The organism is Rathayibacter sp. AY1F2, from assembly GCF_002930885.1.
Lineage (GTDB): Bacteria > Actinomycetota > Actinomycetes > Actinomycetales > Microbacteriaceae > Rathayibacter.
Window position 1 is genome coordinate 110993 of record NZ_PSVG01000005.1, and the last position, 55271, is coordinate 166263.

The window sequence follows — 55271 nt, forward strand, 5'->3', positions numbered from 1 at the left end:
GGGCGTGGTCGCCTACCTGCTGCGCACCTCCTTCGCCGCCGACTCGGCCTTCGACCGCACGATCCTCGCCGTGTCGCGCATCGCGCAGGGGCACGACGAGCGCGCCAGCGGCGGCCTCGCGCGGATCCACGACAGCTGGAACGAGGTGGTCGCCGACGCCGTGGGCGACCCGCTCGTCGCCCGGGCGATCGTCCTGATGAGCGACGGGCTCTACTACAACTCCGCCCTGCTCCCCACGGGCTCGCCGTCGCGCGGCGAGGCCGAGGACGTCCTCGCGGTCGTCCAGCGCCTCCTCGGGAGCTGAGTCGCGCCGCCCCGGCGGACCCGCTACAGCTCGACGACCCCGTCGATCAGGGTCACCGTCGCGCCGCCGATCCAGATCGCGCCGTCCGTGCTCTCGACGCGCACGCGCCCGGCTCGGCCCAGCTCCGCGCCCTGGGCCGCGGTGTAGCGCTCGGGCAGCACGCCGCTGCCGATCAGCCACTGGGCGATCCCCGCATTGAGGCTCCCCGTCACCGGGTCCTCGGACACACCGGCGTCGGGGATGAACGCCCGCACCTCGACCGCGCACTCGCCTCCCGCCGGATGCTCGCCCACGACGCCGACGGGGAGCCCGGCGAGGAGAGCCTGGTCCGGCCGCAGCGCGAGGACCTGCTCCGCCGACGCGAGCCGCACGGCCAGCCAGCCGGGACCGTTGTCGACCCACTCGTGGTCGAGGATCTCCGCGCGCGGGATCCGCAGAGCCGCAGCCACCCGCTCGAGCGTCGCCTCGTCGACCGGCCCGGTCCGCCGGCGGGGCGGGGCGGCGAAGGCGATGCCCTCCTCCGTCACCCTCAGCCGGACGAGACCCGCGGCGCACTCCTGCACGAGCTCCCCCGCCGCGCGGGCCGTCCCTCCGGCCGCGAGCCAGGCGTGCGCGCTCCCGAGGGTCGGGTGCCCGGCGAAGGGCAGCTCCCCGCCCGGCGTGAAGATCCGCAGCCGATAGTCGGCCGCGGGGTCGCTCGGGCGGAGGAGGAAGGTCGTCTCGGAGAGGTTCGTCCAGCGCGCGAACTCCGCCATCGCGGCGTCGCCCACGCCGTCGCCGTCGACGACGACCGCCACCGGGTTGCCCCGGAACGGCGCGGCGCCGAAGACGTCGACCTGAGCGAACCGCCGCGTGCTCACTGCTCGGTGATGTCGATCTCCTGCATGAGGTCGGCGTCGATCGCGACGCGGACCTTCTCGAGCAGGCCGTCGGGGGCGGGAGAGTCGATGGTGATCACCGAGAGCGCCTTGCCGCCCGCCTCGGTGCGCGCGATCTGCATGCCCGCGATGTTGACCGCGGCGTCGCCGAACTCGCGGCCGTAGACCGCGACGATCCCGGGGCGGTCGACGTAGCTCATGACGACGAGGTGCTTCGCGAGGGGGACCTCGACGTCGTAGCCGTTGATCGCCACGATCTTCTCGACCTGCTTGGTGCCGGTCAGCGTGCCCGAGACCGAGATCTGCGAGCCGTCCGAGAGCGCGCCGCGCAGCGTGATCACGTTGCGGTACTCGTCCGAGACCGGCTCCGTGATCAGGCGCACCTCGATGCCGCGCTGCTCCGCGAGCACCGGCGCGTTGACGTAGGACACCGTCTCCGAGACCACGTTGGTGAACACGCCCTTGAGAGCCGCCAGCTTGAGGACCTTCACGTCGTAGCCGGCGAGCTCGCCGCGCACCTCGACGTCGATGGAGGTGACCGGCGAGTCCGCGAGGCCCGAGAAGACCTGGCCGAGCTTCTCGACCAGCGGGATGCCGGGGCGCACGTACTCGTCGATCACGCCGCCGGCGACGTTCACGGCGTCCGGCACGAGCTCACCCGAGAGCGCGAGGCGCACCGAGCGGGCGACCGAGACGCCGGCTTTCTCCTGCGCCTCGTCGGTCGAGGCCCCGAGGTGCGGAGTGACGACCACGTTCTCGAGGGCGAGCAGCGGCGATCCGGTCGGCGGCTCCTTCACGAACACGTCGAGTCCGGCGCCGGCGATGGTCTTCGCGACGAGCGCGCGGTGCAGCGCGTCCTCGTCGATGAGGCCGCCGCGGGCCACGTTCACGATGAACGCCGACGGCTTCATCAGCGCCAGCTGATCGTCCGAGATCATGCCCGTCGTCTCGGGGGTCCTCGGCATGTGGATCGTGATGAAGTCGCTCTCGGCCAGCAGCTCCTCCAGGGAGAGGAGCGTGACGCCGAGCTGCTGCGCGCGGGCGCTGGTCACGTAGGGGTCGTAGGCGACGACGTTCACACCGAAGGCCTGCAGGCGCGCGGTGATCAGCGCGCCGATGCGGCCGAGGCCGATGATGCCGACGGTCTTCTCGTAGAGCTCGACGCCCGTGTACTTCGAGCGCTTCCAGAGGCCCTGCGCGAGCGCGCTGTGCGCGGCGGGGATGTGGCGGGCGAGGCTCAGGATGTGGCCGACGGTGAGCTCGGCGGCCGAGATGATGTTCGAGGTCGGCGCGTTCACGACCATGACGCCCGCGGCGGTCGCGGCGGTGATGTCGACGTTGTCCAGGCCCACACCGGCGCGGGCGATCACCTGGAGCGAGGGGGCCGCGGCGATCGCCTCCGCGTCGACCTGCGTCGCGGAGCGCACGAGGATCGCGTGCGCCGTGGCGAGGGCCTCGAGCAGCGCCGGGCGGTCGGTGCCGTCCACGGAGCGGATCTCGAAGTCGGGACCGAGCGCGTCCACGGTGGCGGGCGAGAGTTCTTCGGCGATCAGGACGACCGGCTTTGTCACGAGAGGCGCTTCCTTCGGAGAGGGGACGGAGCGGGCACCGAGGCGGGGGCGTCGGCAGCCCCCCGTCACTGTAGCGGAGGGGTGCGCGCGCCCCGCGCCGTGTGACGCCGCCGGTCAGCTCAGCGAGACCAGGCTCTCGACGCCGAGGACGAGCTGCACGTCGAGCGAGAGCGCCGCCGAGAGGCAGAGGGCCGCCGCGAGCAGTCCGACGCGCGCCGGGAGTCCCCGGCGGCGGCCGAGCAGGACGGCGGCGACGAAGCAGGCGACCGGCAGCACCAGGCCGAGCAGGAGCACCGCCCAGCCCGTCGGATCCAGGTCGGTGCCGAGGGAGGCCGCGTAGCTGCGCAGGCCGATCAGGTTGCCGACCGCCTCCCAGACGTCCCAGGCGAAGAAGAGCGCGAACACCACGGCGACGAGGACGGAAGCGGCCAGGCGACGGCCGGGCCGGTCGCGCCGGCCGGTCCCGCCGAGGGTGGCCCGGGTCGAGTCGGTCATCAGGCCCCCTTCAGGAACGGCAGCGGAGCGAGGAGGACGAGTCCGGCGACCAGCCAGAGCACGCGGGTGCGCACCCGGGAGTCGCGGGTGGCGAGGAGCACCACGGCGAACCACACCGGCGGCGCCAGGACCGCCAGCCAGAGCCCGAGCGAGTAGAGGGCGCCGCCGAGCGCATCGCCCGCGAAGCCGGCCGCGGCGACCGGCGACTGCCGCGTCGCCGTGATCGCCCAGGCGATGGCGTACAGGAGGTAGAGGCCGGCCGCGATGCCCGCCGCGATCAGTAGAGCGGACGAGGACGCGGCCTCGTCGTCGGGGTCCTCGACCTCGGAGTCGTCGTCGTCCGAGCCGTCGTCCGCCGGGCCCGCCCCCGCGACCGTGCGGGGCGTCCGGCGCACGCGCGCCGTCCCCGCGGCGAGCGTCGGGTCCGCGCCCTCGCCCGCCCACTCCAGGGCCTCGTCGTCCGCGTCGTCCTCCGGGACGGCGTCCGGCCCGCGGTCCGCCGGCGGGGTCGCCGCGTCGTCGTCCTCCGGGGAGCGGCCCGGTCCACCATCGATCACCGCAACACCCTAGCCGCGCGCACCTCGCAGGAGGCTCGGAGCCCGCCGCCGCCTCCCCGACACCCGGCGGACACCCCGCGTCCTCCCCCGGGGGCGAGGCTGAGCGGATGGACGACCGCCGCCGCCGCTTCGTCGCCCTCGGCGACTCCTTCACGGAGGGGGTCGGCGACCCGCACCCGCGCCTGCCGAACGGGGTGCGCGGCTGGGCCGACCGCGTCGCCGAGCGCCTGGCGAAGGCCGAGCCGGGCTGGGAGTACGCGAATCTCGCCGTCCGCTCGAAGCGCCTCGCCCAGATCACCGAGGACCAGCTCGCGCCCGCCCTCGCGCTCCGCCCCACCCTGATCACGCTGTACGCCGGCGGCAACGACATCCTCGACCTCGGCACCGACACCGTCGATCTGATCACCCGCTACGAGGCGCTCGTCGACGCGCTCGCGACCACCGGCGCCTCCCTCGTGCTCTTCACCGGCGTCGACATCCCGGGACTGCCCGCCCCGCGGATGTTCCTGCGCCGCAACCACCTCTACAACAGCGCCGTCCGCCGGATCGCCCGCGAGCGGGGCGCGATCCTCGTCGACTACTGGGCGATGCGGGAGTTCCACTCCCCCGTGCTCTGGTCGCCCGACCGGATGCACCTCTCCAAGCGCGGCCACCGCGTCCTGGCCGGCCGCGTGCTCGACACGCTCGGCGTGCATCACACGATCTCGACCGGGCCCTGGGACGCCCCCGAGCCGCTCCGCCTCCGCGCACGGCTGCGCGAGCAGCGCCGCTGGGCCGCCGACTGGGTCCTCCCCCTCGTCGGCCGCAAGCTGCGCCGGGTCACGCTCGGCGACCACCTCTCGCCCCGGTGGCCGGACCCCGTCCTCGTCCCGCCGAAGGGCGGTCTCCGCCGTCTCGTCCGCGAGCTCGAGCGGTAGTCGCGCCCCGGACGCGGAGGAGCCCCGGCCCGGCGAGGGGATCCCGGTGGACGGGTCCCTCGTCGGGCCGGGGCTCCCCCGGTCGACGCGGTGCGACTAGCGCGCGACGCTGCCGTCGGTGTAGTCCTCGTCGGTCTGCTTCCAGGCGAAGAGCTTGCGCAGCTCGCGGCCGGTCTCCTCGATCGGGTGCTTCTCGCCCTTGGCGCGCAGCTCCTGGAACTCGGGTCCGCCCGCGTCCTGGTCGCCGATGAAGCGCTTCGCGAAGGCGCCGCTCTGGATGTCGCCGAGGACGGCCTTCATGTTCTCCTTCACGCGCGGGTCGATGACGCGCGGGCCGGAGACGTAGTCGCCGTACTCGGCGGTGTCGGAGACGCTCCAGCGCTGCTTGGCGATGCCGCCCTCCCACATGAGGTCGACGATGAGCTTGAGCTCGTGCAGCACCTCGAAGTAGGCGATCTCGGGCTGGTAGCCGGCCTCGACGAGGGTCTCGAAGCCGTACTGGACGAGCTGCGAGGTGCCGCCGCAGAGCACGGCCTGCTCGCCGAACAGGTCGGTCTCGGTCTCCTCGGTGAAGGTGGTCTTGATGACGCCGGCGCGGGTGCCGCCGATGGCCTTCGCGTAGGACTTCGCGGTCTCCCAGGCGGTGCCGGTCGCGTCGTTCTCGACGGCGATGATGTCCGGGATGCCGCGGCCGGCGACGAACTCGCGGCGCACGGTGTGGCCGGGGGCCTTCGGCGCGATGAGGATGACGTCGACGCCCGCGGGCGCCTCGATGTAGCCGAAGCGGATGTTGAAGCCGTGCGCGAAGGCGAGGGTCTTGCCCTCGGTCAGCGCGGAGGCGATCTGCTCGCTGTAGATCGCGCGCTGGTGCTGGTCCGGCGCGAGGATCATGATCAGGTCGGCCCAGGCCGCGGCGTCGGCGACGCTCTTGACCTCGAAGCCGTCGTCCTCGGCCTTGGCGGTCGACTTCGACCCCTCCTTCAGCGCGATGACGACCTGGACGCCGGAGTCGCGGAGGTTCTGCGCATGCGCGTGGCCCTGCGAGCCGTAGCCGACGATCGCGACCTTCTTGGACTGGATGATGGAGAGGTCGGCGTCGGCGTCGTAGATGAGCTCGGTCACGTGGTGAGTCCTTTTCTGTAGTGGAGAGTTCGCGGTCAGTTCTTGAAGACGCGCTCGGTGATCGACTTGGAGCCGCGCCCGATGGCGAGCAGGCCCGACTGCGCGATCTCCTTGATGCCGTAGGGCTCGATCACCCGCAGGAACGCGTTGGTCTTGCCGGTGTCGCCGGTGACCTCGATCACCAGGGCGTCCGTCGCGACGTCGACCACGCGGGCGCGGAAGAGCGTGACGGCCTCGAGCACCTGCGATCGCGTGACGTTGTCGACGCGGACCTTGACGAGCAGGTGCTCGCGCTGGACCGACTGGTCGGTGTCGAGCTCGACGATCTTGATCACGTTGACGAGCTTGTTGAGCTGCTTCGTGACCTGCTCGAGCGGCAGGTCCTCGACGTCCACGGCGACCGTGATGCGCGAGAGCCCGGCCAGCTCGGTCGGACCGACCGCCAGCGACTCGATGTTGAAGCCGCGGCGGGCGAACAGCCCGGCGACACGGGTGAGCAGTCCCGGCTTGTCCTCGACGAGCAGGGAGAGAACGTGGTGCGTCATGCGGGTCTACTCCTCGTCGTCCCAGGTCGGGCTGTGGTCTCGGGCGTACTGGACGTAGCTGTTGGAGACGCCCTGCGGGACCATCGGCCAGACCATGGAGTCGCGGCTGACGACGAAGTCGATCACCACGGGCCGGTCGTTGGTGGCGATGGCGAGGCGGATGGCGTCGTCGATCTCCTCCGGCTTCGTGACGCGGATGCCGAGCGCGCCGTAGGCGTCGGCGAGCTTCACGAAGTCGGGCACCCGGACGGTGTCGTGACCCGTGTTGAGGTCGGTGTTGGAGTAGCGGCCCTCGTAGAACAGGGTCTGCCACTGGCGCACCATGCCGAGCGAGGAGTTGTTGATCACCGCGACCTTGATCGGGATGTCGTTGATCGTGCAGGTGGCGAGCTCCTGATTGGTCATCTGGAAGCAGCCGTCGCCGTCGATCGCCCACACGGTGCGCTCGGGCTCGCCGACCTTGGCGCCCATCGCCGCGGGCACGGAGTAGCCCATGGTGCCGGCGCCGCCGGAGTTCAGCCACGAGTTGGGGCGCTCGTACTTGATGAACTGCGCCGCCCACATCTGGTGCTGGCCGACGCCGGAGGCGAAGACGCCCTCGGGGCCGGTGATCTCGCCGATGCGCTTGATGACGTACTGCGGCGAGAGCAGGCCGTCGTTCGGCTCGGTGTAGCCGAGCGGGAACTCCGTCTGCAGGCCCTTGAGGTAGCTCCACCACTCGGAGGTGTCGGCGCGGCCGTCGGCGGAGGCCTTGGCGAACGCGTCGGTGAGGTCCGGGAGGACGTCCTTGAGGTCGCCCACGATCGGCACGTCGGCGGTGCGGATCTTGGAGATCTCGGCCGGGTCGATGTCGACGTGCACGACCTTGGCGTGGGGCGCGAAGAGCGCCGCCTTGCCGGTCACGCGGTCGTCGAAGCGCGAGCCCAGCGCGAGGATCAGGTCCGCCTCCTGCAGCGCGAGCACCGCGGGGACGGTGCCGTGCATGCCGGGCATGCCCAGGTGCTGCTCGTGCGAGTCCGGGAACGCTCCGCGCGCCATCAGCGTGGTCACCACGGGGGCGCCGCAGGCCTCGGCGAACGCCTTCAGCTCGGCGGCCGCGCGGGCGCGGATGATGCCGCCGCCCACGTAGAGCACCGGCTTCCGCGACTCGACCAGCAGCTGGGCCGCGGCCTGGATCTGCTTGCCGTGGGCCTTCGTGACCGGACGGTAGCCGGGCAGGTCGATCTTCGGCGGCCAGAGGAACGGCGCCTGGTCCTGCTGCGCGTCCTTCGTGATGTCGACCAGCACGGGGCCGGGGCGGCCGGTGGTGGCGATCAGCGCGGCGGAGGCGAGGGCCGAGGGGATGTCCTCGGGACGCGTCACGAGGATGGAGTGCTTCGTGATCGGCATCGTGATGCCGACGATGTCCGCCTCCTGGAACGCGTCGGTCCCCATGAGCGTCGAGAACACCTGGCCGGTGATCGCGAGCATCGGGACGGAGTCCATGTAGGCGTCCGCGATCGCGGTGACCAGGTTGGTCGCTCCGGGGCCCGAGGTCGCGATGCAGACGCCGAGCCTGCCGGTCGCCGAGGCGTAGCCCTCGGCGGCGTGGCCGGCGCCCTGCTCGTGGCGGACCAGGATGTGCCGGATCTTCGAGGAGTCCATCAGCGGGTCGTAGACCGGGAGGATCGCGCCGCCGGGCAGGCCGAAGACGTCCTCGATCCCGAGCATCTCGAGCGAGCGGACGACCGCCTGCGCTCCGGTGAGGACCTCGGCCGCGGGGGCGGCCCCGGGAGCGGAGGCGGGTCGGGGTGGCTGGGGCGTCGGTGCGGGCTGCACGGCGGACGGATCCGGAGTCATGCGGGTGTCGATTCCTTCAGGAGGTGGTGCGGCGGCGGGCAGAGCCGGAGGCGAGTGCCCGGGAACGCGAGTGCGCGGCCGGCCGGAGCGGGCCGGGTCACCCGGTGACGGCGCCCTCGGCTGCCGAGCGGACGAGCTTGGCGTACTTGGCGAGGACACCGCGGGTGTAGCGCGGAGGGAGAGGGGCCCAGCCTTCTCGGCGGGCGGCGAGCTCGGACTCGTCGACGAGTAGGTCGATCGAGCGAGCGGCGATGTCGACCCGAATCGGGTCTCCGTCGCGAACGAATGCGATGGGACCTGCGTCCACCGATTCGGGAGCTATGTGGCCGATGCACAGGCCGGTTGTGCCGCCTGAGAATCGTCCGTCCGTCAACAGTAGTACATCTTTTCCGAGCCCGGCCCCCTTGATGGCGGCGGTGATGGCGAGCATCTCGCGCATGCCGGGACCGCCCTTGGGGCCCTCGTAGCGGATGACCACCACGTCGCCCTTCTCGATCCGGCCCTCGGTCAGAGCGTCCATCGCGGCGCGCTCGCGCTCGAACACGCGGGCCGGACCCTCGAAGACGGAGGCGTCGAAGCCGGCGGTCTTGACGACCGCGCCCTCGGGGGCGAGCGAGCCCTTGAGGATGGTGAGCCCGCCGGTCGCGTGGATCGGGTTGTCGAGGGTGCGGATGACCTCGCCGTCCAGCGGTGCGATGTCCATCGCGGCGAGGTTCTCGGCGACCGTTCTCCCGGTGACCGTCAGGCAGTCGCCGTGGAGCAGCCCGGCGTCCAGGAGCGCCTTCATCACGGCCGGGACGCCGCCGTGGCGGTCGACGTCGTTCATGACGTACTTGCCGAAGGGCTTGAGGTCGCCGATGTGCGGGATCGTGTCGCCGATGCGGTTGAAGTCGTCGATCGTGAGGTCGACCTCGGCCTCGTTGGCGATCGCGAGCAGGTGCAGGATGACGTTGGTCGACCCGCCGAAGGCCATCGCCACCGCGATCGCGTTCTCGAACGCCTCCTTGGTGAGGATGTCGCGGGCCGTGGTGCCGTTGCGCAGCAGCTCGACGACGGCCTCGCCGGACTTGCGGGCGAAGTAGTCGCGGCGGCGGTCGGCGGCGGCGGGCGAGGCGGAGCCGGGCAGGCTCATGCCGAGCGCCTCGGCCACGCTGGCCATGGTGTTGGCGGTGTACATGCCGCCGCAGGAGCCCTCGCCCGGGGCGAAGGCGCACTCGATGCGCTTGGCGTCCTCCTCGGACATGATCCCGGCCTTGACGCCGCCGACGGCCTCGAAGGAGTCGATGATCGTGATGTCCTTCTCGGTGCCGTCCGAGAGCTTGACCCAGCCCGGAGCGATCGAGCCGGCGTAGACGAACACGGCGGCGAGGTCGAGGCGGGCCGCGGCCATCAGCATGCCGGGCAGCGACTTGTCGCAGCCGGCCAGCATGACGGTGCCGTCCAGGCGCTCGGCCATCATCACGGTCTCGACGGAGTCGGCGATGACCTCGCGGGAGACGAGCGAGAAGTGCATGCCCTCGTGGCCCATCGAGATGCCGTCCGAGACGGAGATGGTGCCGAACTGGAGCGGGTAGCCGCCGCCGGAGTGCACGCCCTCCTTCGCGGAGCGCGCGAGGCGCTCGAGCGAGAGGTTGCAGGGGGTGATCTCGTTCCACGAGGACGCGATGCCGATCTGGGGCTTCTCCCAGTCGTCATCGCCCATCCCGACCGCCCGCAGCATCCCGCGCGACGTCGTGGCCTCGATGCCGTCCGTGACGGTGCGCGAGCGGGGCTTCCAATCGATTTCCGGCATGCGATGAGGCTACCGCCTCGCGCGCGGTGCCCCTGCTCGCCGGGCGGACCCGGACCGGCCCGCGCACCCGTTCCTGCCCCGGCCTCCGGCAGCGGCACCGGATGCGGACGTCCCCGCGGATCTCCGACTCGTCGCGAACGGCCGCTCCCCGCGTCGGCGGACGGCCGTCCTCGGCGAGTCGGCGATCCGGGACCCGCCGACGCTGACCGCCGGAAGGGGGCTGCTACTCCGCGCGCAGGTCGGCCAGCAGCCGGAGTGCGTGCGCGACCTGCTCGGGACCGCGGACCCGGTAGGAGGCCGCGGTGGTGCCCTCGCCGCTCTTGATGCCGACGTCGCCGGAGCCGAGGACCGCGAAGGCGTCCTCGTCCGTCACGTCGTCGCCCGCGTAGAGGACGGCGGTCGCGCCGGTGTAGCGGCGGAGGTGCTGCACGGCCTCGCCCTTGGTGGTCGAGCGGACCGAGAACTCCAGGACGTTCTTCCCCTCACGGACGGTGACCCCCTGCACCTCGGCGCGCGCCTCGGAGAGGGCGACGACGTGGGCGACGCGGCTGTGGCGCTCGGTCGCGAGGCGGGTGTGCAGGGCGAAGCCGGCCGGCTTGTCCTCGATCCAGACGTTGTCGATCCCGCGGGCGATGCCCTTCAGGACGTCCTCGAGCACTCCCACCTTCTCGAGCTCGTCGTCGTCGAGCCGGACCGCGTCCTCCTCGGGGTCGAGGCGGATCTCGATGCCGTGGGAGCCGACCAGCAGCGCCTCGTCCGGCAGCTGCGAGACCTCCTCCAGGCTCCCGAGCGCCCGGCCGGAGACCAGCGCGACCCGGGTGCCGGGGAGGGCGAGGAGCCGCAGCACGGCCTCGCGCGCCTCGGGGAGCGCCCGCGCGCGGGCGGGGTCGTCGACCTCGGGCGCGAGTGTGCCGTCGAAGTCGAGGGCCACCAGGAGCCGGTCGGCCGCGGCGAGCTCCCGCAGCGCCGCCGCGAGCCGCTCGGGCGCTCCCTCGCTCATCGCGCGCCGCCGTCGAGCTCGCGGTCGTCGGCGGCCTCCCGCTCGAGCTCGGCCGCCTGTCCGTGCGCCGAGTCGTCGCGGTGCTCGGCCTCCTGGCCGTGCGGCGCCTCCTGCCCGCGGGCGGCGGGCCGCACGTCGAGCTGCTGGCCGGCCGCGTGCTCCGCGAGAGCGGAGAGGAACGACTCGGACCAGCGCGCCACGTCGTTCTCGAGCACGCGGCGACGGAGCGCGCGCATGCGCCGGGTGCGCTCGACGCGCGGCATCCGCGCCGAGGCCTCCATCGCGTCCTTCAGCCCCGAGATGTCGTGCGGGTTCACCTGCACGGCCTGCTTGAGCTCGTCGGCCGCTCCGGCGAACTCGCTCAGCACGAGCACGCCGTCGTTGTCGAAGCGGGACGCGACGTACTCCTTCGCGACGAGGTTCATCCCGTCGCGCAGGGCCGTCACGAGCATGACGTCGGCGGCGAGGTAGAGCGCCACCATCTCCTCGCGCGGGTAGCCGTGATGGAGGTAGCTGATCGCCGGGTGCCCGAGCGTGCTGTAGTCGCCGTTGATCCGGCCGACCTGCAGCTCGATGTCGTCGCGCAGCTGCCGGTAGGTGTCCACGCGCTCGCGGCTCGGGCTCGCGACCTGCACCAGCACCGCGTCCTCGGAGGTGAGGCGGCCGTCCGCCAGGAGCTCGCCGAAGGCCTTCAGGCGGTGGCCGATCCCCTTGGTGTAGTCGAGCCGGTCGACGCCGAGCATGATCGTCGCGGGGTTGCCCAGCTCGGCACGGATCTCGGCGGCGCGGGCCTGGATCTCGGGGGTGCGCGCCATCGCCTCGAACGACGCGGAGTCGATCGAGATCGGGAAGTGCCGGGCGACGACCGGGCGCACGCTCGCCCCGCGCCGCGAGCGGTTGACGCGGCGGGTGCCGCCGACGGCCTCCTCCTCGACCGGGACCTCGACGACCGTGCTGCGGGTGTCGTAGCCCAGCAGGCGCCGGACCGCGCGGAGGAAGCTGCCCGCGTCTCCCTGGCGCTGGAAGCCGATCACGTCGGCGCCGAGCAGGCCCTCGACGATCTGCCGGCGCCACGGGAGCTGCGCGAAGATCCCGTAGGGCGGGAACGGGATGTGGTTGAAGAAGCCGATCGTGACGTCGGGCCGGAGCTCCCGCAGCATCTTGGGCACGAGCTGGAGCTGGTAGTCCTGGACCCAGACCACGCCGTCCTCCTCCGTCACGGCCGCGGCCGCCTCGGCGAAGCGCTGGTTGACCCGCACGTAGGCGTCCCACCAGTCGCGGTGGTAGGTCGGGGGCGCGATCACGTCGTGGTACAGCGGCCAGAGCGTGTCGTTCGAGAAGCCCTCGTAGTAGTCCTCGAGCTCCTGCGCGCTGAGGGCGACGGGGACGATCTGCACGCCGTTGTCGACGAACGGGGCGACCTCCTCGTCGGCCACGCCGGGCCAGCCGACCCAGGCGCCCTCGTTCGCGCGCATCACGGGCTCGAGCGCGGTGACCAGCCCGCCGGGCGAGGTCTTCCAGGAGGCGGTGCCGTCCTCGGCCACGACGCGGTCCACGGGGAGGCGGTTCGAGACGACCACGAACGCGTTGCGCTCGGTCCCTCCCGAGGTCCCGGCGTCGGTCCTGTCAGCGGCGGAGGAGGCGGAGGCGGAGTGCGGAGGAATGGGGGTCCCTTTTCGTCGGTCGAGCCGTCGTCGTGCCCGTCGAGGCTATCAGCCGGCCCCGCTCGGGGGACGGGGGATCAGCCCTGCACGAGGGCGAGGGCGAGCGTCGCTCCGCCCACCGTCGGGACGACCGCGACGAGTCCGAGGAGCGCGTACTGGCGCCACGAGACGTGCACGCCCAGCGCGGTCAGCCTCTGGTGCCAGAGCAGGGTGGCGAGCGAGGCCCACGGGGTGATCAGCGGCCCGGCGTTCACGCCGATCAGCAGGGCGACCAGGCGGAGCGGATCCGCCGCGACGGGCTCGAGGGCGAGGTAGGCGGGCAGGTTGTCGACCAGGTTGGAGGCGACCGCGCCGGAGCCGGCGAGGCGCAGCAGGTCGAGCGTCCCGCTCCCCTCCCCCGCGACCACGGCGAGCGCCGCGCCCAGCCCGAGCTGGTGCGCCGCCTCCATCGCCACGAAGAGGCCCGACGCGAACACGACGAGCTGCCACGGCAGGAGGGCGGGCGTGAGCGCCGCGGGACGGCGCACCGCGAAGAGGACGATCAGCGCGACCGCGGCGACCGTCGCCGGGATCCACACCTCGAGGCCCGAGACGAGCGCCGGCAGGAGCAGCGCCACGACGGTCCCCGCGCCGACGAGCAGCACCCGGTCCTCCACCGGCGTCCGCTCCCCCGGGGTGTAGCGCCCGGCCAGCTCGCGCCGGTAGCGGATCGCGAGGATCAGCACGGGCACGACGGCCGCGACGAGCGCGGGCACCGCGGTCAGCGCGGCGAAGGCGAAGGGGCCCTCGACCCCCAGGCGCCGCTGCGCGAGCAGGTTGGTGAGGTTCGAGACGGGGAGGAGGAGGGAGGCGCAGTTCGCCAGCCAGACCGTGGCCATCGCGAACGGCAGGGGCGGGACGCGCACGTGCGCCGCGAGCAGGACCACGACCGGGGTCAGGAGCACGGCGGTCGTGTCGAGCGAGAGGAACACCGTGCTGACGACGGCCATCGCCACCACCAGCAGCCAGAGCACCGCGGTCCGCCCGCGGCCCCACTCGGCGGAGCGCTCGGCGACCACGGTGAAGACGCCGGCCTCGGAGGCCAGCTCGGCGACCACGGTCACCGCGACCACGAAGCCGAGGATCGGCGCCGTCCGCTCGACCAGCTCGCCCAGCGCGTCCATCGGGAGGACCCCCGTGACGACGGCCACCGCCCCGACGATGAGCAGCACCGCCCCGATCACAGCCGTGCGCATGTCGTTCCCGTTCTCCTCGGCGTGCCCCGGCTCGAGGATTCGGGTCCCGGCGGCGGTCCACCGTAGCGGGACAACCCCTCGGTGCTGTCAAGCGTTCCTCTGAGAGGTTTCGCACCCGCTAGCGTCGGGGTGAACACGGGAGGCACACGCATGCGCAAGTTCATCCTCAACTCCAGCGTCATCAGCGCGATCGTCGGCGGCTGGTCGATCCTGCAGACCACGCGCAAGGGCCCGCGCGACTGGCGCCTGGCCCTCCAGTGGGTCAGCTGGGCCATCTCGGTCACCGTCGCCCTGGGCTCCGTGTCCTACGACTCGAAGGAGATCGTCAAGGAGGAGCGCGGCAAGAAGCGCGACCGCTAGGCCCTCCTGACGCGCCGCCTCCCCGCGGGGCGGCGTGTCAGCCGGTCTCCCGACCCGGTGGCGGCGACACTGTTCCCAGTCGCTGCCGGCACGGGAAACGGGGTTCGTCATGAGGTTTCGTCTGAGGCGTCGCAAGGCGGCCCCCGAGGTCGTCGAGGCGGCCCCCGTCCTCACGCAGGACGAGCTCTTCGCCGTCGTCCACGAGCGGCTCGCGGCCTTCGTCGGATCCGAGGGCGCCTGGGTCGTCACGCGCCGCAGCCACGACGACCGCGACCCGATCTTCCACGGGATGCTCGCGCGCTCCCTCGCCCACGAGCTCTCCGCCGCCATCCAGGAGGAGCAGCTCCGCGCCGGCGCCGAGCGGACGTCGTCCCCGGTCACCGAGGCGATCCCCGTGATGCGCGCCTCCACTCCCCCGGTGGAGCCGGCCGCCCTCACCTGGGAGCCGAAGCCGATCGCCGTCTGGGCGGAGCCGGCCCCCGCCGACTTCGCCGTCGACACCCCCGTCGCGACCCGCTCCTGACCCGAGCGGTCGGCCGGCGGGCTCGCCCTCCGGCCGACCCGACGAGCGACGTCGCCCTTCCCGCTGATCGAGGAGGCGGCGCGGCCGCCGTCTCGAGATCCCCCGCGGCCGCCCCTCCCCCGGCCGCCCGTCAGAGCGTCGGCCAGCTCCCGGGTCCCTCGCTGCCCGCCGGGTACTCGTCGAGCGGCACTCGATCCGCGTGCCACGCGTCGATCGCGGGCTGCACGATGCGCCAGCACTCCTCTGCGGCGTCCCCGCGGACCGAGAGCGACGGGTCGTCGTCGAGGATCCCCGAGATGACCTCGCCGTACGCCAGCAGCTCGCCCGCGCCGAAGGTCGCCTCCAGCGAGGCGCGCTCGAGCGTGTACGGGTCGCCGGGGCCGTTGATGTTCAGCTCGAGCGACATCTGGTCGGGCGCGAGGAACAGCCGCAGCACGGACGGCGCCTCGGTGCCCACGAAGCCGCGGGGCAGGTGCGGCACCGGCTTGAAGCGGATGACCACTTCGCGTCGCCGCTCCCCGAGCGCCTTGCCGGAGCGGAGGGTGAACGGCACGCCGGCCCAGCGCCAGGTGTCGATCTCGACGACCAGCTCGGCCAGCGTCTCGGTCCGGCGAGCGGGGTCCACCCCCTTCTCGTCCGCGTAGGCGGGCAGCTCGCGTCCGTCGATCGTCCCCGCCGTGTAGCGGGCGCGGCGCGAGCTCGCGGCGGGGTCGTCGCCGTGCAGGCGGGTGGCGCGCAGGACGATCGACTTCGCGTCCCGGAGGTCGGCCGCGTCGAGCGAGGACGGCGGCTCCATCGCGATCACCGCGAGGACCTGCAGCAGGTGGCTCTGGATCATGTCGGTCAGCGCGCCCGCGCCGTCGTAGTAGCTCGCCCGCCCCTCGAGGGCCAGCTGCTCGTCGTAGACGATCTCGACGCTCTCGATGTGCTCGGCCGACCACAGCGGCTCGAGGATCCGGTTGGCGAAGCGCAGGCCGAGCACGTTCATCACGGTCGCGCGGCCGAGGAAGTGGTCGACGCGGTGGATGCGGTCCTCGGGGACCAGCGCGGCGAGGCGCTGGTTGAGGGCGTGCGCGCTCGCCTCGTCGGTCCCGAACGGCTTCTCCAGCGCCAGCACGGTGCCCTCCGGCAGGTCGTGGGCGGCGAGCGCCTCGCAGGCCTTCGCCGCGATCGCCGGCGGGAGGGCGAAGTAGACCGCCACCGGACCGGCGCAGCTCGCGAGCAGTGCGGCGAGCGCCTCCGGATCGGTGACGTCGACCTGCTGGTAGCGCGTGCCGGAGGTGAGCGCGTCCACGCCCTCGCCCTGCGCCTCGACGGTGGCGAAGGAGGCGGTCAGCACCTCGTGCCAGTGCTCCTGGGTCCAGTCCTCGCGTCCCGCGCCGACGAGGTGGACCCGCCGGTCGGTCTCGCGGGTCAGCAGCTGGCCGACGGCGGGGAGGAGGAGCCGCGAGGACAGGTCCCCCGTCGCTCCGAGGATGAGCAGGGTCGAGACGGTCTGTGCCATGCGGCTCACCCTACGGCGGCGCTGAAGAGCCCCGCTCCGCCTTGACTGGGAGGCCACAGCCGCACCTGAGAGGATCGCCGCATGGTCTCCCCGATCGAGGACTACGCCGTCCTCTCCGACTGCCGCACGGCCGCTCTCGTCTCCCGCGATGGGGGGATCGACTGGCTGTGCCTGCCGCGCTTCGACTCCGCCTCCGTCTTCGGCGCCCTCCTCGGCGGCGACGACCAGGGGCGCTGGTCGCTCCGGCCGGTGGACGGGGAGGCGACGAGCGAGCGCCACTACCTCGGCGACACGCTCGCGCTGGTCACCCGGTGGACGACGCCCACCGGCGTCGTCGAGGTGGTCGACGTGATGCCGCTGCGCGACGAGCGCGCCGAGCTGGTGCGCCGGGTGCGCGGAGTGTCGGGGACCGTCCGGATGCGGCAGGAGCTGCGCATCCGCTTCGACTACGCCCGCACCATGCCGTGGGTGCGGCAGGAGGGGACGGACGAGGATCCGCTGCTCGTCGCCGTCGCCGGGCCCGACGCGGTCGTGGTGCGCGGAGTGCGGTTGAAGGCCGTCGACCACGCCCACGCGGCGGAGTTCGACGTCGACGCGGACGCGGTCGTCGACCTCTCGATGGCGTGGTTCCCCTCGCACCAGCGGGCGCCGAAGCGCCTCGACGTCGACCGCGCGCTGGAGCGCACGCTCTCCTGGTGGTCCGAGTGGGCGTCGGCGATCGACTACGACGGGCCGCACCGCGACGCCGTCGTCCGCTCGCTGCTGACCCTCCGCGCCCTGACCGACGACGAGACCGGCGGCATCGTCGCGGCGGCGACCACCTCGCTCCCGGAGCAGTTCGGCGGCGCCCGCAACTGGGACTACCGCTACGTCTGGCTCCGCGACGCCTCGCTCACCCTGCAGGCCCTGCTCGCGCACGGGTTCGAGCAGGAGGCGCAGAAGTGGCGGGCCTGGCTGCTCCGCGCGGTCGCGGGCGCGCCGGAGGACGTGCAGATCATGTACGGCCTCGCCGGCGAGCGCGACCTGCCCGAGCGGGAGATGCCGAGCCTGCCCGGCTACGACGGCGCCTCCCCCGTGCGGATCGGGAACGCCGCCGTCGACCAGTACCAGGCGGACGTGATCGGCGAGGTGATGGTCGCTCTGCACGAGGCCCGCGTGGCCGGAGTGGACGAGACGGAGTTCTCCTGGCCGCTCCAGCGCGCGCTCCTGGGCTTCGTCGAGACCAACTGGCAGCGGCCGGACAACGGCATCTGGGAGATCCGGGGCGAGCCGCGGCACTTCACGCACTCGCGGGTCATGATCTGGGCCGCGCTCGATCGGGGCGTCCGCGCCGTGCGCGAGAACGGCCTGCCCGGTCCGGTCGAGACCTGGGAGCGCCTCCGCGACGAGGTGCGCGCCGAGATCGAGGCCCAGGGCTTCGACGCCGAGCGCGGCCACTTCGTGCAGTCCTACGGCTCGCCCGAGGTCGACGCGTCGCTCCTCGTGCTGCCGATGGTCGGCTTCGTCCCCGCCGACGACCCGCGGATGCTGGGCACCGTCGCCGAGCTGGAGCGCGTGCTCCTGCAGGACGGCCTGCTGCACCGCTACCGGACCGAGTCCTCGGTCGACGGCCTCGCCGGCGGCGAGCACCCGTTCCTCGCCTGCTCCTTCTGGCTCGTCCGGCAGTACGCCGACTCCGGCCGGATCGACGACGCGCGGACCCTGATGGACCGGCTCGTCGGGCTCTGCAACGACGTGGGCCTCCTCTCGGAGGAGTACGACGTCGAGGGCCGTCGGCACGCGGGGAACACTCCCCAGGCCCTCTCCCACCTCGCCCTGGTACAGGCGGCCGACGCGATCGCGGCAGCCCGATGAGGCGCCGCCGCGTCGTTCTCGCGAGCATCGGCGGAGTCCTCGGAGTCGCGGTCCTCGGCTTCCTCACCTGGAGCTCGATCGTCAGCGGCCCCGACGAGGACGCCCTCGCCCGCGTGCGCGCCGATCCGGCGATCGCGGTCGAGCGCACGGACGACGCGCTCGTGATGACGCCGACCTCGACCGGCGAGCTGGCCGGCACGGGCCTGGTCTTCATCCCCGGAGCGAAGGTCGACGCCTCCTCCTACGAGGCGACCCTGGCTCCGCTGGTCGAGGCCGGGGCGACCGTCGTGATCACGCGGCCGATCCTGCACCTGGCCTTCTTCGATCTCCGCTCGCTCGAGACCTTCACCAGCCAGGCCGAGGGCGTCGACCGCTGGCTCGTCGGCGGCCACTCCCTCGGCGGCGTCAAGGCATGCCAGTGGGCCGAGGACCCGGCGGTGGCGGGCCTGGTGCTGCTCGGCAGCTACTGCGCGAACGACCTCTCGGGCTCCGGGCTCCCCGTCCTCAGTGTCAGCGGATCGGAGGACGGGCTCAGCACGCCGGAGAAGGTCGCCGACGCGAGCGTCCGGCTGCCCTCCTCCGCCGACCTCGTCGAGATCGACGGCGCCAACCACGCCGACTTCGGCTGGTACGGGCCGCAGGCGGGCGACGGCGAGGCGACCATCAGCCACGAGGAGGCGGACGCCCGCATCGCCGAGGCCCTCCTGGGCTTCAGCCGCGAGGTCGGCTGAGTCGCCCGCTCCCGCTTGACCTCGAGCGCACTCGAAGTCGTAGGTTGACGCCATGTCCACCGCCACCGCCGCCCCGGCCGAGCCGGAGGTGCTGTCGATCTCGCAGGTCGCCGCCGTCACCGGTCTCACCGTGCACACCCTGCGCTACTACGAGCGCGCCGGGCTCATGCTCGACCCGGTCGAGCGCGCCTCGTCGCAGCACCGCCGCTACCGGCCGGCCGACGTCGGCTGGGTCGACTTCCTCACCAAGCTCCGCGCGACCGGGATGCCGATCGCGAGGATCCGCGAGTACGCCCGGCTCCTCCGGATCGGGCCCGCCACGGAGCCGGAGCGCCTCGCGCTGCTCCGGACGCACCGCGAGGAGGTCGAGGCGCAGCTCGCCCGGACACACGCCAGCCTCGCTGCGATCGACATCAAGATCGCGGCGTACCAGGAGAGGACCACCCACTGATGAAGACGATCACCCTCGGATCCGACGTCGCCGCTCTCGAGGTCTCGCGCCTCGGTCTCGGCGCGATGGGCATGTCGGCGTTCTACACCGGCGCCGGCACCGACGACGCGGAGTCGATCCGCACCGTGCACCGCGCCCTCGAGCTCGGCGTCACGTTCCTCGACACCGCCGAGATCTACGGCCCGTACACCAACGAGGAGCTGCTCGGCCGCGCGCTGGCAGGCCGCCGCGACGAGGTGGTGCTGGCGAGCAAGTTCGGCATGATCCGCCACCGCGGCGACGGGGGCCGCGGACTCGACGGCTCCCCGGAGAACCTGCGGCTCGCCGTCGAGGGCTCGCTCGCGCGCCTCGGCACCGACCGCATCGACCTCTACTACCAGCACCGCATGGACCCGGGCGTCCCGGTCGAGGAGACCGCCGGGGCCTTCGCGGAGCTGATCCAGGAGGGCAAGCTCCGCGGCTACGGCCTCTCGGAGGCGGCGCCAGCGACGATCCGGCGCGCTCACGCCGTGCACCCGGTCACCGCTGTGCAGTCCGAGTACTCGCTCTGGACCCGCGACCCCGAGGCGGAGGTGCTGCCGGTCCTCCGCGAGCTCGGCATCGGCTTCGTCCCGTACTCGCCGCTGGGCCGCGGCTTCCTCACGGGCAGCATCCGCTCGGTCGCCGAGCTGGGCAGCGACGACTTCCGCCGCGACAACCCCCGCTTCGCCGACGGAGCGCTGGAGGCGAACCTCCGCATCGTGGAGGCCGTCGACCGTGTGGCGGCAGAGGCGGACGCGACCGCCGCGCAGGTGGCGCTCGCCTGGCTGCTCGCCCAGGGCGAGGACATCGCTCCGATCCCGGGCACCAAGCGCGTCTCGCGCATCGAGGAGAACGCGGCCGCGGACGCCCTCGTGCTGACCGCGGAGCAGCTCGACGTCCTCGGCGCGCTCGAGGCCCCCGTCGGCGACCGCTACGCCGACATGAGCTCCGTGAACCGCTGACCGCTCTGCGGGACGCCGCTCGCCGCGCGCACCCCGGGCGCGGCCGTGCGAGCGGCGTCCTCGCAGGAGTCAGTCCCGCGGCGGCAGCTCCCGCTTCGGGGTGTCCCGCTTCGGGGTGTCCCGCAGGTCGATGAGACCTGTGAACATCGCCCCCCGCTCGTTCGAGCGCTCGTCGCCCGAGAACAGGTTGTCCGGGGCGGAGGACCCGTGCCGGCGCGGGGTCGCGGCGCGAGCGGGCTCCCGCTCCATCTCGACGCGCTGACGCGGCAGGGCGACGGGGTCGTTCTCGTGCAGCCACGAGACGAGCCGCTCGCGCACGTAGCAGCGCAGGTCGAAGAGCGTCGGCGCGTCCTTCGCGGTGACGAGCACCCGGATCCGGACGAAGCCGCCCGTCGCGTCGGTCACCTGCAGCACGCTGGTGCGCCGGTCCCAGAGGTCCGTCTCCTCGAGCATGCGGTGCAGCTCGTCGCGCATCTGCTCGGGGCTCACCCGCCAGTCCAGGTCGAGCTCGACGGCGCCGAGCAGCTCGGACCCGGTGCGGGTCCAGTTCTGGAACGGCTGGGTCGTGAAGTAGTTCGTGGGCAGCACCAGGCGGCGGTCGTCCCAGAGGTGGACGACGACATAGGTCAGCGTGATCTCCTCGATCCGCCCCCACTCGGTCTCGACGATCACCACGTCGTCCAGGCGGATGGCGTCACTGAAGGCGAGCTGCATCCCGGCGAAGATGTTCGTGAGGCTCGACTGCGCGGCCAGGCCCGCCACGATCGAGAGCACGCCGGCCGAGGCCAGGAGGCTCGCACCGGCCGTACGGGCCTCGGGGAAGGTCAGCAGCGAGGCGCCGATCGCGATGACCACGACGGCCGCCACGGCGACCCTCCGGATGATCGTCATCTGCGTGCGGAGGCGGCGTGCCCGGCGGTTGTCGGCCGTGTCGGTCCGGTAGCGCTCGGCGCCCAGGTCCTCGAGGAACACGAACAGGGATCCGATCACCCACGCCGCCGCGCCGATCGTGGCGATCTGGAACACCCGCTGCACGAGACCCGGCCAGGGGTCGCCCGACACGGTGGCGGCGAGCGCGGCCCAGACCGCGATGGTCATCAGCAGCACGCGGAACGGGATGCGCAGACGCCGGATCAGCAGGCGCGCCCAGGTCTTGCGCTTGCCGACCGAGCGCAGCACGAGGGCGACGACGGCGGTCGCGACCACGGCGATCACGACCGCGATCACCACGGCGAGCGCGATCGAGCCGATCACGGGGAGGACGTCTTCGGGCACATCGGTCCTTTCTGGAGGGGAAACGGAAGCGAACGGAGATCCTGCCACGCGAACGGGGGTCGGTCCGCATTCTGCGCCGGACACCGTGCGGATGCTCAGGCGCCTGTTGGCGTCGGCGGACGGAGACGTCGACCTCGCCTGGAGCACCGTCGCCCGGACCTTCACGCGGACGGGCATCACCCTGAGCCTGACCGCCGCCGCAGACGACCAGGCCCGGGCCTTAGACGCGCTCGACGTCGGGATCGGCTCCACGAGCGCCGGCTTCCGCGGAGTCCTGCCGCCTTTCGACCCGTCGACCGCCGCACCCTCCAGCGAGTGAGCACGGGCCGGCGCTCCCCCCGCGGGCGCTCCGAGGAGGTCGGGAACGGACTCGGACCGGGAACGACGAAGCCCCGCACCTCACGAGGAGGTGCGGGGCTGGTGGTGCACCCCCTCGGACTTGAACCGAGAACCCACTGATTAAGAGTCAGTTGCTCTGCCGATTGAGCTAGAGGTGCGTTCCGGCCGGCTGATCGTGCGTGCCGAACCGAGGGATCACATTACCAGCGTCTCCCCCCGTCTCGTCAAATCGAGCGCGACGGAACGCCCGCGGCAGCGATCGGAGGCTCCGCGGGACCCACCGGTATCGTGGTCGCGTGACCCCGCAGAGCAGTGACCAGAGCTTCGACGACGACCTCCGACTCGCCCTCCGCCTGGCGGACGCGGCCGATGCGATCTCGCGGGAGCGGTTCGGCGCGCTCGACCTCGTCGTGGACACGAAGCTCGACCGCACCCCGGTCACCGACGCCGACCGCGCCGTCGAGGAGGCGATCCGCGCGCTGCTCGCCGCCGAGCGTCCGGACGACGCGATCCTCGGCGAGGAGTTCGGCACCTCGGGCGAGGCCTCGCGGCAGTGGATCCTCGACCCGATCGACGGCACCGCCCACTTCCTCCGCGGCGTCCCGATCTGGGCGACCCTGATCGCGCTCGCGGTCGACGGCGTCCCCGTCGTCGGAGTCGTCTCCGCTCCCGCTCTCGGCACGCGCTGGTGGGCGGCCGAGGGCTCCGGCGCCTGGGCCGTCGAGCTGGAGGCCGGGGCCGAGCCGCGACCGCTGCGCGTCTCGGGGATCGACACGCTCGCCTCGGCGACCTTCAGCTACAACAGCATCCAGCAGTGGGAGGGCGCGGGCCGTCTCCCGCAGCTGCTCGAGCTCGCCGGCGCCGTCTGGCGCGACCGGGCGTACGGGGACGCGTGGCCCTACATGCTCGTCGCCGAGGGTCTCCTCGACGGTGCGGGCGAGTTCGACGTGAAGCCCTACGACCTGGCGGCCCTGGTGCCGATCGTGCAGGAGGCGGGCGGCCGCTTCACCTCCGCCGACGGGGAGGACGGGCCGTGGCACGGCAGCGCCGTCGCCACCAACGGCCTGCTGCACGACGAGGTGCTCGCGATCGTGGCGCCGCGATGAGGAGCCGGACGGCCGCGCTCGCCTCGGCGGCGCTCCTCCTGCTCCTCTCGGGCTGCTCCTCCGTCGTCGGGCCGGACGGCCCGGAGGCCGTGCGTGACGAGGGCGGCACGGTGGCGACCGCCGGCGTCACCGACGTGTTCTCGCTGCGGCGCGGCGACTGCCTGGCCGACCCGGGCGACGACCGCATCGCCGACGTGGACGTCGTCCCGTGCGCCGAGGAGCACGCACTGGAGGTCTTCCACACGTTCGCGCAGCCCGGAGACCGCTACTCCAGCCGCAACACGCTGCTCGCCCAGGCCGAGGCGGGCTGCGAGCCGGACTTCGGCGCCGTGATGGGGATCGCCTACGGCGACTCCGCCCTCGAGTACCGCTCGCTCGTCCCCTCCGAGGTCGGCTGGCGCCATGGAGACCGCACGATCGTCTGCGCGGTCCTCGATCCGGCCGACGACTCCACCACCGGCAGCCTCTTCGGCTCCGCTCGCTGACCACGGCTCCGATCGACCCCCGTTCGGCTCATTGACACGCGCTCCGTCGGAGCGCAGGGTGAAGGGACGAACGGCAGGCGCGAGGGGGCGCGGAGACCGGCGGCTCAGGAGTCGACATGCAGGACCGGCACGACCAGGAACCCCCCGAGCGCTCGCGCACGGCCGAGCAGCACTGGGGACCGGCGGACAGCCTGTTCCCGAGGCTCCACCGGCAGAGCTCCCTGCTCGCCGCGGCGGAGGCGGTCGCGCAGGTCGACGGGCCCGGCCCGGGCGACGTCTGGTCGCGGCTCCTGCACGACTACGCCCACGCCTCCGACCGCGTCGTCTCGGTGGACGGCGACGACGAGGCCGCCCCGCTCGGCTGGCTGAAGCCGCGCGGTGTGGTCTCGCTGCTGGTCACCGAGCGGTGCGACGACGACGACGCCGCCGAGCACCTGGTGGCCGCGCTCGCCGCGATGAACGCCGTGACCCTCTCCGTGCACGAGGCGCGAGCAGCACGGCTCCGTCCTCTGCTGGACGTGCTGCACCGGCTCCTGCCCGACGCGTTCGCCGAGCTGCCGGTGGACCGCAGCGCCCACTACCCGGCCGGCACCGCCGTCGCCGTGCTGGCGCCGGGCGTGCTCTACCGGGACTGGGCCCCGCCGCAGGCTCTCGCCGGCCCGGCGCACGACGACGACGACCGGCTGGCGATGCTCACCCTCTACGGGCGGATCAGACAGCTCGACGTGCGACCGTCGTGAGGGCGGCGGAGCGGAGCTCCCAGTGTGCGACGACGACCGGTGGTGGAGATGGGGGGAATCGAACCCCCGTCCATCGCTGTGATTCTGCGCCTTCTACGGGTGTAGCCGATGAGAGCGTTCTGCTCGGCCCCGACCGTTACCATCGGCGCATCGGTCGACGGGCCCAGCCCGAGTGCAAGTCCCGCGTCGCCCTCAGGCGTAACGACGCAGCAAGTCCTCTAGATGACGCCAGGATCCGGGGCGAGGACGCACCCACGGGCTGACGGACTATCTACTCTGGCTTAGGCAGCGAGAGCGAAGTCGGTGCGCTTCTGTTCGGCACCTGTGTTTTCCAGGGATCGTTGACGAGATGACCCTGGATCCTCGACCCGCTTCTCGCAGTTTCGCAGGCAATGTCGAAACCGATCATCCCCGCGAGCACTCGACGGCCCGGAGGCCGCTGGAGTGGGTCGTTCGTCGCACACTGTGGAGTTACGGGTCCTAGTCTACCTCAGCTCCGCGGGCGGTCACCCGGCGGCGGCGCAGATCGAGCAGACCCAGCACGAGCGCGAGCGCGATCAGCCCGAGGGTGACGAAGTAGCCGTTGCGGAAGGCGTCGTGGTACCGGTCCAGCCCCTCCGCCATCCCCTGCTCGCTCGCCAGGGTCGCGAAGAAGACGGCGGAGGCGCAGGCGGTGCCGACCGCGGTGCCCACGCGCTGGCCGAGCTGGCCCACGGAGCCCGCCACGCCGCCCTGCGCCGGCGGGATCTCGGCGAGGGTGAGCGTCTGGTTCGGCGACACGACGAAGCCGCCTCCGGCCCCGGCGACGAGCATCGCGGCACCCATGCCGTAGGCGGCGGTCTCGGCCGGGAGGAGCTCGGCGGCGAGCAGCACGAGCGTGAAGCCGATGACCACGAGCACGATGCCGAGCACCACCAGTGCGCGGCCGTAGCGCTGCACGAGCTTGCCGCCGTACCAGGCGGTCACCGCCGAGGTCAGCGCGAACGGGATGCTCACCATGCCGGCGAACACCGGCTCGAGGCCGAGCCCCTGCTGGAGGAAGAGCGTGGTGAGGAGGAAGGTCGCCGGGATCGCGGCGAAGTAGGAGGTCGCGACCAGGATGCCGTTGCGATAGGAGCTGGTCCGGAAGATGCGGAAGTCGATGACGGGCGTCCGCCCCGACGCGGCGTAGTGCGCCTCCCAGCGCACGAAGACGGCGGCGGCGGCCGCGGCGAGGACCAGCCAGAACCAGCGGTAGGGCGAGTCCGAGGAGGAGCCCGTGGTCAGCAGGAACGGCAGCATGAACGCGAAGATCGCGACCGCCAGCAGGAGCAGGCCGACCGGGTCGAGGGACCGGTCCCCCTCGGGCCGCGAGCGCTTCTTCGGGATGAGCTTCCAGGCGAAGACCAGCGCGGCGACGCCCAGCGGGATGTTCATCCAGAACAGCAGGCGCCAGCCGTCCTGCTCGCCGCCGATCGCGATCAGGAGGCCGCCGAGGGTCGGGCCGAAGGCGGTCGACAGGCCGATGGTCGCGCCGAAGACCCCGAAGGCCCGGGCCCGCTCGGCGCCGGTGAACATCTGCTGCACCAGCCCGAGGACCTGGGGCATCTGGATTCCCGCGGCGACGCCCTGCAGGAAGCGCGCGACGACGAGCAGCTCGATCGACGGCGCGAGCGCGCAGAGCAGGCTCGTCACCGTGAACGCGGTCAGCCCGATGAGGAACAGCAGGCGGCGCGAGCGGATGTCGCCCAGCCGACCGGCCGGCACGAGCGCCAGTCCGAAGGCGAGCGCGTAGCCCGCGACGATCAGCTGCAGCTGGCTCGCGTCCGCTCCGAGCGAGCGCTCGATCGACGGCAGGCCGACGTTGACCTTCGAGAGGTCGAGGATCGTGATGGCCGCGACTCCGACGCTCACCGCGAAGGCGCGCCACCGCGTCTTCTCGTCGGCGGCGCTCAGGGCGGCGGGGGCGCTGTTCTCGGGGGAGGTCACGCGCCCCAGTCTCCCAAAGCACGGGGCGCGAAGAAGAGGCTTGCGCGGCACCCGTCGGACATTGCCCGCCGGGGCCTACTCTCCGAGGCGGCGGCGGGTCGACATCGCACGGTCCGCCTCGCGGCGGTCCTGGCGCTCTCGGAGGACCTGGCGCTTGTCGTAGTCCTTCTTGCCCTTGGCCACGGCAAGCTCGACCTTGGCCTTGCCGTCGCTGAAGTACAGCGAGAGCGGGATCAGCGTGTACCCGCCCTCCTTCACCTTGTTGTGGATCTTGAGGATCTGCGCCTTGTGCAGCAGCAGCTTGCGCTTGCGGCGCGGCGGGTGGTTCGTCCAGGTGCCCTGGGCCCACTCGTTGATGTGGACGGCGTCGAGCCACGCCTCTCCCCCGTCGACGAACGCGTAGCCGTCGACCAGCGAGGCTCGGCCGGCCCGGAGGGACTTCACCTCGGTGCCGGTGAGCACGAGGCCCGCCTCGTAGGTGTCCTCGATGAGGTAGTCGTGGCGCGCCTTGCGGTTGGTCGCGACGACCTTCTGTCCCTGTTCTCTGGGCACGGCTGCTCCTCGGGTCGCGAGCGGATGAAGGGGGCGGGCATCGTCGGGGCGATGCACCGGTGGGCCGCCCCGAACGGGACAGCCCACCAGTATACGTCCGGTCCGGGATCAGACCCGCAGGTACCGCGCGATCGCGACGTTCGCCGAGACGGCGGCCAGGACGATGCCGACCACGATCAGGATCGGCACGACGATCAGAGCGTCGTCGAGTCCCACGAAGGAGGTCAGCGGGATCCGGTACGCCAGGAACCCCTGCACGAAGACCTGCACGATGGCGACCACCGCGACTCCCGCGAGGATCGAGCCGACCAGCGCGGCGAAGACCCCCTCGAGGATGAACGGGGTCTGGATGAACCTGTTCGAGGCCCCCACGAGCCGCATGATGCCCAGCTCCCGTCTCCGCGAGAACGCCGAGAGGCGGATCGTGGTGGCGATGAGCAGCACGGCCGCGACGAGCATCAGGACGGCGATGCCGATGGCCGTGTAGCTCGCCGCGTTGAGGATCGAGAAGATCTGGTCGAGGTACTGCCGCTGGTCGGTGACGCTCTCGACTCCCGAGACGCTCGACAGGCTCTCCACGATGACGTCCGACTGGGTCGGGTCCTTCAGGTTGATCCAGAAGGTCTGGTTGAGCAGGTCGGGAGTGACGTACTCGGCGACCGGGTTGCCCGCGAACTGCTCCTGGAAGTTCGCGTAGGCCTGGTCGTGGTCCTCGAAGTAGGAGCGGTCGATGTACGGCGCGAGCGTGGCGCCCTCGAGCTGGCCCTGCACCGCGTCGATCTGCTCGGCGGTGGCGTCGGAGCCGCTGCAGTTCGAGCCGCCGGAGGTGGCGGTGCACATGTACACCGCGACCTGCGCCTTGTCGTACCAGAAGTTCTTCATCTGGCCGATCTGCATCTGGAGCAGGATCGCCGTGCCGACGAAGGTGAGGGAGATGAAGGTCACCAGGATCACCGAGACGACCATGGAGACGTTGCGCCGGAGGCCGCTGGCGACCTCCGACCAGATCAGTGCGAATCTCACTTGACGGGTCCTACGTTCTGCTGGTCGTCGCCGGTCTCGTCGCCCTCGCCCGCGTGGGCGCGGAGGCCGAGGCGCGCGGCGAGCGACTCCTCGGGCAGGGCGCCGGTGTCGGCGGGGAGGAAGATCGGACCGGTCTGGCTCTGCAGCTCGACGACGCGCGGGGCGGCGGCGGGCTCGGCGGCCGGCTCCGGCTCGCGCTCCGGCTCGACGGCGGCGGAGCGGCGGCCCTCGGGGACGCGGGGCTGGGCGGCGGTCTGCGAGAGGCGGGCCGGCTCGGGCGGCGGGGCCGGGGCCTCCTGGCGCAGGTCGATCTCGGGGACCTCGGCGGGCGCGAGCTCGCTGTCGATGATCGCCGGGGGCGCGGGCTGCTCGGCGACCGCGTGGTCGTCGGCCGCCACGACCACGACGCCGTCGTGGACGACGGTGATGCTCTCGGTCTGGCCGTAGCCGCCCTGGCTCTCGTCGCGGACGATGCTGCCGGCCGAGAGCTCGATGACGCGGCGCTTCATCTGGTCGACGATGCCGGCCTCGTGGGTCGCCATGATCACGGTCGTGCCGCCCGCGTTGATCCGCTCGAGCAGCGCCATGATGCCGGCGCTCGTGGTCGGGTCGAGGTTGCCCGTGGGCTCGTCGGCCAGCAGGACGGCCGGCTTGTTGACCACGGCGCGGGCGATCGCCACGCGCTGCTGCTCGCCGCCGGAGAGCTCGTGGGGCAGGCGCGACGCCTTGCCCGCGAGACCCACCATCTTGAGCGTGTCCGGGACGGCCTCCTGGATGTAGCCCTTCGACTTGCCGATCACCTGGAGGCTGAACGCGACGTTGTCGAAGACCGACTTGTTCGGCAGCAGCCGGAAGTCCTGGAACACGACGCCCATGTTGCGGCGGAAGTACGGGACCTTGCGGCTCGAGATCTTGCCGAGGTTCTGCCCGAGCACGTGGATCGACCCGGAGGAGGGGCGCTCCTCCTTGAGGATCAGGCGGAGGCAGCTCGACTTGCCGGAGCCGGAGGCGCCGACGAGGAAGACGAACTCGCCCCGGAGGATCTCGAGATCGATGGCGTTGAGGGCGGGTCTCGTGCCGCCCCGATACTGCTTGGAGACGTTGTCGAAGCGAATCATGTCGGTACGAGGGTAAGCGACGATCCCGAAGAGTCCGCCGAGGGGGCGCGCGGCGCGTCGGTGGGGACGCGCCCGCGCCGCGCTAGGAGGACTTCCGCCAGCGGATCCCGGCGGCGATGAAGCCGTCCAGATCGCCGTCGAACACGTGCGAGGGGTTGCCGACCTCGTGGTCGGTGCGCAGGTCCTTCACCATCTGGTACGGAGCGAGGACGTAGCTGCGCATCTGGTCGCCCCAGCTCGCGGTGATGGTGCCGGCGAGCTCCTTCTTGGTGGCCGCCTCCTGCTCCTTCTGCAGCAGCAGGAGCCGCGACTGGAGCACGCGCATCGCCGCGGCGCGGTTCTGGATCTGGCTCTTCTCGTTCTGCATCGACACGACGGTGCCGGTGGGCAGGTGGGTGAGGCGCACCGCGGAGTCGGTGGTGTTCACCGACTGGCCGCCGGGGCCGGAGGAGCGGAAGACGTCGACGCGGATGTCGTTGTCGGGGATCTCGATCGCCCCGGCCTCCTCCATCAGCGGGATGACCTCGACCGCAGCGAAGGAGGTCTGGCGCTTGCCCGCGGCGCCGAAGGGGCTCATCCGCACGAGGCGGTGGGTGCCGGCCTCGACCGAGAGCGTGCCGAAGGCGTAGGGGGCGTCGATCTGGAAGGTGGCCGACTTGATGCCCGCCTCCTCCGCGTAGCTGGCGTCCATGACGGTCGCCGCGTACTTGTGCTTCTCGGCCCAGCGGAGGTACATCCGCATGAGCATCTCGGCGAAGTCGGAGGCGTCGACGCCGCCCGCGCCCGCGCGGATGGTGACCACCGCGGGGCGGTCGTCGTACTCGCCGTCGAGCAGGGTCTGCACCTCGAGCTCGCCCATGACCTTCTGGAGGGAGGAGAGCTCGGCGATCGCCTCCTGCTCGGACTCGGCGTCCTCGGCCTCGTTCGCCATCTCGACGAGCACCTCGAGGTCGTCCAGGCGCCGGTCGATCGCGGTGATCCGCGCGAGCTCGGACTGGCGGTGGCTGAGGGCGCTGGTCACCTTCTGCGCGTTGGCCGTGTCGTCCCACAGGTCGGGGGCGCCGGCCTGCTCGCTGAGCCCGGCGATCTTCGAGCGGAGGCCGTCCACGTCGATGACGGCGCGGATGTCGGCGAAGGTGGAGCGGAGAGCAGTGATCTGCTCGGTGAAGTCGTTGTCCAGCATGGTGCGTCCAGACTACCGGGGGCCGGGGGCCGCCCTCCGGCCCGGGCGTACCCTGGGGACGGTGACCAGCACCGCTCCGCGCCCCTTCCCCGTCGGGCCGCTGCTGCTGTCGACTTTCCTCCCCACCCTCCTCTTCTCCATCGGCGAGGGGGCGATCATCCCCCTCCTGCCGGCCGCGGCCGGCGACCTCGGCGCGACGCTGGCTCTGGCGGGCCTCGTGGCCGGGATGATCATGATCGGCGAGCTGGCGGGCGACATCCCCAGCGGCTGGATCGTCTCGCGGATCGGCGAGCGCGGCGCCATGCTCGGAGCCTCGGCCGCGTCGATCCTCGGGCTCGTGGTGTGCCTGCTCTCGACGTCGTGGGTCGGGCTGACGATCGGCGTCTTCGTGATCGGCCTCGCGACCGCGGTCTTCGCGCTGGCGCGGCACGCGTTCATGACGTCGTTCGTCCCGATCACGCACCGCGCCCGCGCGCTCAGCGCCCTCGCCGGGGCGTTCCGCGCCGGCTGGCTGATCGGCCCGTTCCTGGCGGCCGGGGTGGTGCACCTCACCGGCTCCGTCGAGTCCGTCTTCTGGGTGCACATCGTCTGCTGCGTGGCGGCGGTCGTGGTCCTGCTGCTCGTGCCCGACCCCGCGACGGTGCTGCGGCGGGCGCAGGCCGCGGCCGACCGCGCCGCTCCGGAGGACGTGGTCGCCGCGGAGGCGTCGGCGACCGTCCCGGAGTCGCCGCAGTCGCTGCTCGGGACGCTGCGCGAGCACCGCGGGGTCCTCGCTCGGATGGGGACCGGCGCCGCCGTGATCGGGGCGCTGCGGGCGAGCCGGACGCTGATCCTCCCCCTCTGGGCGGTGAGCATCGGGCTCGCCGAGACCGACACCGCGATCATCATCGGCATCGCCGGCGCGCTCGACTTCGCCCTCTTCTACGCCGGCGGCCAGCTGATGGACCGCTTGGGCCGGGGCGCCACCGCGATCCCCTCGATGATCGGCCTCGGGCTCGGCCACCTCGCCCTCGCCGCCTCGGTGCTCGCCCTCGATCCGGTGCCCTGGTTCGTCGCCGTGGCCTGCGTGCTCGCGGCCGCGAACGGCATCGGCTCCGGGATCCTGATGACCATCGGCGCCGATCTCGCGCCCCCCGCCGATCCGGCCCCGTTCCTCGGCGCGTTCCGCTTCACCGGCGACGCGGGCAACGCCGCCGCCCCGATCGTCGTGTCGGCGCTCACCGCCCTGATCTCCCTCCCCTTCGCCGCCGTCGTGATGGGGGTGCTCGGTCTGGGCGGAGCGGGGGCGCTCGCCCGCTGGATCCCGCGGTACCTCCCCCGGGCGGCCTCCCGCGGCTGAGGCGCGGGGCCCTCCTCCTACACTGGAGCCCGCACGCGGGAGTGGTGGAATGGCAGACACGCAGGATTTAGGTTCCTGTGCCGAGAGGCGTGAGGGTTCGAGTCCCTCCTTCCGCACGGGATCGGCCGGTACGCTGAGCGCGCTCGCGTGACCGCCGACCGGCCACCGGCCCCCGTCGACTGGAGATCCGTTGAATCACGCCGCCCTCGTCCCCTGGCTCGATCCGGAGACGATCCTGACCGCGTTCGGCCCCTGGGGTGTGCTCGTGGTCTGCCTCATCGTGTTCGCCGAGACCGGACTGCTGATCGGCTTCCTCTTCCCGGGCGACACGCTGCTGATCATCACGGGCCTGCTGGCGCACGAGAACGCGTCGAACGGCGGCCTCGGCGTCCCGATCTGGGTCATCTGCCTGGCCGTCGGGTTCTCGGCCTTCGTCGGCGGCGAGGTCGGCTACCTGATCGGGCACAAGGCCGGCCCGCGCATCTTCGAGCGCAAGGAGTCCGGCTTCTTCAGCATCGAGAACGTGAAGCGGACCAACGCGTTCTTCGAGCGCTTCGGCGGCCTCGCCGTGATCCTCGCGCGCTTCGTGCCGATCGTCCGCACCTTCGCGCCGATCGCGGCCGGCGTGGCCCACATGAACTACCGCAAGTACAGCCTCTACAACCTCATCGGCGCCCTGATCTGGGGCAGCGGGGTCACCCTGATCGGGTGGCTGCTCGCCTTCATCCCGCCGGTCGCCGACTTCGTCTCGCACTACATCGACGTGATCCTGATCGGCGCGGTCGTGCTCGCGCTGGTGCCGACGCTGTTCCACTTCTTCCAGCAGCAGCGCAAGGCGAAGCTCGCCGCCGACCCCGAGACCGACTCGACCGAGTCGGCCGCCTACGTGCTCGACGCCGACACGCTGGACGACAAGCACCCGAAGTCCTGACCTCCGCCTCCGCGCGACGCCACTCCGGCACGCGGCACGCCGACAGGCGTGCACCGGAGTGGCATCCCGCGGTGGGAACCCGCCGGGGTCAGAGCCGGGCGGACAGGGCGGCGAGCTCGGCGCGCAGCGCGGTGAAGGCGCGGGCGCGGTGGCTCCGGGCGTTCTTCTGCTCGGGAGCGAGCTCGGCCGCCGTGAGCGCCCCGGCCTCGGGGACGAACACCGGGTCGTAGCCGTGGCCGTTCGCACCGCGCGGGGCCGTCGCGATCGCGCCGTCCCAGCGGCCCTCGACCACCGTCTCCTGACCGCCGGGGAGCACGGAGTCCGGCACCACGAGGGCGATGGTGCAGCTGAAGTGCGCACCGCGGTGCTCCGCCTTCACGTCGTGCAGCTGCGCCAGGAGGAGCTCGAGGTTGGCCGTCGCGTCGTGCGCGCGTCCCGACCAGCGGGCCGAGAAGATGCCCGGCGCGCCGCCGAGGACGTCGACGCAGATCCCGGAGTCGTCCGCGAGCGCCACGAGGCCCGTGTGCGCCGCCGCCGCGCGCGCTTTGGTCAGCGCGTTCTCGGCGAAGCTCACGCCGTCCTCGACGGGCTCGGGTCCGTCGTAGGCGCGGACGCCGACTCCGGGGAGCGCGCCGGCCAGCATGGCGCGGAACTCCTCCACCTTGCCCGCGTTGTGCGTGGCGAGGACGAGGTCCAGGCTCACGCTCCGGGCTCCGCGGCGAGCGCTTCGGCCTGGATGCGGGCGAGGTCGGAGGCACCGGCGACCGCGAGGTCGAGCAGGGCGTCGAGCTCGCGGCGGTCGAACGGGGCCCCCTCGGCGGTGCCCTGCACCTCGACGAACAGGCCGCGTCCGGTGACGACGACGTTCATGTCGGTCTCGGCGCGCACGTCCTCGACGTAGGCCAGGTCGAGCATCGGCACGCCGTCGATGATGCCGACGGACACCGCCGAGAGGCTGTCGATCAGCGGCTGCGCCTTCTGCCCCACGTACTTCTTGCCGCGCGCCCACTCGATCGCGTCGGCCATCGCCACGTAGGCGCCGGTGATCGCCGCGGTGCGGGTGCCGCCGTCGGCCTGGAGGACGTCGCAGTCGATGACGAGGGTGTTCTCGCCGAGCGCCTTCGTGTCGACCACCGCGCGCAGGCTCCGGCCGATCAGCCGGGAGATCTCGTGCGTGCGCCCGCCGACCTTCCCCTTGACCGACTCGCGGTCCATGCGGGAGTTGGTGGAGCGGGGCAGCATCGCGTACTCGGCGGTGACCCAGCCCTTGCCCTTGCCCTGCAGCCAGCGCGGCACGCCGTTCGTGAAGGAGGCGGTGCAGAGCACCCTGGTGTTCCCGAACGAGACGAGCGCGGAGCCCTCGGCCTGGGTGCTCCAGCCGCGCTCGATCGTCACGGTGCGCAGCTCGTCGGGCGCCCGCCCGTCCTTGCGCGCGGCCTTCGATGCGGTGCTGTCGGTCACTCGGGTCTCCCTCGATCGTGCGGGAGCGCGGCCCGGTCGAGCTCGCGCAGGTTGATGGTGCCGGTCTCGACGAGGTCGACGCTCGAGACCTCCGGGCCGAGGAAGCGGCGGGCGAGGCGGACGAAGTCGCTCGAGCCCGTCTCCTCCCACCGGTAGGTCGGAGGAGCGGCGGAGGTGCGCTGCAGGCCGTGCGCCACGAGGGTCCGGTAGACGTCGAGCGCGGTCTCCTCGGCGCTCGAGACGAGGCGGACGTCCGGCCCCATCACGTAGGCGATGGCACCGCGCAGCAGCGGGTAGTGCGTGCAGCCGAGGACGAGCGTGTCGACCCCCGCGGCCTTGAGCGGCGCGAGGTACTCCTCCGCCACCGCGAGCAGCTCGTCGCTCCAGGTGACGCCCGCCTCGACGAACTCGACGAAGCGCGGGCAGGCGGCGGTGAACAGCTGCAGGTCGGGCGCGGCGACGAAGGCGTCGTCGTAGGCGCGGGAGCGGATCGTCCCGACCGTGCCGATCACCCCGACGCGGCGGTTGCGGGTGTCGCGGACAGCGCTGCGGACGGCGGGCTGGATGACCTCGATCACCGGGATGCCGCGGCCGAGCGTGTAGCGCTCGCGGGCGTCGCGCATCATCGCGGCCGAGGCGGTGTTGCAGGCGATGACGAGCAGCTTGGCGCCCTGGTCGACCAGCGTGTCGAGGGTGTCGAGGGCGTAGGCGCGGACGTCGGCGAGCGGCTTGGGACCGTAGGGCGAGTGCGCGGTGTCGCCGAGGTAGACGATCGACTCGTTCTGCAGCTGGTCGATCACGGAGCGGGCGACGGTGAGCCCGCCGACTCCGGAGTCGAAGATGCCCAGCGGTGCGTCCGTCACGGAGGAACAGCCTACCCGCGCCCTGCGGCCCGGTCCCGGCCGCACGCCGTTCCCGGGCCCGGCGGCGTGCGCAAGCCCCGGCACCCGCGCCTGGGCGCGCGGGGGCGGCCGTGGAACACTGAGCGGATGGACTCCACGGCCTTCCTCACCGACCGGTACGAGCTCACGATGGTCGAGGGCGCCCTCGGCAGCGGCACCGCCGACCGCCGCTGCATGTTCGAGGTGTTCGCCCGGAGCCTCCCGCCGGGACGCCGCTACGGCGTGCTCGCGGGCACCGGCCGGCTCCTCGAGCTGATCTCGCGGTTCCGCTTCGGCGACGACGAGCTGTCCTGGCTCCGCGACAACCGCGTGGTCGACTCCCGCACGCTGGACTGGCTCGCCGACTACCGCTTCCGGGGCGACGTCTGGGGCTACCGCGAGGGCGAGGTCTACCTCCCGGGCTCCCCCGTGCTCATCGTCGAGGCGCCCTTCGCCGACGGCGTGCTGCTGGAGACCCTGGTGCTCAGCGTCCTCAACCACGACAGCGCCGTGGCGAGCGCCGCCGCGCGGATGGTCTCGGCCGCCGACGGGCGACCGCTCGCCGAGATGGGCTCGCGCCGCGCCGGTGAGCGGTCCGCCGTCGCGGCCGCTCGCGCCGCCTACATCGCCGGATTCGGCGCCTCCTCGAACCTGGAGGCGGGCCGCAGCTTCGGCGTGCCCACGATGGGCACCTCCGCGCACTCCTTCACCCTCCTCCACGACTCGGAGGAGGAGGCCTTCCGCGCGCAGGTCGCCGCGCTCGGCCCCGGCACGACCCTCCTGGTGGACACCTACGACGTGACAGCCGCCGTCGACCTGGCGGTCCGCGTCGCCGGCACCGGCCTCGGCGCCGTGCGCATCGACTCCGGCGACCTCCCCCAGCAGGTGGCCGCCGTCCGGCAGCAGCTGGACGCGCTCGGCGCGACCGGCACGCGCATCACCGTCACCAACGACCTCGACGAGTACGGGATCGCCGCGCTCGCGGCCTCACCGGTCGACTCCTACGGCGTCGGCACCTCGGTGGCGACGGGCTCGGGCCACCCGACCGCGGGCATGGTCTACAAGCTGGTCGCGCACGAGGACGACGCGGGCGAATGGGTCGCGGTGGCGAAGAAGTCGGTCTCGAAGGCGTCGATCGGCGGGCGGAAGGCCGCCGGCCGTCTGCTCTCCGACGACGGGGTCGCCGAGGCCGAGGTCGTGCACGTGGGCGCCGGCCCCGAGGGCGCCGTCGGCGAGGACGAGCGGGCGCTGCTCGTCCCCCTGATCGAGGACGGGACGATCCGTCCCGAGCACCTCGGCATCGAGGGAGTGGCGGCAGCCCGCGCGCACCACGCGAACGCGGTCCTCGAGCTGCCGATCGACGCGCTCCGGCTCGGCCGCGGCGAGCCCGTCATCCCGACCCGCTACGAGTGAGCGGGGCGGGAGCTCACTTCATCTTCGCGTAGATCTCCTTGCAGGCCGGGCACACCGGGAACTTCTCCGGGTCGCGGCCCGGGAGCCACTTCTTGCCGCAGAGCGCGCGGACCGGCTTGCCGGTGATGGCGCTCTCGAGGATCTTGTCCTTCGGCACGTAGTGGGAGAAGCGCTCGTGGTCGCCCGGCTCGATGGACTCCTGGTTGAGGAGCTCCTCGAGCTCGCGGTCGAGCGTGGCGGTTCCTCCGCCTCCCTCGAGGGGGTCGGTGCTGCTGTTCTGGACGCGCGGAATCATGCCGACGATCCTACGCGCGGAGCCCGGGCCCGCGGCCGTGCGCTCCGGATCGGGCGGCGCTAGTAGCGGCTGGTGAACGCGACCAGCTCGGTCGCGCGGCGCTCGAACAGCCGGCCGCCGAGGAGCACGCCGAGGGCGAAGACGACCACGGCGCTGCCGAAGCCGACGAGCACGGCGTCACCCGCCGCCTCCGGGTCGACGAACAGGGCCCGGACGCCGAGCACCACGGCCGGAGCCGAGAGGAGCAGCCCCAGGCCGAACGCGAGGGACTGCGGACCGGCGCCACTGGCTCCGGGGGCCTGGGGCTGCGTGAACGCGCTGTCGCCCGGGCGCGGAGCCGGATAGGCGAGCCGTGCCGAGACGGCGCTGGCGACGCCGGCGGGGACGAGCAGGAGGCAGGTGTTCACCGCGAGCACGACGGGCAGCGCATCGGGGAGCCCCGAGGTCGCGCTGCTGATCAGCGAGCCGAGCACGACGACCGGCACGCCGAGCAGGAGGGTCGGGAAGGCGCGGCCGAGCCGGTCCGACCAGCCGCGGACGCCCGCGGCCACGTGGAGCCAGAACGCCGATCCGTCGTAGGCGACGTCGTTGTGCAGGAACCAGCCGAGGAACAGCGCGATCAGCGGGACCGGGAGCAGCGAGAGCAGCGGGAAGGGGACGCCGACGACCGCGAGCAGCAGCAGGGCTGCGACCGGCAGCACCGGCACGGCGACGAGCGACGCCTGGTAGCGCGGATCCCGGAGCCAGTAGGTGATGCTGCGCGCCGCGATCGCGCCGGTCCGGGTCGAGCCGAGGACGTCGAACCAGCCCAGCCGGAGGCCGCGCGGCGGCCGGTGCGTGCGCTCGGGGCGCTCCGTCAGCAGGCGGACGACGAGCCACCAGAGCGCGCCCGCCGCGACGAGCGTCGCCAGGGCCAGCAGGAGCGGGCCGAGCGCGTCGCCGGTCCGGGCGGCCGGGGCGATCATCCACGCCGCGCCGAACGGAGTGGCCCCCATCGCCGCGCCCCAGCGCTCGAGCACCGGGGTGTCCCCCGTGTCGACCAGCGCGGCGGCGCCGAGGGCTGCGGGACCGCCCAGCATCAGCACCAGGCCGAGGACGGCCAGCAGCTCGCGGGCGGTCCGGGAGGGGACGAGGGCGGCGGAGGCGGCGAGGCCGATCCGCGCGAACAGCGAGGCCGTCGCCACCGCGAGGAGCGGGCCGACCACGGCGAAGGCGCCTGCGCCCGGGACGAGCGGCGCGCACGCGAGCCCGACCACCAGCAGGGCGAGCGTGGGGACCGAGACGAGGCCGGCCAGGGCGAGCGCCCCGGCGAGGCGGAGCGGCGGAAGGCCGAAGAGGCGGAACGCGCGCGGATCCATCGGGTCGAGCGGGCCGAGCAGGAAGGGCAGCACCAGGAAGCCGACGGAGACGAGGCCGCCGGCGGTCACGAGAGCGCCCGCCGCCGCGTCCGAGGAGCGCAGAGCGCCGATCGCCGCGATCAGCAGGGCCGTCACCGCGACGACCACGAGCACGCCCAGGACCGCGCCGGCCGAGCGCGCGGGCCCGGAGCGGAACGCGCCCAGGAGGACGTCGATCCTCAGCCGGAGAAGTCGTGCAGCCACTGCAGCCCCTCGGCGATCTGCTTGCCGCCCGCGAGCTCGAGGAAGCGCTCCTCCAGCGTCGCGGTGCCGGCGACCTCCGCGACCGTCCCGGAGGCGAGCACGCGCCCGCCGACGATCACGGCCACGTCGTCGCAGACGCGCTCGATGAAGTCGAGCCCGTGGCTGGAGAGGACGACGGTGCCGCCGCCCTCGACGAAGCGGCGCAGCACGGTGATCACGGCGGCCGACGAGACCGGGTCCACCGACTCGAACGGCTCGTCGAGGACCAGCACGCGCGGGGCGTGGATCATCGCCGCCGCGAGGGCGACCTTCTTCGCCATCCCCGCGGAGTAGTCCGAGATCAGGCGCTCCAGCGCGTCGGAGAGGCCGAGCGCCTCGGCCAGCTCGACCGTGCGCTGCTTCGCCGTGGCGAGGTCGATGCCGCGCAGCGCGGCGGAGTAGGCGAGGAACTGGGCGCCGGTGAGCCGGTCGAACAGCCGGAGGCGGTCGGGCAGGACCCCGATCAGCGGCTTCGCGGCCGACGGGTCCTTCCAGACGTCGACGCCGTGCACGAGGACGCGGCCGGTGTCGGGTCGAAGAAGGCCCGTCATCATCGAGAGCGTGGTGGTCTTGCCCGCGCCGTTCGGGCCGATGATCCCGTAGAAGGTCCCCGCGCGGACGGCCAGGTCGATGCGGTCGACCGCCACCGTCCTCCCGAAGGTCCGGGTCAGCTGGTGCAGCTCGAAGACGACGGGCGAGGCGCCGTCCGGATCCGCGGCACCCTCAGCGGGCTCGGCGTTCGTCACGGACGTCATCCGGCTACGGTACCAACTCGCCCGCGGGCCCCCGGCGCCCGCGCCGACACCCGGCGACACGGCGAGAGGTCAACCACCCTGGCCCCGGGGGGCGTGAACTGTACACTAGGTCTCTACCCGAGGAGTCGACCAGATCGAGACGCAGCGGTTAATTCGAGGAGAACACACGATGATGCACACAGGTTCGACGAGCAGCAGCCCTGCCACCGTCGTCATCCTCGCCGCAGGGATGGGCAGCCGGCTCGGCCGCTCCCTCCCCAAGCCGCTCACGCCGCTCAGCGACGGGCGCACGATCATGCAGCAGCAGTTTGACAACATCCACCACGCCTTCGGCACGAAGGTCCCGGTGAGCATCGTCGTCGGCTACAAGCTCGAGCACATCATCGAGGCCTTCCCCTCGGCGACGTTCGTCTACAACGAGCAGTACGACCAGACCAACACCTCCAAGAGCCTCCTCCGCGCGCTGCAGGCGAGCGGGCAGGGCGGCGTGCTGTGGATGAACGGCGACGTCGTCTTCGACCCGCGCATCCTCGACCGGGCGGCCGCGCTGATCGCGAAGGACGTCTCCTTCGTCACCGTCAACACCTCGAAGGTGTCGGACGAGGAGGTCAAGTACACGACGAGCGCCGAGGGCTTCATCCAGGAGCTCTCCAAGACGGTGCGCGGCGGCCTCGGCGAGGCGGTCGGGATCAACTACGTGTCCGCCTCCGACAAGGCCGCGCTGGTGCGCCAGCTCGCCCGGGTCGACGCCCAGGACTACTTCGAGCGTGGCATAGAGTTGGCGATCGAGCAGGACCGCCTGCTCGTCGAGCCGATGGACATCTCCGACCTCTACGCCGTCGAGGTGGACTTCGCCGAGGACCTCGAGCGCGCGAACCTCTTCGTCTGACGCTCCCGGCTCCTCCCCCGGCTCGAGCGGAGCCGACGGGAGGAGTCGCGCAGTGAGCACGGCCGACACCCTCGCGACCGAGACGGCGCTGCGCCACCGGCGCTCCCGGGCCTGGCGCTACCGCCACTCCCTCTGGCTGCTCACCAGGCGCGACCTCACCGTCCGGTACGCCACGAGCGCGCTCGGCTACGTCTGGTCGGTGCTCGACCCGCTCGTCATGTCGGGCATCTACTTCTTCGTCTTCACCGTCGTCTTCCAGCGGACCGTCGGCGAGGACCCGTACATCGTCTTCCTGCTCGCGGGCCTGCTGCCGTGGATGTGGTTCAACCAGGCGACGTCCGACGCGACCCGCGCGTTCCTCCGCGAGGCGAAGCTGGTGCGGTCGACGTCGATCCCGCGGACCATCTGGGTCGGGCGGATCGTGCTCTCGAAGGGCATCGAGTTCGTGGCGAGCCTGCCGGTGCTGGTGCTCTTCGCCGTGATCGCCGGCGCGCACCTGACCTGGGCGGCGCTGCTGTTCCCCGTGGCGATCCTGCTGCAGGCGGTGCTCACGCTCGGCGTGGGTCTGCTGGTGGCCCCGCTCGTGGTGTTCTTCCGCGATCTGGAGCGGGCCGTGAAGCTCGTGCTCCGGTTCCTCTTCTACGCGTCGCCGATCATCTACTCCACGGCCAACCTGCCGGAGCAGATCCGGCCGCTCGCGGCGCTCAACCCGCTCAGCGGGATCTTCGCCCTCTACCGCTCCGCGTTCTTCGAGAGCGAGCTCGACGTCCCGCTCATCCTCGCCTCCGCGGGCATCTCGGTGCTCGTGCTGGCGCTGGGCCTCGTCGTCTTCCGCCGCTCCGAGCGCGCGGTGCTGAAGGAGCTGTGATGGCCGACGCCCCGGTGGTCATCGAGTGCCGCGGCCTCGGGATCCGCTTCCGCCGCAACCGGCGGGGCCGCCGCTCCTTCAAGGACCTCTTCGCCGGCCGCTCCCGCCGCTCGCGGCCCGGCGAGTTCTGGGCGCTGCGCGGGCTCGACGTGCAGGTGCGGGCGGGCGAGGCCATCGGTGTCGTCGGCCGGAACGGTCAGGGCAAGTCGACGCTGCTCAAGCTCGTCGCCGGCGTCGTGCTGCCGGACGAGGGTGCGGTGGAGGTGCGCGGGGGCGTCGCTCCGCTCATCGAGATCACCGGCGGCTTCGTGGCCGACCTGAGCGTCCGCGAGAACGTCTACCTGACCGCGGGTCTCCACGGGATGTCCAAGCGCGAGGTCGACGCGCGCTTCGACTCGATCATCGAGTTCGCCGAGATCGGCGACTTCCTCGACACCCCCTACAAGCACCTCTCGAGCGGGATGAAGGTGCGCATCGCTTTCTCCGTCGTGTCGCGGCTCGAGGAGCCGATCATCCTGGTGGACGAGGTGCTCGCGGTCGGCGACAGGGCGTTCCGCGAGAAGTGCTACGCGCGGATCGAGGAGCTGCTCGCCTCCGGCCGCACCCTCTTCTTCGTCTCGCACAACGAGCGCGACCTCCGCCGCTTCTGCACGCGCGGCCTCTACCTGGACAAGGGCCGCCTGGTGCTGGACGCGCCGATCGAGGAGGTGCTCGCGCGTTACGCTGAGGACTACGCGCCGACACCGCGGAGCAGCACGGCGCCGGCCGAGGGCCCGCCCGTCCAGGGCACCGTCTCCGACGACTGACCCCTCCCGCACGCGGCGCCCGAGGACGCAGGAGTGCACGACATGGCCCAGAAGGACCGCAAGCGCGAGCGCGCCGTGGAGAGGGCCGGCGAGGTGGAGCAGGCCGACGGCTCCGAGAACGCGCAGCTGGCGAAGCTGCTCGACCGGCTCCTCGCGGTGCAGCGCCCGGCCGTGCTTGCGAACATCCGCCTGCTGCGGCGCCGGCGTCCCGGGGCGACTCCGGAGCAGATCATCACGTCGCTCGAGCGGCAGTACCTCTCGAGCGTGGCCGCGGGAGGCGCGGCGATCGGGGCGACCGCCGTCGTCCCCGGCATCGGCACGGCCGCCTCGGTGGCTCTCTCCGGCGCGGGAGCCGCAGGGTTCCTGGAGGCGAGCGCGCTCTTCGCGCAGTCGGTGACGGAGGTGCACGGGATCCCGCTCGAGGACCCGGACCGCGCGCGGGCCCTCGTGCTCACGCTGATGATGGGCTCCTCCGGCAGCGAGATGGTGCGCCAGGTGGCCGGGCAGGCCGTCGGCGGGGGCAGCGGCCTCAACCAGTACTGGGGCTCCGTGGTCACGAAGGGCCTGCCGTCCTTCCTCGTGGGCGAGCTGGCGGACCGCGCGAAGAAGTCCTTCGCCAAGCACTTCCTCGCCCAGCAGGGCGCGGGCCTGGTCGGCCGGGCGATGCCGTTCGGGATCGGAGCGGCACTGGGCGGCGTCGGCAACGCGATGCTCGGCCGCAAGGTGATCCACAGCGCGCGCGATGCGTTCGGGCCGGCACCGCAGGCGTTCGGCAACACCCTCGTGCTCGAGCCGACCCGCGCCGAGCGGAAGGCGCTGGCCGCCGCGCCGGCCGAGCCGCTGGCGCTGTTCGTCCGCGACTACGGCGGAACGGGCGAGCGGACGGCGCTCCTCCTCCACGGCCTCGGCTCCGACTCCCGGATCTGGTACGCCCTGGTCCCGACGCTGCACGAGCACGGCTACCGCGTGGTGGCCCCCGATCTCGCCGGTCACGGCGGCTCGCCGGCATCGCCCGTGTACTCGCCGGAGCGCTGGGCGTCGGACGTCCGCGCCTCGGTGCTGCAGACCCCCGACCTTGTCATCGGCCACGGCCTCGGCGCCGTCGTCGCCGCCCGGCTCGCCCCCGAGTACGGCGCCGACCGGCTCGTCCTGCTCGACCCCGCGTTCTCGGACGCCCGGGGACTGGCGGGCGCGCTCCACCGCGGCGGCTCGGTCGCGCACGTCGAGAAGGGCGACGCCGACTCCCTCCGCCACCGCCACCCGATCTGGACGGACGAGCAGATCGAGCTCGACGTGTCGGCCCACGCGCTCTGGGAGCAGGACTCCGCCGTCGGGCTGACGGCACGGGGTGCGGCCGAGGCCCCCGAGACGTTCCCCGTGGCGACGCTCGCCGTGATGCCGGAGGACCCGCTGGGCCACGGCTCGCTGGGCGGCGTCCTCGCCGGCCGCGGCGTCGAGGTGCGGACCGTGCCGGGGGGCGGGGCCTCGATCCTCCGCGAGGACCGCGCGGCGCTGATCGCGGCGCTGGAGGACCGGATCTAGCTCAGGATCTGCTCCAGCTCAGGGCCTGCTCCGCGCGCGATGGTCCGGAGCCGTCGGAGGCGTTCGGTCAGCGTTCCCGAGGCCGGCGCCCGGGCGCGACGAGCGGCATCCCGAGCACGGTGCGGACGAGTCCGCCGCCGTCGCGGTCCTCGGCGATCACGCGGAGGCCGGTCTTCTCGGCGACGCGCCTCGAGGCGGCGTTGTCCGGGTGCACGAGCGCCACGAGTCGTCCCGCGAGGCGGTGGGCGAGCGCGAGGTCGCGGCAGGCCGCAGCCGCCTCGGTGGCGTAGCCGCGGCCGTGCAGACCGGCCCGCACGTGGTAGCCGACCTCGAGCTCGATCCCGCCGTCGACGCGCTGCCAGGTCAACCCGCAGTCGCCGACGAACTCGCCGTCGAGGGTCTCGACGATCCACAGCCCGAAGCCGTGCTCGCGGTAGTTGCGCCGGTTCCACTCGATCCAGGCGGCTGCCTGCTCGCGGTCCTTCGGCGCGGGGTAGTACCGCATCACGACCGGGTCGCCGAGCAGGTCCGCCATGTCGGGGAGGTCCTCGGCGGTCATCTCACGGAAGCGCAGCCGGGCGGTGGCGGCGGGGATCATCGGGTCGGGCTGCTCGGCCTGCGACTGCGGAGACGGCGACCGGGACCGTCGTCGAGCGCTCGATCCATCCGGCCGCCGCCCCCGGCCCTACTTCTCCGCCTTGGCGGCGGCCTTCGCGGCCTGCTTGGTGGCGCGGACCTTCGTCAGCGACTCCGGAGAGACGATGTCGGCGACCGAGCGGAAGGCGCCCTCCTCTCCGTAGGCGCCCGCGGCCGAGCGCCAGCCCTCCCCCGAGAATCCGCGCTGCTTGCCGAGCAGGGCGAGGAAGATCCGCGCCTTCTGCTCGCCGAAGCCGGGCAGCGCCTTCAGACGCGCGAGGACCGTGCGGCCGTCGGGCTCGTCGCGCGTCCAGACCGCCGCGGCGTCGCCGTCCCAGTCGTCGACCAGAGCGCGGCAGAGGACCTGCACGCGCCCCGCCATGCTCGCCGGGTAGCGGTGGATCGCGGGCGGAGTCCGGCAGAGCTCCGAGAACGCGTCCTCGTCGAAGCCCGCGATCGACGCGGCGTCGAAGGAGGCGCCCTCCGCCTCGAGGCGCTCCTCGATCTTGCGGGGCCCGGAGAAGGCCGTCTCCATCGCGACCTGCTGGTCGAGGAGCATCCCGATCAGCAGCGCCAGCGGGTCGCGGCTGAGCAGCGCGTCGGCGTCGGGATCGTCGGTGATGTGCAGGGCGGAGTCGCGGGTCATCCTCCAGGGATACCACGGACGGCCCCGGCGGCGAGCGCGCGGACGGTCCGGTCGACGAGGTCCAGGGCCGCAGCGAGCTCGAGGTCGCCGACATGGCCGTAGCCGAGGACCAGCGCCTCGGTCGCAGCCCGTCCCGACAGGGCGTACTCGTGCAGAGTGGCGACGAGCAGTCCCTCCCGGAGCAGCGCGGCCGCGACGGCGTGCGCGTCCAGAGGCGCGGGCAGGGAGAGGACGACGTGCAGACCCCCGTCGAGTCCGCTTGCGCGCCCCCACGGCACCGACTCCCCGAATGCGTGGACCAGCTCACGGCGGTGGGCGTAGCGCCGTCTCGAGCGCGTGAGATGCCTCCGGAACGCCCCGCTCGCCATGAACTGCGCGAGCGCCGCCTGCGTCGGACCCGAGGCGGAGGCGTCCTTCTCGTCGTCGAGGCCGGCCAGCGCCGCGCGGAGCCAGGACGCCGGCGGAACGGCCAGGTAGGCGATGCGGAGCCACGGCGAGACGGTCTTCGAGAACGACCCGACATGGGCGACTCCGCCGCCGGAGTCGAGCGAGGCGAGCGCGGGCAGCGGGGCGCCGACGTAGCGGAACTCGCTGTCGTAGTCGTCCTCCACCACGAGCAGGGGGCCGGCCGACGCGCGGCGCACCAGCTCCAGGCGCTCGGCGAGGGCGAGCCTGCCTCCGGTCGGGTACTGGTGCGACGGAGTCACGACGACCACGTCCGCGCCGGAGCTCGCGAGAGCGTCGAGGTCGATGCCGTCGCCGCGCACCGGGACGCCGACGACCTCGTGCCCGTCGGCGCGCAGGCGGCGCCGGACGGCCGGGTAGCCGGGGTCCTCGACGGCGACGCGCACCTCGCGTCCGAGCGAGGCCGAGGCGGCGCGGGCCAGGAGCGCGACGGCGCCCGCGGTGCCCCTGGTCACCACCACGTCCGACGCCTGCACGTCGACGCCGCGGGACCGGCGCAGCTGCTCGGCGATCTGCTCCCGCAGGGCCGGGTCCCCGGAACCCCGAGGAGGCGCCGAGGGCGGCGAGGCGAGCGCCAGGCGCCAGGCGGCCCGCCACTCCGGGGTGTCGAGGGCGCGGGTGTCCGGCCGGCCCGGCCTCAGGTCCGCCGCGGCGGGCGGGACGACGGTCTCCCGGGACTCCGGCCGCGGCTCCTGCGGCGCCGTCGCCAGCAGTCCGTCGGAGGCGACCGTCACCGCTGCGCGCGGGTGGGCGACGAGGTAGCCCTCCCCCACCAGCTGATCCACCGCGGCGACGACGGAGCCCCGCGAGACGCCGAGCCGCTCGGCGAGCACGCGGCTCGACGGGATCGGATCGCCCGCCCGGTAGCGCCCGTCCAGCACCGCCTGGCGCAGCGCCTCGGCGAGCCCGGCGCGGACCGAGCCGCGCGGCGACGGCCCGAGGAGGAGCGGGATCTCCAGATCGCCCGACGCCATCGACCGCTCCGCTCTGGACCACTCCGATCGCGGCCCAGTGGCATCCTGGCAGATCCAGTCGGCGCGGGACGATTCCGACATGGACAGCCTCCCCGTCACCGACCGCACCCGCGTCTCCCGTCTCCGCGACCGCCAGCGCACCGATCCCGCCGAGCTGCACGCCCTGCTCGACGAGGCGCTCGTCGCCCACGTCGCCGTCGTGCGGGACGGCGCCGCGATCGTGCTGCCGATCCTCTTCGCCCGCGACGGCGACTCCCTCCTGCTGCACGGGTCGAGCGGCGGAGGACTGCTGCGGGAGGCGGCTCGGCACTCGCTCCTCACCGCCTCGGTCACGCTGGTCGACGGACTGGTCGTCGCCCGCTCCACCTTCGACAGCTCGATGAACTACCGCTCGGCGATGGTGATCGGCCGGGCCGAGGCGCTGGAGGGCGAGGAGAAGGCGCGGGCCCTCGATCTGCTGGTGGCACGCCTCCTCCCGGGGCGCGACGAGGAGGTGCGAGCGAGCACCGCCCGCGAGATCGCGGCCACGCTGGTGCTGCGCCTCCCCCTGGCCGAGGCGAGCCTGAAGGTGCGCGCGCACGGAGCCGGCGATGAGCCGGAGGCCGGGGTCTGGGCGGGCGTCGTGCCGCTGGTCACCCGCACGCTCGCGCCGGTGCCGGCGGAGGAGGGCGTCGCGGTCCCGGAGTCGGTCCGCCGCTTCAGCGCTGCGGTCGACGGCGCGGTGCCGCCCTGGCGCTGAGCGGACCAGCCGTCGCGGTGCGGTCCGCTACTTGGCGTCCTGACGGGGGAAGACGACCTTCTGCACGACGATGATCACCGAGGCCGCGACCGGGATCGCGACCAGGGCGCCGAGCACGCCCGCGATGGTGCCGCCCGCCACCGCCGCGATCACGACGACCGCACCGGGGACCGAGACGGCCTTGTTCATGATGCGGGGGCTGAGGAGGTACGCCTCGACCTGCATGTAGACGAGGTAGTAGATCGCGGCGACCAGCGCGGTCAGCGGCGAGGCCAGGAGGCAGGCGAGCGAGATGATCACGGCGCCCGAGAGCGTGCCGACCAGCGGGATCAGGGAGCCGAGGAACGCGACGCAGGCCAGCAGCGCCGGCACCGGGGCGCCGATCGAGAGCAGCAGGATGAACGTGAGCACGCCGTTCACGCCGGCGAGTGAGACCTGGCCGACCACGTAGCGGCCCACGGCGCCGGTGATCTCGTCGCCGACCTCGTGCGCCTTCGCGCGGTGCGAGGCGGGGGCGAAGCGGTAGGCGACGGCCTTCATCGAGCGCAGCGACGCGAGGAAGTACAGCGTCAGGATCAGCACGATGACGGCGCCGGTCACGCCGCTGGCGATCCCGGTCCCGACCGCGATCAGTCCGCCGCCGAGCGAGAGCAGGTTGTTGGGGTTGCCGATGAAGCTCTGGACGCTCTCGATCAGCTCGTCGATGTCGATCACGCCGCGCAGCTGCTGCTCGAGGTCGAGCACCCACTGCTGCGAGGCGATGTCGGTGACGATCTGCGGGGCGCTCGTGACGAACATCGTCAGCTGCTCGACCAGGATCGGGATGATGTAGACCAGCAGGCCGGCGAAGATCAGCACCACCGCGGCGAAGACCGCTGTGATCGCGAGCGGCCTCGGCAGGCGCTTGCTCTCGAGCCAGGAGACCAGCGGATCGAGGCCGAGCGCGAAGAACAGCGCCACGAAGATGTAGGTCAGCACCGTGCCCAGCTGCACGACGAGGCCGCCCAGGACGAGCGCCACCAGCACGCCGAGCGCGCCGAACAGGCCGATGCGGAAGGAGCGGATCGTGAAGACCGGCTTCTCCGGGTCGGCGGAGACCACGATGTCCGGCTCGACCGCGGGCTGGGCGGATGCCGACCGGCGCCGGCGGGAGCGGGCGAAGGCGCGCGGGGTCATCATGGGACGAGCGTAGCGGGGCACCGGGAGGCCGCCCGGCGACCGGCCCACCCTTGACGCGGCCGTTCGAGCGGTGCTCCCGCCCGCTCAGCCCTCCGGATCGTGGTCGTCGACCGCGCCGTCGCCCCGGTGCAGAGCGGCGTGCCGCTCCCACTCGGTGAGCAGGTGCTCGATCGCCTCGTGGAAGCGCCGCGTGGCCGCTCCGGGCGACGTGTCGCCGAAGTAGCGGTGCACCCAGCGCTCCAGCCGCTCGACCGACTCCGGATCGTGCTCGGCGCTGTCGATCCGCGCGATGATCGCGGAGGCGTCCTCGGCGTGCAGCCACTCCGCGTCGCCGAGGTAGCCGCTCTCGTCGACCTCGGCCTCGGCGCTGACGGGCCGGGTGACCAGCAGCGGGCGCCCCGTGGCCAGCCGGTCGTAGACCATCGCCGACACGTCGAGGATCGCGAGGTCGGCGGCGGCGAGCTGCCAGCCGAGCTCGGCGCCGGTGTCGTGCACGTGACCGGCGCGCGGATCGGCCGCGTTGGCGGCGGCGATCATCGCGACGATCGCCCGGTCGGCCGCGGCGTAGTCGGAGTCGACCGCGCCGCTGCGGGGATGCGGGCGGTAGACGAGCCGGAACCGCGGGTCGGCCAGGAGCCCGCGCACGAGGGCTGTGCCGTGGCTCCGGATCGAGCCGTAGCCCGCGGCGGGGCGGTCGCCCTCCCAGGTCGGCGCGTAGAGCACCACGCGGCGCTCGTCGGGCGTGAACGGCACGGCGCCGGCGAAGTGGTCCGCCTGAGGACGGCCGATGGCGAGGGCGCGCCTGTCGAAGTCGTAGTCCCAGAGCACGCGGCGCAACCGGGCGAGGGCGGCGTCCCCGGCGATCATGCTGTAGTCGTACGCCTTGAACTGGTTCGTCGTCATGTACATCTTGTCGCTCTCGCCGTGGTTGACGAAGACGTGCCAGCGGCGCCCGTAGCGCATCATCTGGAAGTTGCGGGCGTTCTGGTTGACGTAGAGCACGATCCGCAGCGGCTGGCTCGCGATGGTGCTCTCGAGGTCGGCGACGGAGCGGACGTAGGCGACGGGGACCGGGCTCTCGCGCAGCAGCACCTCCGCGGCGCCGGCGTTGCGGCTGAGCAGCACGACCGGGTGCGTCTCCGCCAGCTCGGCCAGCGGCCGGTACCACTGCCGCAGCTGGTACAGGTTGATGTCGCCGTCGGCGAAGTAGACGCCGACCTCGAACCGGCCCTCGGGCAGCGGCCCGCGCTCCGCGAGCAGCCGGGTCACCGCGTGGCGGGCCCGGCGAGCCGCGAGCAGCTCGCCGCCCACCTTGCGCGCGAGTCGCGCGTCGGTGCGGAGGCGGGCGATCAGGGCACGGGGAGCGGGAGTCATCCGCCCCAGGGTACCGGCGACGGCCCCCGCGCCGGGGGCGTCGCGCGGGCCGATCAGGCCGGGGTCACCCTCAGCCAGACGAACTGCAGCGGAGCGAGACGGAAGCCCTCGCGCAGGTCGACCGCGATCTCGGTGACCAGGTCGACCGCCTCCGCGGCGAACCCGCCGAACCGCTCGGCCGCGACCTCCTGGACCTCGTCCGACACGTTCGCGAGCACGAGCACCGACTCCCCGTCGCCGGGGCGCTGGTAGCCGAGCACGTGGTCGTTGACCGGGTCGAAGACGCTCAGCTCGGTGCCCGCGAACATCGGCACGGCCTTGCGCACGGCGATGAGGTGCAGCAGCCCGCCGAAGACCTCGCTCGCGGCCGTCCCCGGGACCTCGCGCTCGTCGTAGCGCTCCGCGGGGCGGCGCGGCCGGTTCACCCAGCGCGAGTCGCCGGCCGTCGTCGGGTCGTCGAGGTAGCCGTGGTCGTTGAGCTGGCCGACCTCGTCGCCGAGGTAGAGCAGCGGCAGCCCCCCGGTGCTCAGGGCGATCGAGTGCGCGAGAAGCACACGGTCGATCCCGTACGGGTCACCCGCCTCCACTCCAGCGAGGGACGCGGTGGTGCCCGAGACGCGGCGGTCGCCGGTGCGCGGGTTCTCCTGGAACGGCACTCCGCGGGCGAACGTGCCGTCGAACCGGTCGGTGTAGAAGTCGTTGAGGAAGCGGCGGTGGCCGGCCGCGTCGATCCCGAGCTCGGCGGCGTCCTCGTCGGCGAAGGTCCAGCCGATGTCGTCGTGCCCGCGCACGTAGTTGACCCAGGCCGTGCCCTCGGGGAGGGCGTGCCGGCGCTCGAGGGCCTGCGAGAGGAGACGGACGTCGCGGGTGGCGAGCGCCTCCCAGGTGAGCGCCATCTGCAGCGGGTTGTACGAGAGCTGGCACTCCTCGACGTCGATGTACTCGATCACCTCGTCGGGGTGCACGATCGCCTCGGACTTGAACAGCAGCGCCGGAGCGGCCAGGCGGCAGACCTCGTTGAACGCGCGCAGCAGCAGGTGCGCCTGCGGCTGCGACTCGCAGGTGGTGCCGAGCTCCTTCCAGATGAACGCGACCGCGTCCATCCTCAGGGCGTCGACGCCCTGATTGGCGAGGAAGAGCATCTCTCCCGCCATCGCCCGGAACACCTCGGGGTTGGAGTAGTTGAGGTCCCACTGGTAGCGGTGGAACGTGGCCCAGACCCAGCGCCCGTCCTCCAGCTGAACGAAGGAGCCGGGATGGTCGTCCGGGAAGATCTCGCGCGTCGTGCGCTCGAAGGCGTCGGGCTGCTCCCGGTCCGGGTAGATCCAGTAGTAGTCCTCGAAGCGCTGCTCGCCGGCGAGCGCGCGCTGCGCCCACTCGTGCTCGTTCGAGGTGTGGTTGAAGACGAAGTCGACCACGAGTGCGATGCCCTGCTCACGCAGCTCGGAGGCCAGCCCGCGGAGCTGCTCCATGTCGCCGAGGTCCGGCCGCACGCGCCGGTAGCTCGAGACCGCGTAGCCCCCGTCCGACTCGCCCTCGGGCGCATCGAAGAGCGGCATCAGGTGCAGGTAGTTCAGGCCGATCTCGCGGAGGTACGGGATCTCGGCGCGCAGCCCCTCGAGGTCGCCCGCGTAGCGGTCGACGTAGCAGACCCCGCCCAGAGCCTTGTTCGAGAGGAACCAGGTCGGGTGCTGCTCGCGGGCGCGGTCGAGCGCGCGGAGCTCCTCGGGCCGCTCCTCCCAGGAGGCGGCGGCGAGCTCGACGATCGCGACGAGCTGGTCCTCGAGGTCGTCGCGGCCGGCGTACACCGTGGCGAGCAGATCGACCAGGCGCGCGAGGTGCTCGTCGAGGCGGCCGGAGAACTCGTCGTCGACGGCGCCGAGGCGCTCGCGGACCGCCGTCAGGAGGTCCGGTCCGGCAGGGGTCGCCTCCGCCTCGGCGCGCTCGGGCGGGGAGAGCTGGGTCGAATCGAACACCGTCGTCCTTTCGGGGGCCCCGGCGGGGGCGGATTCCCCGATGCTAGACGATCGGCGGACGCCCGGCGAACGCCATCCGGAGCACCGTGCGGGCCGAGAGGACGCGCTGGCCGCCCGGATCCGAGCGCCATCCCTCCCGCCAGCCGGCGAACCAGGCGCGCAGGGCGGCCGGGTCGCGACGCCAGCGGAGGCACTGGATCGCGGTCCAGGACCCCACGTAGACGAGCGCCAGAGGTGCGGCGAGGTTGCGGCGGGCGAGCCAGACGCGATTGCGCGCGTTCAGCCGGTAGTAGTCGGCGTGACGGGTCGGCTGGATGACCGGGTGCTGGGCGACGAGCTCTCCCGCGTACCAGGCGGTGCGACCCGTGTCCCAGACCCGCCAGGCCAGCTCGATGCCCTCGTGGGCGTAGAAGAACGGAGCCGCCCAGCCGCCCGTCCGGGCGAACACGTCGCGCCGCAGCACGACCGCTCCCTCCCAGACCGAGAAGACGGGGCCGGAGCGGCGGGGGTCGCCCTTGAGGATCCGCGGGATCCAGCGCCGCGGGCTCGGCGTGCCGTCCGTGCTGTCGACGCGGGGCTGCACCAGGCCGATGCGGCGGTTCGAGGCGAGCAGCGCGACCGCGTCGACGAGGAAGCGGGGGGACGGGATCCGGGCGTCGTCGTCGAGGAAGAAGAGGTACTCCCCCGCGACGGCGTCGACTCCGGCGTTCCGGCCCGCCGGGATGCCGAGGTTCTCGGGGAGCGCCAGGGCGCGCACTCCCTCGGGCAGGCCGTCCGGCTCCCAGCCGTTGCCGACGCAGACGACGTCCAGCTCGACGCCCTCCTGCGCGAGGACGCCGGCCAGCCCCGCGGCGAGGTCGTCGGGCCGAGTCCCCTGCGTCAGGACGACGACGCCGACCCGCGGCTCAGGAGCGGACACGCTTGGACGCCATGATCGCGACGAAGTGGCCGACCAGGGCGAGGAGGGCGAGCGGCAGCAGCGCCCCGACGAGGACCCGGTCGGCCGTGCCCGCTCCGACGACGAGGCCCACGAGGGCGGTCGCGAAGGCCAGCATCGTCAGCTCGACGGAGTGGTAGAGGCGGTGGAAGGGCAGGAAGCGGGCGGCGCGGCGAAGCCCCGCCAGCCCGGACGAGGACGGCACCGCCTCGCCCTTCGTGTCGGCCAGCTTCGTGAGACCGGCGTTCGCGCGCGCCACGTGCACCATGTCGTTGAGCGCCTTGTTGAGGACGATCACCAGGGCCAGGGCGAAGCCGATCGTGGTCCAGAGGAAGTCCGCCGGTGCCTCGAACGGGACGCCCGCCGCTCGCAGCCCGAGCGCGATCGGGATCAGCGCCTCGGTCGTGTAGTGCCCGACCTTGTCGAGGAACACGCCCGCCGGCGAGGACGTGCGGCGCCAGCGCGCGACCTCGCCGTCGCAGCAGTCCACCAGCATCTGCAGCTGGCCGAGGAGCAGCGCCAGCGCCGCTCCGGCGATCCCCGGGATCAGGAGGGCTGCCGCCGCGCTCCAGCCGACCAGGATCATCAGCCCGGTGACGCCGTTCGCCGAGATCGAGGTCTTCAGCAGCAGCCAGGTCAGGTAGGGCGAGAAGCGGCGCAGGTAGAGCGACGCCGTCCAGTGCTCGGCGTTGCGGCGGCCGCGCACCTCCGGGGGCTGCGCGACGGCGCGCAGCTCGGCGATGGAGCGGGGTCTCGTCGTCGTGGTCATGCGCCCCTCGGCGAGTCGGACCGCGGCTGGTGGCGGTGGGCGGAGATGTTGCTGGTCAGCCCGGCGAAGCCGAGCACGAAGCCGGTCCCCCAGGCCACGTGGACCGCCGGGATGACCACGGCGAACCACAGCATCGCACGCGCGCCGTCCGGCCGCGCGACCACGAGAGTGGCCGCCGCCACCAGGAGGAGGTAGGCGGCGGGCACCGCGAACCCGAGCAGGAGCCAGGGCGCAGCTCCGGCGAGCACCTGGACGACTCCCGCCAGCCCGACGAGCAGCCCGATCGCGAGCATCGCGACGAGCACGGGCGGAGCGAAGTAGCGCAGCGACCGCGAGGCCGGGAACATCCGGGTGAGCTCGCCCCGCCACATCCCGGTCGAGAGGAACTGCCGGAGCAGCGCGCGCATCGAGGGCCGCGGCCGGTAGGTGACGGTGAGGCGCGGAGTGAACCAGACGACCTCGCCGCGCTCGCGCAGCCGCCGGTTCAGCTCCCAGTCCTGCCCGCGCTTGAAGCGCTCGTCGAACAGGCCGGCGCGCTCGAGGGCGGAGCGGCGGAAGACGCCGAGGTACACCGTGTCGGCCGGGCCCTCCTCGCCTCCCACGTGGTGGGGTGTGCCGCCCAGCCCGATGCGGGAGCCGTAGGCCCGGGCGACCGCGCGCTGGAACGGGGTGAGGCCCTCCGCCGCCATCACTCCGCCGACGTTCGCCGCTCCGGAGCGCTGCAGCGCCTCGACCGCCGTGCGCGCGTACTCGGGCGGCAGGACGGAGTGCGCGTCGACCCGGACGACGACCGGGTGGCGCGAGGCGCGGATCGCGGCGTTGAGGCCCGCAGGAGTGGAGCCGACCTCGTTCGGCACGACCCGGATCCGCGGATCGGCCGCGCTCAGCTCGGCGACGAGCTCCTCCGTGCCGTCGATGCTCGGGGCGACGGCGAGGACGACGTCGAAGGGGCCGGTGTAGTCCTGGTGCAGCAGCGAGTCGACCGCGGCGCGCACGTGGGCGACCTCGTTGAGGACGGGCATGACGTAGGAGACGCCGGGCAGGTCGGAGAGGTCGTCTTCCGGGATCTCGTGCTGCATGGGTCCAGTTCGTGCGGGAGGAGCGCGGGCGCAGGGATCCACCACCCTACCAGCGGGGAGCACCGCGCCCCGGGCCGGGCCCGGACGCGGAAAAGCCCCCCGGGGACGGATCCTCGAGGGGCTGTGCGCGGCGGCGGAGGGTCAGCCGGCGGCCATCTGGCCGAGCGTCGCCTTCGCCTGGTAGCTCTGGCCGTTGCGGACGTAGGTCAGCTCGACCGCGGCGTTCGCGGCCTGCGCGCGGACCTGCGCGGTGAGGTCGGACGCGCTCGTGATCGGAGTGCTGTCGATCGCGGTGATGATGTCGCCCTTGGCGAGACCGGCCGCCTGCGCGGCACCGCCTCCGGAGACCTCCTCGATGCGGGCGCCGAGGACGTCCGCGGTCGAGTCGGAGACGCTCGCGCCGAGCAGGCCGTGCGAGGCGGAGCCGTTCGCGATGATCTCCTTCGCGATGCGCTCGGCGATCGCGCTGGGGATCGCGAATCCGACTCCGATGTTGCCGGACTGGCCGCTCGAGGAGGACTGGCCGGCGCTCGCGATCGCGACGTTCACGCCGATCAGCTCGCCGTCGCTGTCGAGCAGCGCGCCGCCGGAGTTGCCCGGGTTGATCGCCGCGTCGGTCTGGATGACGGGCAGCGAGATGGTGCTCTTCGCCTGGGTCGGCGCCTGCTGGCCCGGGATGTCGAAGTTGAACGGGCTCTCGGTGCCGCCGCTCGAGCTGTCGCCCGAGTCGTCCGGAGCCGCCGAGGAGGCGACCTGGATGCTGCGGTTGAGCGCGCTGACGATGCCGTCGGTCACGGTGCCGGAGAGGCCGAGCGGGGCGCCGATGGCGACCGCCGTGTCGCCGACGTTGATCTTGGTGGAGTCCGCGAACGTCATCGGGCTGAGGTCGGTCGCGCCGGTCAGCTTGATGACGGCGAGGTCGAGGGTCGGGTCGGTGCCGACGACGGTCGCGTCGAAGATCCGGCCGTCGCTGGTCGTGACCGAGACGGTGCCGTTCGCGATCTCGCCGTCGAGGGTGACCACGTGGGTGTTGGTCAGGACGTAGCCGTCCTTCGAGAGCACGATGCCGGAGCCGGTGCCGGCGGACGAGCTGCCGCTCACCGCGATGGTGACGACGCTCGGAGTGGCCTTGGCGGCGACCGCGGTGGCGGTCGTCGCGTCCTCGGCGTTGTTGACCGTGATCGTCTGCGAGCCGCCGGCGGAGACCACGCGGGTCCCGCCGCCGTTGGAGGCGGACCAGAGGCCGAACACGCCGGCTCCCGCGACTCCGCCCACGACCGCGCCGATGGCGAGCGCCGCGACGACGCCCACTCCGGCTCGGCGCTTCGTGGCGGTGGGGGCGGGGGTGTACTCGGCGCCCGGGCCGAAGGGGCTCGAGGAGGGCGGCTCCTCGGAGCCGTGCAGGGTGTTCGCCGCGGGCGGCGCGTACTGCCCGTAACGGGCCGGCTGGGAGACGGGCTGCGCCTCGTTGCCGGCCGTCGCGTTCGGCGTGTACGGCGGCTGGGTGGCCGAGGAGGAGGGGTAGGGGACGGTCGGGTTCTCGCTCTCGCGGTGCGCTCCGCC

At 72.8% G+C, this 55271-nt stretch carries 54 protein-coding genes, 2 tRNA genes and 1 other RNA gene (2 of these 57 running past the window's edge); 21 read left to right on the forward strand and 36 right to left on the reverse strand.

Going from position 1 to position 55271, the window contains the following annotated elements; all coding sequences use genetic code 11:
- A protein-coding gene (locus C5C54_RS06045; RefSeq protein WP_104239274.1) for a TetR/AcrR family transcriptional regulator crosses the window boundary here: on the forward strand, nucleotides 1–304 show its 3' portion. The gene continues 236 nt to the left of window position 1, outside the view; 304 of the gene's 540 nt are visible here — the last part of the coding sequence; the start codon falls outside the window, past its left edge; it ends in the stop codon at nucleotides 302–304.
- 23 nt (nucleotides 305–327) lie between these two features.
- On the opposite strand, the gene C5C54_RS06050 is transcribed toward C5C54_RS06045, so the two are convergent.
- The 4 genes from C5C54_RS06050 to C5C54_RS06065 form a co-directional block, all read right to left on the reverse strand.
- Complete coding sequence (locus C5C54_RS06050; RefSeq protein WP_104250145.1) at nucleotides 328–1164, reverse strand: PhzF family phenazine biosynthesis protein; 837 nt, start codon at nucleotides 1162–1164, stop codon at nucleotides 328–330.
- The gene (serA, locus tag C5C54_RS06055) at nucleotides 1161–2753 is read right to left on the reverse strand and encodes a phosphoglycerate dehydrogenase (protein WP_104223535.1); all 1593 of its coding nucleotides are present in this window, start codon (nucleotides 2751–2753) and stop codon (nucleotides 1161–1163) included. The genes C5C54_RS06050 and serA overlap by 4 nt, the downstream gene beginning before the upstream one ends.
- Nucleotides 2754–2867: 114 nt before the next feature.
- Nucleotides 2868–3248, reverse strand: a complete 381-nt coding sequence (locus C5C54_RS06060; RefSeq protein ID WP_104223536.1) for a hypothetical protein — start codon at nucleotides 3246–3248, stop codon at nucleotides 2868–2870.
- On the reverse strand, nucleotides 3248–3805 hold the full coding sequence (locus C5C54_RS06065) for a DNA polymerase III subunit gamma/tau (protein WP_104247449.1): 558 nt from the start codon (nucleotides 3803–3805) through the stop codon (nucleotides 3248–3250). The genes C5C54_RS06060 and C5C54_RS06065 overlap by 1 nt, the downstream gene beginning before the upstream one ends.
- Nucleotides 3806–3912: 107 nt before the next feature.
- On the opposite strand from C5C54_RS06065, the gene C5C54_RS06070 reads away from it, so the two are divergent.
- A complete protein-coding gene (locus C5C54_RS06070) occupies nucleotides 3913–4722 on the forward strand; it encodes an SGNH/GDSL hydrolase family protein (RefSeq protein WP_104226248.1) in 810 nt (269 codons plus the stop codon).
- A gap of 96 nt (nucleotides 4723–4818) precedes the next feature.
- On the opposite strand, the gene ilvC is transcribed toward C5C54_RS06070, so the two are convergent.
- From ilvC to C5C54_RS06105, 7 genes are all read right to left on the reverse strand, one after another.
- Entirely contained in the window at nucleotides 4819–5844 is a 1026-nt protein-coding gene (gene ilvC / locus C5C54_RS06075) for a ketol-acid reductoisomerase (RefSeq protein WP_104223539.1), read from the reverse strand.
- Nucleotides 5845–5879: 35 nt separating this feature from the next.
- Nucleotides 5880–6389: an acetolactate synthase small subunit gene (gene ilvN / locus C5C54_RS06080; protein WP_104223540.1), complete on the reverse strand. Its 510-nt coding sequence runs from the start codon at nucleotides 6387–6389 to the stop codon at nucleotides 5880–5882.
- Nucleotides 6390–6395: 6 nt separating this feature from the next.
- Nucleotides 6396–8228 carry an acetolactate synthase large subunit gene (locus C5C54_RS06085; protein ID WP_104268713.1) on the reverse strand — a complete coding sequence of 611 codons (1833 nt, stop codon included), beginning with the start codon at nucleotides 8226–8228 and terminating at the stop codon, nucleotides 6396–6398.
- 97 nt (nucleotides 8229–8325) lie between these two features.
- Entirely contained in the window at nucleotides 8326–10020 is a 1695-nt protein-coding gene (gene ilvD, locus C5C54_RS06090) for a dihydroxy-acid dehydratase (RefSeq protein WP_104233215.1), read from the reverse strand.
- A 223-nt stretch (nucleotides 10021–10243) separates the two neighbouring features.
- Nucleotides 10244–11020, reverse strand: a complete 777-nt coding sequence (gene otsB / locus C5C54_RS06095; RefSeq protein ID WP_104287963.1) for a trehalose-phosphatase — start codon at nucleotides 11018–11020, stop codon at nucleotides 10244–10246.
- The gene (locus tag C5C54_RS06100; RefSeq protein WP_104226244.1) at nucleotides 11017–12600 is read right to left on the reverse strand and encodes a trehalose-6-phosphate synthase; all 1584 of its coding nucleotides are present in this window, start codon (nucleotides 12598–12600) and stop codon (nucleotides 11017–11019) included. Before C5C54_RS06100 ends, otsB begins: the two co-directional genes overlap by 4 nt.
- Before the next feature lie 161 nt (nucleotides 12601–12761).
- Nucleotides 12762–13919, reverse strand: a complete 1158-nt coding sequence (locus C5C54_RS06105) for an SLC13 family permease (protein WP_104287964.1) — start codon at nucleotides 13917–13919, stop codon at nucleotides 12762–12764.
- A 150-nt stretch (nucleotides 13920–14069) separates the two neighbouring features.
- Between C5C54_RS06105 and C5C54_RS06110 the strand changes: the two genes are divergently transcribed.
- Together C5C54_RS06110 and C5C54_RS06115 are read left to right on the forward strand one after the other, a co-directional pair.
- Complete coding sequence (locus tag C5C54_RS06110) at nucleotides 14070–14279, forward strand: hypothetical protein (protein WP_104223546.1); 210 nt, start codon at nucleotides 14070–14072, stop codon at nucleotides 14277–14279.
- Nucleotides 14280–14388: 109 nt separating this feature from the next.
- Nucleotides 14389–14802, forward strand: coding sequence for a hypothetical protein (locus C5C54_RS06115; protein ID WP_104287965.1), 414 nt, complete (start codon nucleotides 14389–14391; stop codon nucleotides 14800–14802).
- Nucleotides 14803–14932: 130 nt separating this feature from the next.
- On the opposite strand, the gene C5C54_RS06120 is transcribed toward C5C54_RS06115, so the two are convergent.
- Nucleotides 14933–16306, reverse strand: coding sequence for a glucose-6-phosphate dehydrogenase (locus C5C54_RS06120; RefSeq protein WP_181065465.1), 1374 nt, complete (start codon nucleotides 16304–16306; stop codon nucleotides 14933–14935).
- Nucleotides 16307–16387: 81 nt separating this feature from the next.
- Between C5C54_RS06120 and C5C54_RS06125 the strand changes: the two genes are divergently transcribed.
- The 4 genes from C5C54_RS06125 to C5C54_RS06140 are packed head-to-tail and all read left to right on the forward strand — an operon-like array spanning nucleotide 16388 to nucleotide 20325.
- Nucleotides 16388–18160, forward strand: coding sequence for a glycoside hydrolase family 15 protein (locus tag C5C54_RS06125; RefSeq protein WP_104223549.1), 1773 nt, complete (start codon nucleotides 16388–16390; stop codon nucleotides 18158–18160).
- The gene (locus C5C54_RS06130) at nucleotides 18157–18891 is read left to right on the forward strand and encodes an alpha/beta hydrolase (protein ID WP_104223550.1); all 735 of its coding nucleotides are present in this window, start codon (nucleotides 18157–18159) and stop codon (nucleotides 18889–18891) included. The genes C5C54_RS06125 and C5C54_RS06130 overlap by 4 nt, the downstream gene beginning before the upstream one ends.
- A 52-nt stretch (nucleotides 18892–18943) precedes the next feature.
- The gene (locus C5C54_RS06135) at nucleotides 18944–19342 is read left to right on the forward strand and encodes a MerR family transcriptional regulator (protein ID WP_104223551.1); all 399 of its coding nucleotides are present in this window, start codon (nucleotides 18944–18946) and stop codon (nucleotides 19340–19342) included.
- On the forward strand, nucleotides 19342–20325 hold the full coding sequence (locus C5C54_RS06140; protein WP_104226238.1) for an aldo/keto reductase: 984 nt from the start codon (nucleotides 19342–19344) through the stop codon (nucleotides 20323–20325). The genes C5C54_RS06135 and C5C54_RS06140 overlap by 1 nt, the downstream gene beginning before the upstream one ends.
- Before the next feature lie 69 nt (nucleotides 20326–20394).
- Here the strand turns inward: C5C54_RS06140 and C5C54_RS06145 are convergent, their stop codons facing one another.
- Nucleotides 20395–21600, reverse strand: a complete 1206-nt coding sequence (locus C5C54_RS06145) for a mechanosensitive ion channel family protein (protein ID WP_258063236.1) — start codon at nucleotides 21598–21600, stop codon at nucleotides 20395–20397.
- 91 nt (nucleotides 21601–21691) lie between these two features.
- Here C5C54_RS06145 and C5C54_RS17900 point away from each other — a divergent pair, with 91 nt between their 5' ends.
- On the forward strand, nucleotides 21692–21919 hold the full coding sequence (locus tag C5C54_RS17900) for a hypothetical protein (RefSeq protein WP_181127348.1): 228 nt from the start codon (nucleotides 21692–21694) through the stop codon (nucleotides 21917–21919).
- A gap of 102 nt (nucleotides 21920–22021) precedes the next feature.
- Here the strand turns inward: C5C54_RS17900 and C5C54_RS06150 are convergent.
- Nucleotides 22022–22097: transfer RNA gene (locus C5C54_RS06150), tRNA-Lys, on the reverse strand.
- A 138-nt stretch (nucleotides 22098–22235) separates the two neighbouring features.
- On the opposite strand from C5C54_RS06150, the gene C5C54_RS06155 reads away from it, so the two are divergent.
- The 3 genes from C5C54_RS06155 to C5C54_RS06165 all read left to right on the forward strand — a co-directional run bounded on the left by C5C54_RS06155 (nucleotide 22236) and on the right by C5C54_RS06165 (nucleotide 24270).
- The gene (locus C5C54_RS06155; protein ID WP_104223554.1) at nucleotides 22236–23045 is read left to right on the forward strand and encodes an inositol monophosphatase family protein; all 810 of its coding nucleotides are present in this window, start codon (nucleotides 22236–22238) and stop codon (nucleotides 23043–23045) included.
- Nucleotides 23042–23530 (forward strand): septum formation family protein, encoded by a 489-nt coding sequence (locus tag C5C54_RS06160; RefSeq protein WP_104287966.1) that lies wholly within the window; start codon nucleotides 23042–23044, stop codon nucleotides 23528–23530. The genes C5C54_RS06155 and C5C54_RS06160 overlap by 4 nt, the downstream gene beginning before the upstream one ends.
- A 116-nt stretch (nucleotides 23531–23646) precedes the next feature.
- Complete coding sequence (locus C5C54_RS06165; protein WP_104287967.1) at nucleotides 23647–24270, forward strand: hypothetical protein; 624 nt, start codon at nucleotides 23647–23649, stop codon at nucleotides 24268–24270.
- A gap of 40 nt (nucleotides 24271–24310) precedes the next feature.
- Here the strand turns inward: C5C54_RS06165 and ssrA are convergent.
- The 6 genes from ssrA to prfB all read right to left on the reverse strand — a co-directional run bounded on the left by ssrA (nucleotide 24311) and on the right by prfB (nucleotide 30114).
- Nucleotides 24311–24683: a transfer-messenger RNA gene (gene ssrA / locus C5C54_RS06170) on the reverse strand.
- A 67-nt stretch (nucleotides 24684–24750) separates the two neighbouring features.
- Nucleotides 24751–26238 carry an MFS transporter gene (locus C5C54_RS06175; protein ID WP_104223557.1) on the reverse strand — a complete coding sequence of 496 codons (1488 nt, stop codon included), beginning with the start codon at nucleotides 26236–26238 and terminating at the stop codon, nucleotides 24751–24753.
- A 75-nt stretch (nucleotides 26239–26313) separates the two neighbouring features.
- Nucleotides 26314–26790, reverse strand: coding sequence for an SsrA-binding protein SmpB (gene smpB, locus C5C54_RS06180; RefSeq protein WP_104223558.1), 477 nt, complete (start codon nucleotides 26788–26790; stop codon nucleotides 26314–26316).
- Between the two features lie 108 nt (nucleotides 26791–26898).
- On the reverse strand, nucleotides 26899–27813 hold the full coding sequence (gene ftsX, locus C5C54_RS06185) for a permease-like cell division protein FtsX (RefSeq protein ID WP_104223559.1): 915 nt from the start codon (nucleotides 27811–27813) through the stop codon (nucleotides 26899–26901).
- The gene (ftsE, locus tag C5C54_RS06190) at nucleotides 27810–28931 is read right to left on the reverse strand and encodes a cell division ATP-binding protein FtsE (RefSeq protein ID WP_104233202.1); all 1122 of its coding nucleotides are present in this window, start codon (nucleotides 28929–28931) and stop codon (nucleotides 27810–27812) included. Before ftsE ends, ftsX begins: the two co-directional genes overlap by 4 nt.
- Before the next feature lie 82 nt (nucleotides 28932–29013).
- On the reverse strand, nucleotides 29014–30114 hold the full coding sequence (gene prfB / locus C5C54_RS06195; protein ID WP_104287968.1) for a peptide chain release factor 2: 1101 nt from the start codon (nucleotides 30112–30114) through the stop codon (nucleotides 29014–29016).
- Nucleotides 30115–30175: 61 nt separating this feature from the next.
- Between prfB and C5C54_RS06200 the strand changes: the two genes are divergently transcribed.
- The 3 genes from C5C54_RS06200 (at nucleotide 30176) to C5C54_RS06210 (ending at nucleotide 32384) form a co-directional block, all read left to right on the forward strand.
- Complete coding sequence (locus C5C54_RS06200; RefSeq protein ID WP_258063237.1) at nucleotides 30176–31453, forward strand: MFS transporter; 1278 nt, start codon at nucleotides 30176–30178, stop codon at nucleotides 31451–31453.
- A gap of 35 nt (nucleotides 31454–31488) precedes the next feature.
- Nucleotides 31489–31569: transfer RNA gene (locus tag C5C54_RS06205), tRNA-Leu, on the forward strand.
- A 74-nt stretch (nucleotides 31570–31643) separates the two neighbouring features.
- The gene (locus C5C54_RS06210; protein ID WP_104287970.1) at nucleotides 31644–32384 is read left to right on the forward strand and encodes a DedA family protein; all 741 of its coding nucleotides are present in this window, start codon (nucleotides 31644–31646) and stop codon (nucleotides 32382–32384) included.
- Nucleotides 32385–32472: 88 nt separating this feature from the next.
- On the opposite strand, the gene rdgB is transcribed toward C5C54_RS06210, so the two are convergent.
- From rdgB to murI, 3 genes are read right to left on the reverse strand one after another with little or no spacing between them, the layout of a single operon-like run.
- Nucleotides 32473–33087: an RdgB/HAM1 family non-canonical purine NTP pyrophosphatase gene (gene rdgB / locus C5C54_RS06215; protein WP_104262682.1), complete on the reverse strand. Its 615-nt coding sequence runs from the start codon at nucleotides 33085–33087 to the stop codon at nucleotides 32473–32475.
- The gene (gene rph, locus C5C54_RS06220) at nucleotides 33084–33845 is read right to left on the reverse strand and encodes a ribonuclease PH (RefSeq protein ID WP_104233199.1); all 762 of its coding nucleotides are present in this window, start codon (nucleotides 33843–33845) and stop codon (nucleotides 33084–33086) included. The genes rdgB and rph overlap by 4 nt, the downstream gene beginning before the upstream one ends.
- Complete coding sequence (murI, locus tag C5C54_RS06225) at nucleotides 33842–34708, reverse strand: glutamate racemase (protein WP_104223566.1); 867 nt, start codon at nucleotides 34706–34708, stop codon at nucleotides 33842–33844. Before murI ends, rph begins: the two co-directional genes overlap by 4 nt.
- A 126-nt stretch (nucleotides 34709–34834) precedes the next feature.
- On the opposite strand from murI, the gene C5C54_RS06230 reads away from it, so the two are divergent.
- Nucleotides 34835–36139 carry a nicotinate phosphoribosyltransferase gene (locus tag C5C54_RS06230; RefSeq protein ID WP_104247837.1) on the forward strand — a complete coding sequence of 435 codons (1305 nt, stop codon included), beginning with the start codon at nucleotides 34835–34837 and terminating at the stop codon, nucleotides 36137–36139.
- Nucleotides 36140–36152: 13 nt separating this feature from the next.
- On the opposite strand, the gene C5C54_RS06235 is transcribed toward C5C54_RS06230, so the two are convergent.
- Genes C5C54_RS06235 through C5C54_RS06245 form a run of 3 tightly spaced genes read right to left on the reverse strand, consistent with a single transcriptional unit; the run spans nucleotide 36153 to nucleotide 38829 of the window.
- Nucleotides 36153–36434, reverse strand: a complete 282-nt coding sequence (locus C5C54_RS06235; protein WP_104223568.1) for a DUF3039 domain-containing protein — start codon at nucleotides 36432–36434, stop codon at nucleotides 36153–36155.
- Nucleotides 36435–36493: 59 nt separating this feature from the next.
- The gene (locus tag C5C54_RS06240; protein ID WP_104287971.1) at nucleotides 36494–38035 is read right to left on the reverse strand and encodes an ABC transporter permease; all 1542 of its coding nucleotides are present in this window, start codon (nucleotides 38033–38035) and stop codon (nucleotides 36494–36496) included.
- Nucleotides 38011–38829, reverse strand: a complete 819-nt coding sequence (locus C5C54_RS06245; RefSeq protein WP_104223570.1) for an ABC transporter ATP-binding protein — start codon at nucleotides 38827–38829, stop codon at nucleotides 38011–38013. Before C5C54_RS06245 ends, C5C54_RS06240 begins: the two co-directional genes overlap by 25 nt.
- A gap of 172 nt (nucleotides 38830–39001) precedes the next feature.
- On the opposite strand from C5C54_RS06245, the gene C5C54_RS06250 reads away from it, so the two are divergent.
- Genes C5C54_RS06250 through C5C54_RS06265 form a run of 4 tightly spaced genes read left to right on the forward strand, consistent with a single transcriptional unit; the run spans nucleotide 39002 to nucleotide 42934 of the window.
- Nucleotides 39002–39718, forward strand: coding sequence for an NTP transferase domain-containing protein (locus C5C54_RS06250; protein ID WP_104226983.1), 717 nt, complete (start codon nucleotides 39002–39004; stop codon nucleotides 39716–39718).
- A gap of 52 nt (nucleotides 39719–39770) precedes the next feature.
- Nucleotides 39771–40586 (forward strand): ABC transporter permease, encoded by an 816-nt coding sequence (locus C5C54_RS06255; RefSeq protein ID WP_374953048.1) that lies wholly within the window; start codon nucleotides 39771–39773, stop codon nucleotides 40584–40586.
- Nucleotides 40586–41392: an ABC transporter ATP-binding protein gene (locus tag C5C54_RS06260; RefSeq protein WP_104223571.1), complete on the forward strand. Its 807-nt coding sequence runs from the start codon at nucleotides 40586–40588 to the stop codon at nucleotides 41390–41392. The genes C5C54_RS06255 and C5C54_RS06260 overlap by 1 nt, the downstream gene beginning before the upstream one ends.
- 42 nt (nucleotides 41393–41434) lie before the next feature.
- Nucleotides 41435–42934, forward strand: coding sequence for an alpha/beta fold hydrolase (locus tag C5C54_RS06265; RefSeq protein WP_104261190.1), 1500 nt, complete (start codon nucleotides 41435–41437; stop codon nucleotides 42932–42934).
- Between the two features lie 67 nt (nucleotides 42935–43001).
- Here the strand turns inward: C5C54_RS06265 and C5C54_RS06270 are convergent, their stop codons facing one another.
- From C5C54_RS06270 to C5C54_RS06280, 3 genes are all read right to left on the reverse strand, one after another.
- Nucleotides 43002–43532 (reverse strand): GNAT family N-acetyltransferase, encoded by a 531-nt coding sequence (locus tag C5C54_RS06270; RefSeq protein WP_104247834.1) that lies wholly within the window; start codon nucleotides 43530–43532, stop codon nucleotides 43002–43004.
- A gap of 87 nt (nucleotides 43533–43619) precedes the next feature.
- Nucleotides 43620–44216: an HhH-GPD-type base excision DNA repair protein gene (locus C5C54_RS06275; RefSeq protein ID WP_104223574.1), complete on the reverse strand. Its 597-nt coding sequence runs from the start codon at nucleotides 44214–44216 to the stop codon at nucleotides 43620–43622.
- Nucleotides 44213–45655 carry a PLP-dependent aminotransferase family protein gene (locus C5C54_RS06280; protein WP_181127856.1) on the reverse strand — a complete coding sequence of 481 codons (1443 nt, stop codon included), beginning with the start codon at nucleotides 45653–45655 and terminating at the stop codon, nucleotides 44213–44215. Before C5C54_RS06280 ends, C5C54_RS06275 begins: the two co-directional genes overlap by 4 nt.
- Nucleotides 45656–45734: 79 nt before the next feature.
- Between C5C54_RS06280 and C5C54_RS06285 the strand changes: the two genes are divergently transcribed.
- Nucleotides 45735–46394 (forward strand): pyridoxamine 5'-phosphate oxidase family protein, encoded by a 660-nt coding sequence (locus tag C5C54_RS06285; RefSeq protein WP_104226958.1) that lies wholly within the window; start codon nucleotides 45735–45737, stop codon nucleotides 46392–46394.
- Nucleotides 46395–46421: 27 nt separating this feature from the next.
- Here the strand turns inward: C5C54_RS06285 and C5C54_RS06290 are convergent, their stop codons facing one another.
- From C5C54_RS06290 to C5C54_RS06320, 7 genes are all read right to left on the reverse strand, one after another.
- Nucleotides 46422–47573 (reverse strand): AI-2E family transporter, encoded by a 1152-nt coding sequence (locus tag C5C54_RS06290; protein WP_258063238.1) that lies wholly within the window; start codon nucleotides 47571–47573, stop codon nucleotides 46422–46424.
- Between the two features lie 84 nt (nucleotides 47574–47657).
- Nucleotides 47658–48947, reverse strand: a complete 1290-nt coding sequence (locus C5C54_RS06295; RefSeq protein WP_258063239.1) for a hypothetical protein — start codon at nucleotides 48945–48947, stop codon at nucleotides 47658–47660.
- Between the two features lie 53 nt (nucleotides 48948–49000).
- Nucleotides 49001–50851: an amylosucrase gene (locus C5C54_RS06300; protein WP_104287983.1), complete on the reverse strand. Its 1851-nt coding sequence runs from the start codon at nucleotides 50849–50851 to the stop codon at nucleotides 49001–49003.
- A 115-nt stretch (nucleotides 50852–50966) separates the two neighbouring features.
- Nucleotides 50967–51842, reverse strand: coding sequence for a glycosyltransferase family 2 protein (locus C5C54_RS06305; protein ID WP_104261191.1), 876 nt, complete (start codon nucleotides 51840–51842; stop codon nucleotides 50967–50969).
- Nucleotides 51829–52629: a CDP-alcohol phosphatidyltransferase family protein gene (locus tag C5C54_RS06310; RefSeq protein WP_104223579.1), complete on the reverse strand. Its 801-nt coding sequence runs from the start codon at nucleotides 52627–52629 to the stop codon at nucleotides 51829–51831. Before C5C54_RS06310 ends, C5C54_RS06305 begins: the two co-directional genes overlap by 14 nt.
- The gene (locus tag C5C54_RS06315; RefSeq protein ID WP_181074536.1) at nucleotides 52626–53708 is read right to left on the reverse strand and encodes a glycosyltransferase family 2 protein; all 1083 of its coding nucleotides are present in this window, start codon (nucleotides 53706–53708) and stop codon (nucleotides 52626–52628) included. Before C5C54_RS06315 ends, C5C54_RS06310 begins: the two co-directional genes overlap by 4 nt.
- Nucleotides 53709–53849: 141 nt before the next feature.
- Nucleotides 53850–55271 carry the 3' portion of a S1C family serine protease gene (locus C5C54_RS06320; protein WP_104247830.1) on the reverse strand. The gene runs 147 nt beyond the window's last position, so 1422 of the gene's 1569 nt are visible here — the last part of the coding sequence; its start codon lies beyond the right edge, outside the window; the stop codon is at nucleotides 53850–53852.

Coding starts and splice junctions, on each gene's coding strand:
- C5C54_RS06125 (WP_104223549.1), top strand. CDS start 16,388: ATGGTCTCCCCGATCGAGGACTACGCCGTCCTCTCCGACTGCCGCACG.
- otsB (WP_104287963.1), bottom strand. CDS start 11,020: ATGAGCGAGGGAGCGCCCGAGCGGCTCGCGGCGGCGCTGCGGGAGCTC.
- ilvN (WP_104223540.1), bottom strand. CDS start 6,389: ATGACGCACCACGTTCTCTCCCTGCTCGTCGAGGACAAGCCGGGACTG.
- C5C54_RS06235 (WP_104223568.1), bottom strand. CDS start 36,434: ATGATTCCGCGCGTCCAGAACAGCAGCACCGACCCCCTCGAGGGAGGC.
- C5C54_RS06110 (WP_104223546.1), top strand. CDS start 14,070: ATGCGCAAGTTCATCCTCAACTCCAGCGTCATCAGCGCGATCGTCGGC.
- C5C54_RS06285 (WP_104226958.1), top strand. CDS start 45,735: ATGGACAGCCTCCCCGTCACCGACCGCACCCGCGTCTCCCGTCTCCGC.
- C5C54_RS06230 (WP_104247837.1), top strand. CDS start 34,835: ATGGACTCCACGGCCTTCCTCACCGACCGGTACGAGCTCACGATGGTC.
- C5C54_RS06105 (WP_104287964.1), bottom strand. CDS start 13,919: ATGCGCACGGCTGTGATCGGGGCGGTGCTGCTCATCGTCGGGGCGGTG.
- C5C54_RS06085 (WP_104268713.1), bottom strand. CDS start 8,228: ATGACTCCGGATCCGTCCGCCGTGCAGCCCGCACCGACGCCCCAGCCA.
- C5C54_RS17900 (WP_181127348.1), top strand. CDS start 21,692: ATGCTCAGGCGCCTGTTGGCGTCGGCGGACGGAGACGTCGACCTCGCC.
- C5C54_RS06165 (WP_104287967.1), top strand. CDS start 23,647: ATGCAGGACCGGCACGACCAGGAACCCCCCGAGCGCTCGCGCACGGCC.
- C5C54_RS06280 (WP_181127856.1), bottom strand. CDS start 45,655: ATGGCGTCGGGCGATCTGGAGATCCCGCTCCTCCTCGGGCCGTCGCCG.
- C5C54_RS06275 (WP_104223574.1), bottom strand. CDS start 44,216: ATGACCCGCGACTCCGCCCTGCACATCACCGACGATCCCGACGCCGAC.
- C5C54_RS06310 (WP_104223579.1), bottom strand. CDS start 52,629: ATGACCACGACGACGAGACCCCGCTCCATCGCCGAGCTGCGCGCCGTC.
- C5C54_RS06130 (WP_104223550.1), top strand. CDS start 18,157: ATGAGGCGCCGCCGCGTCGTTCTCGCGAGCATCGGCGGAGTCCTCGGA.
- C5C54_RS06315 (WP_181074536.1), bottom strand. CDS start 53,708: ATGCAGCACGAGATCCCGGAAGACGACCTCTCCGACCTGCCCGGCGTC.
- C5C54_RS06295 (WP_258063239.1), bottom strand. CDS start 48,947: ATGACTCCCGCTCCCCGTGCCCTGATCGCCCGCCTCCGCACCGACGCG.
- C5C54_RS06115 (WP_104287965.1), top strand. CDS start 14,389: ATGAGGTTTCGTCTGAGGCGTCGCAAGGCGGCCCCCGAGGTCGTCGAG.
- C5C54_RS06160 (WP_104287966.1), top strand. CDS start 23,042: ATGAGGAGCCGGACGGCCGCGCTCGCCTCGGCGGCGCTCCTCCTGCTC.
- C5C54_RS06265 (WP_104261190.1), top strand. CDS start 41,435: ATGGCCCAGAAGGACCGCAAGCGCGAGCGCGCCGTGGAGAGGGCCGGC.
- prfB (WP_104287968.1), bottom strand. CDS start 30,114: ATGCTGGACAACGACTTCACCGAGCAGATCACTGCTCTCCGCTCCACC.
- C5C54_RS06140 (WP_104226238.1), top strand. CDS start 19,342: ATGAAGACGATCACCCTCGGATCCGACGTCGCCGCTCTCGAGGTCTCG.
- C5C54_RS06120 (WP_181065465.1), bottom strand. CDS start 16,306: ATGGCACAGACCGTCTCGACCCTGCTCATCCTCGGAGCGACGGGGGAC.
- C5C54_RS06070 (WP_104226248.1), top strand. CDS start 3,913: ATGGACGACCGCCGCCGCCGCTTCGTCGCCCTCGGCGACTCCTTCACG.
- C5C54_RS06245 (WP_104223570.1), bottom strand. CDS start 38,829: ATGACGTCCGTGACGAACGCCGAGCCCGCTGAGGGTGCCGCGGATCCG.
- C5C54_RS06260 (WP_104223571.1), top strand. CDS start 40,586: ATGGCCGACGCCCCGGTGGTCATCGAGTGCCGCGGCCTCGGGATCCGC.
- C5C54_RS06135 (WP_104223551.1), top strand. CDS start 18,944: ATGTCCACCGCCACCGCCGCCCCGGCCGAGCCGGAGGTGCTGTCGATC.
- ftsE (WP_104233202.1), bottom strand. CDS start 28,931: ATGATTCGCTTCGACAACGTCTCCAAGCAGTATCGGGGCGGCACGAGA.
- C5C54_RS06060 (WP_104223536.1), bottom strand. CDS start 3,248: ATGACCGACTCGACCCGGGCCACCCTCGGCGGGACCGGCCGGCGCGAC.
- C5C54_RS06270 (WP_104247834.1), bottom strand. CDS start 43,532: ATGATCCCCGCCGCCACCGCCCGGCTGCGCTTCCGTGAGATGACCGCC.
- ilvD (WP_104233215.1), bottom strand. CDS start 10,020: ATGCCGGAAATCGATTGGAAGCCCCGCTCGCGCACCGTCACGGACGGC.
- C5C54_RS06290 (WP_258063238.1), bottom strand. CDS start 47,573: ATGATGACCCCGCGCGCCTTCGCCCGCTCCCGCCGGCGCCGGTCGGCA.
- C5C54_RS06250 (WP_104226983.1), top strand. CDS start 39,002: ATGCACACAGGTTCGACGAGCAGCAGCCCTGCCACCGTCGTCATCCTC.